Raw genomic sequence first — 55,418 nt, 5'->3', positions numbered from 1 at the left:
CAGGAGAATCATTGTGCATGGAACTCCGTAGGATGCATAGCACTGCGGAGTGCCCGAGCTGGCACCTCGCACGTGACCTGATGCTGATCGAAAGGGGCCGCACGTGGACCGGTACGCGCGCTGGAATGCGCTGCTGGAGCTCCTCGCCGAGACGGGCCGGGTGAGCGTCGAGGACGCCGCCGACCGGCTGACTGTGTCGCAGGCCACCATCCGCCGGGACTTCGACCAGCTCGCCCAGCAGCAGATGATCACGCGTACCCGGGGCGGCGCTGTCGCCAACGGCGTCTCCTACGACCTCCCGCTGCGGTACAAGTCGGCGAAGAACATCTCGGAGAAGCAGCGGATCGGCCAGGTCGCCGCCTCGCTGGTCTCCCCGGGCATGGTGGTCGGGATCAACGGCGGCACGACGACCACCGAGGTCGCCAGGGCACTGGCCACCCGTGCCGACCTCGCGGCCGGCGCCGACGGTCAGGGCCTGACCATCGTCACCAACGCCCTGAACATCGCCAACGAGATGATCGTCCGCTCGCACATCAAGATCGTGGTGACCGGCGGCGTGGTCCGGCCGCAGTCATACGAGCTGGTCGGCCCGCTGGCCACCGGCATCCTCCGCGAGCTGACCCTCGACATGGTCCTGCTCGGCGTGAACGCTGTCGACGTGACCCTGGGTGCCGCTGCCCACCACGAGGGCGAGGCCGCGATCAACAACCTGATGGCCGCCCGCGCCCGCCGCGTCGTGATCATCGCGGACAGCTCCAAGCTGGGCAAGCACGCCTTCGCCAGGATCTGCCCGATCGAGCGGGTCGACACCCTGGTCACCGACGCCCACGCCGACCCGAGGCTGGTCGCCGAGTTCGAGGCGGCTGGACTCAGGGTAGTGAAGGTGTAATCATCGTCAGTAATGTAGCCCGTGTCTGAGGCGGCCCCCTCGGACACGGGCTCACCTGTATCCGCAGCTCGACAGGCCTCTAGAGCCGCGCGAGGAACTCCGCTGCCGACGGGGTGAGCGGAGCCGGCAAGGCCGACAGCTCGTACCACCCGACCGAGGAGATCTCCTCGTCCTGCACCGCCGGCTCCCCAGTAGCGGACTCCGCGACAAAGGCGTGTGCCCGGTACTCCGCCCCGCCCGGGTAGACCAGCTCCGCCGTCCAGACCCGCTCGCCGACGCTCACCGCCAGCCCGGTCTCCTCGGCGGCCTCGCGCACCGCGGCCTCGCGCAGGGACTCGCCCGGTTCGACCTTGCCGCCCGGGAGCCCGAAGAACCGGTGCCCGTAGTTCTGTTCGACGAGCAGCACCCGCCCCTGCTCGTCCCGCACTATCACCACTGCCGTGTCCCACATGGTGCTCATCCTGGCTCAGCCGCGCGTCGCGCGTGGCCCCGTCAGTTGTCCACAGCCTGTGGATAACTAGTTGGCCTTTGCGGGTGCTGCCGGCCTCGGTAGGGTCGTCTGTATGCCATCCGACCGCCAGGACCTCGTCGCCGGCAAGCTGCCGGAGCTGACGGTGCGGGAGCGTGAGCTGCTCGACTTCGAGCGGCAGTGGTGGCGGCTGCCGGGCGCGAAGGAGCGGGCGATCCGCGAGCAGTTCGACCTGTCCGGCACGCGGTACTACCAGCTGATCAACGCCCTGCTGGACAACCCGGCTGCCCTCGCCCACGACCCGGTGCTCGTCGGCAGGCTCCGGCGGATCAGGGCAGCGCGGAGGACCAGCCGCGGCTAGCCTGCACATTTGTGTCTGACAATCTTTTCGAGCAGCAGAAGAAGCCGTACTACCCGGGCTCGACCCTGGCCTTCGGCCTGACCTGGCTGATCACCTGCCCCGTGCTGAGCGCCGTCATGTACGTCTGGGACGTCAACGACGCCCAGAAGCGGGCGTTGGTGGCCGATGGTCTCACCGGTTTCCTGCTGCTGCCGATCCTGCTCGGCCTGCACGCCACCCTGATGACGATCGTCTTCCGGGTCGGCAGGAAACTCGGCTGGCCGGTCTGGTCCGCGCTGGCAGGGGGCATCGGCCTCGCGACGGCGGCGGGTGCCGGAGTCCTGGCGTGGGCCAACTCCCTCTAGGCGACGCTGGTGTGCCACAACCTGAGTGGTACGCCACGGCGGTGTGTACCACCCGGGTTGCGGGTAGAGCGGCAACTCTCGCAGGACGACCCGGAGCCCTGCTGGTCCATACGCTGCGATCAGTACGCGTCATGCGACCGAAGGGGTGCATCTCAAGTGTCCGTCCACTTTGCAGTATCGGAAACCGCGGCACACGTCTCACTCGTGGCAGCCGACTCCGGCCCCGGCCGGCTCGGTGCCAACATCGCCCTGCTGTTCGCGCTGGCCGCCCTGGTCATCGGCGGCCTTGCCCTGGCCGGAGCGCGCGGCCGGATCGGCTTCCGGCCCGTGCGGCCAGGAGCCTTCCTCGCCATCGCTGCCGGGCTGACCGGCGCGGTGCTCAGCGTCGTGCACCTGGCCCGCACGGTCGACGGCTTCGGCACGGGCAACGGCCGGGCCGGCGCCATCATCGCCCTGGTACTCGCCCAGGTCGGCGTCAACCTCGGCATCCTCGCCCTGTCCCGCCTCCGCCAGGCCCGGCCGGCCTGACACAGTCAGGAGCCCTGCACCCAGCCAGGGACCGTCAGCCCCGACTCGTAGGCGAGGATCACGAGCTGGGCGCGGTCCCTGACCTGTGTCTTGGTCATGATCCGGCTGACGTGGGTCTTCGCGGTGGCCGGGCTCAGGTGCAGCCGGCCGGCGATCTCGTCGTTGGACAGCCCGGCGGCGACGAGGACCAGCACCTCGCGTTCCCGTTCGGTCAGCACGCCCAGCCTCGGGCCGGGATCGGGGTGCCTGACCCTGGCGGTGAACTCGGAGATCAGCCGCCGGGTGATCGACGGGGCGATGAGCGCGTCGCCCCTGGCCACCACCCGGACGCCGTGGATCAGCTCGGCAGGCTCGGTGTCCTTGACCAGGAAGCCGCTCGCGCCGGCCCGCAGCGCCCCGTACACGTAGTCGTCCAGGTCGAACGTGGTCAGGATGATCACGCGGACACCCGGGTCGGCGCGCGCGGCGATCTCGGCGGTGGCGGTCAGCCCGTCCATGCCCGGCATCTGGATGTCCATGAGGACGATGTCCGGCCGCAGCTCCCGGGCGAGCCGGACGGCCTCGGCCCCGTCGGCGGCTTCGCCGATCACGTCGATGCCGTCCTCGCCGCCGAGAATGGACCGGAACCCTGCCCGCACGAGCGTCTGGTCGTCGGCGATCAGTACCCGGATCACGCGCTGCTCCCCACCGGTAGGCAGGCGCTTACCCGGAACCCGCCTTCCGGCACCGGCCCCGCGTCGAGCGTCCCGCCGAGAGCCCGGGCCCGTTCCGCCATGCCGAGGATGCCGTTGCCCCGCTGGCCCGGCGGGCTTGCCGTACCAGCGCCGGTGCCGTCGTCGGTCACTTCCACCAGTACCGCGTCTCCCTCTGGCCTGACCCTGATCACTGCTGTGCGCGCGTCGGAGTGCCGGGTCACGTTCGTCAGTGCTTCCTGGATGATCCGGTACGCCGCGTGGTCAGCCTCCGGCGGCAGTGCCCGGGTCTCCGCCAGCTCGGTCCGGACCTCCAGGCCGGACCGGCCGGCCGCCGCGACCAGTTCGTAGACCCGGCCCAGGCCGGGGACGGTCCCGCCGTCACTCCGCAGGATGCCGAGTACCGCGCGCAGCTCCGACAGCGTCTCCTTGCTCGCCTGCTTGATCGCGGTGAGCGCCTCCTCGGAGCGCGCCGGGTCCGGGCGGTGCAGCGCGGCGCTGGCCTGCACGTTGATCAGTGAGAGGTGGTGGCCGAGCACGTCGTGGAGTTCGCGGGCGATCCGCAGCCGTTCCTCGGTGGCCCGGCGCAGGGCCTCTTCCTCCTTGCCCTGTTCGGAGGCGAGCTCGCGGGCCTGCGCCTCGGCCAGGTACGCCCGCCGGTTGCGCGTGACGCCCACGATGACGGCGACGAGCCAGCCGGCGTGCAGGAAGGTCGCCCCGTTCACGCTGTCGGCCGTGCGGGTGTAGCTGCTCGCGACGGAGTACGCGACCACGGAGGACAGTCCGAGCCCGATCGCGACGAGGACGTGGCCCTCGTCGACGACGGTGTACAGCGCCACGACGAACACGAGCATGATCGGGCCGGGCTTGTGCAGCAGGATCCCGTACGCCGACACGGCAGCCAGGGCCACCGCACCGACCGCGATCGGATACTGGCGGCGGAAGTAGAGCGCGGCGGAGGAAACGAGCACCGCCAGCGCGGCCGCCCACTCGGAAGCCGTGTCGATGCCACGTGACTGCACGAGCAGGCCGAAGGCGGCGACACCTCCCACCACGAGCAGCAGAACCGTGTCAGCCGCCCGTCCGTGCCATCGCCATGTCGCCACGCCCCGAGCCTAGCCCTCGGCTCCGTTCGCGATCGTTTCCACAGCGGACGGTACGCGTCAGGCTGTGATCTGGAGCTCAGCGGACTGGCCTGCGGAAACCACCGCAGCGGGAGCGAAGCCCTGCAGCGAGGGAAAAGACCAGGCTGGGGACGGAGAAGCCAGGAACTGGCGGACCAGAACAGCCGCCCCCTGACACTAGTAAGTTAACAAGGATCCCCAGAGAACACCATCGGGCGGCTGACCGACTGCGCACCCCTGGTGACCTGGCTACATTCGCCGAGGTCACCGCAGCCGATCGAGAGGTCCAGCCTCCTTGACGTTTCTCGCAGCTCTCCCTCGCCTCCTGAACCACCACGTTGTGAACCGCCGTGGTCTCGTGCCCGCGGATCGCGCGCAGCGGATCATCGCCGCCGCCACGTTCGTCAACATGCTCGGCTCCGGGGTCTTCATGGCCGCGGCCTCGCTGTTCTTCACCCAGTCCGTCGGCCTGTCCCTGGCGCAGGTCGGCACCGGGCTCGGCATCGCGACCCTGACCGGGCTCCTGGCCGGCGTCCCGGTCGGCAGGCTCGCCGACCGGCTCGATCCCCGGGAGGTGTACCTGGGCACGCTCGCCGTCCAGGGCGCGGCCATGACAGCACTGGTGTTCGTGCACAGCTTCTGGCTGTTCGTGCTGGTGGTGAGCCTGACCGAACTGGCGGGCTCGGCAGCGGCGGCTTCACGTGCACCGCTGGTGCGCGGGTACTCGGGAGCCGAGCCCACCCGCTTCCGGTCGTACCTGCGCTCGGTCGCCAACCTCGGCGGGGCCGGTGGCGCGCTCGCGGCCGGGTTCGCGATCCAGCTCGGTACCCGGGACGCCTACCTGGCGCTCGTGCTCGGCAACGCGGTGAGCTTCCTGGCCTGCGCCGTGATCATCCTGCGGCTGCCCTCCCTGCCGCCGCTGCCCGTCCCGCCACAGGCCGGGCGGTGGCAGGCGCTCAAGGACCGGCCGTACCTCGCCGTCGCGGTACTGGACGGGCTGATCGGGATACAGGGCCACGTGCTCGTCTTCGCGCTTCCACTGTGGATCGTGCTGCACTCGGACGCGCCGCGCTGGTTCGTCGGGGTCTCGGTGCTGGTCAACACCGGGATGGTCGTGCTGCTCCAGGTACGGGCCAGCCGGGGCGTGGACAGCCCGGCCGCCGCCGGCCGCGCGGTGCGGCGGTCGGGGCTGGCGTTCCTGGCCGGGATGGGGCTGATCGCCGTGACGGGCGGCCTGCCCGGCTGGCTGGCGATCGTGGTGATCACCCTCGGGATCTGCGTGCACACCACCGGGGAGCTCTGGCACGCTGCCGGTTCGCTGGAGCTGCGGTTCCGGCTCGCCCCGGCGTACGCGCAGGGCCAGTACGCCGGGGTGTACGGGCTGGGCCTCCGCCTCGGTGGCGCGGCGGCCCCGGCGACCGTCGGCCTGCTCTGCGTGAGCTGGGGCGCTCCGGGCTGGCTCGCGCTCGGCGGGCTGTTCGCCGTCGCCGGTTACGCGATGCCCCTCGTCATCCGATGGGCCGAGAACGGCCAGCGGACTGGGAGCGGAAGGTGCCCCGAGCAGGCCCGGCACCGGGTACTCACCCGCCAGGCAGCCCCAGCCCTCTCATAGCCCGCGACGTCAGCGCCGGGACTCGGCATAGGCGGCCAGCGCGGCCACCTGTGCCGGGTCCAGCGAGGGCCGGACGTTCTCGCGGGCGGTGGCCACGTGCGCAGCCGTGACCGAGGCCGCGTCCAGCGACTCGCGCATCGCGGCCAGTGCCGCCTCCCGGAGCAGGGCCGCGCAGTCCGCCGACGAGAAGCCTTCGAGGTCCTCGCCGAGCGCCGCCAGGTCCACGTCGTCCGCGAGCGGGATGGAGGTCGCGGCGGCGCGCAGGATCGCGGTCCGGGCCGTGCCGTCCGGCGGCGGTACGTAGACCATGCGCTCCAGGCGGCCGGGCCGGAGCATCGCCGGGTCGATCAGGTCCGGCCGGTTGGTCGCGCCGATCACGACGACGTTCCGCAGGGCCTCGACGCCGTCGAGCTCGGTCAGCAGGGCGGCGACGACCCGGTCGGTCGTCCCGCCGTCGGTGGACTGGCCGCGCGCCGGGGCCAGCGCGTCCACCTCGTCGAGGAAGATCAGTGCCGGGGCGGCCTCGTGGGCCCGGCGGAACAGGTCCCGCACGGCCCGCTCGCTCTCGCCGACCCACTTGCTCAGCAGCTCGGCACCCTTGACGGACAGCACGTTGGCCTTGCCAGTACCGGCGATGGCCTTCACCAGGTACGTCTTCCCGCAGCCGGGCGGCCCGTACAGGAGGACGCCGCGCGGGGCCTCGACGCCGAGCCGGGCGAACGTGTCCGGGTACGTCAGCGGCCACAGCACGCTCTCGGTCAGCACCTGCTTGACGTCGGCCATGTCGCCGACGTCGTCGAGGGTGACCTTGGCCAGTTCCAGAGTGGACTGCCCCATCGAGGTGGGCCGGACGACCTCCAGCGCCGCCTCGAAGTCGGCCTGCGTCACGCTCGGGTCGGCTCCGCCCCGGACGCGCAGCGCCGCGCGTACCCCGGCCTCGCGGGTCAGCGCGCTCAGGTCGGCGGCGACGAAACCAGGTGTCCGGCCCGCGATGTCGTCCAGCTGCACGTCCTCGGCGAGGGCCACGCCCCGGGTCAGCACGGCGAGCAGTTCGCGCCGTCCGGCGGTGTCGGGCAGCGGGATGCTGATCTCGTGTTCGAGCAGCCCGGGCCCGCGCAGCGCCACGTCGATCTCCTCCGGCCGGCTCGTCGTGCACACGACGGCCTTCCCGGCGTCGAGCTGCGCGGCGAGCACTGAACGGAACACCTTCGCCAGCGGGCCTTCGAGCGCGTCCACATCGGAGATGAGTACAACCTGATGGGTTTTCTGGAATCGCGCCAGCGCGTCGTTGGGGCTCATCGCGGCCAGCTCCGGAGCCCACAGGCTCGTCACCTTCGCACCCAGCGTGTGGGCGACGGCCTTGACCAGAGTGGACTTCCCGGACCCGGCGGGCCCGGAGATCAGCACGCCCAGTGAGACGTCTGTGCCCAGCGACTCCAGCACCTCGTGGTGGTTGAACCCGAGATCCAGCAGCTCCGTCAGCTGCTGCGCCTGCTGCCGCAGCCCGGCCAGCTCGATCTCCTGCGCCGAGGCGCCCTGCGGCTCCGGCAGCTCGGTGGAGTGCGTCGCCGTGCCGTCCTGCCAGCCGACCACGGTGTCCGTGGTGACCATGCCGGTCTCGCCGGGCTCGGCGCCGGTCACCGTCAGCAGGACGGTCGTCCAGCCCAGGCCGACGGAGTTCGACAGGCTGCGCCGCGCCGCGGCCAGTACAGGATCACCAGGGGTGACGTCCTGGGGCAGGAGCGAGACGTCGTCGCCGACCGTGACCACCTTGCCCAGCAGCGCCAGGCGCAGCATCTCCGGGCTGACCGACACCATGATCTCGCGCGGACCCGCCACCGTGACCCGCCGCGCGGCGGCCACCTCCAGCGGCTCGATCGACACCTCGGCACCGTCACGCAGCCCGAGGTTGCCGAGCATCAGGTCGTCGGCGTAGAGGAGAGCCCGGCTCGCCCCCGCCTCGGCCAGCGCCACCACCCCGGCCGTCTCCCGCCGCCCGACCAGCCGGATCGGGTCACCGGGCCGCAAACCCAGCGCGGACAGGACATCGGCGTGCAGCCGGACAATGCCCCGCCGGGCATCCAGCGCAGCCGAACGCAACGAGGCAGTCAACGCAAGAGTCACCCAACGAGGGTAAAGGGTCACCCCCACCCCCAGATCAAACCCATCATCCTGTACCCGCACCGCAGCCCCCGCCGCCCGCCAGCACCCTCCAAGCCCCCGAACGAAGCCCCAAGCCCTACGAGCTCACAGCCTGTTCCCAAGGCGGCAGATACCGGCCCACGTACTCCCGGGCTCTCGGAACCGGATCAGCCCAGTACTGATGCGGCATACGGTGCTGGTACTTCTCGCAGAACTCGGCGAGCCCGCTCGTGATCACGAGCCGCTCCAGCGGTCGCCCCTCGAAGTCCGCGTTGACCGCGATGAACTCCGGCTCAGGGTTCCAGCCCGACTGTTCGAAGGCCCAGCCCTCCCAGACGGCGTAGGCGTGCAACGGCATCCACTCACCGGCATGGCGCGCCACCGCTATCTCAACAGGCTGGCCGGGATAGACGTCCCGGCAGGCCCAGGCCAGGATGTGGCACGCGCCAGAAGCGAAGAAAGCCTGATCAGCCCGTTCCCACGAGACCCGCTGATCCGACCGTTCGATCGCCGTCCGCCGGAACACCCCCGCCGCGATAACCGTCACCGCCCGAATCGTAGAGCCCTAACACCCCACGATCTGCGCCCCGTCGATCCACACACCCCGGATCGCCTTCCGGAACACCGAGCCGCCAGCCTGCGCCAGGTCGAGCACATTGCCTTCCGCGAGCACCAGGTCGGCCTTCTTGCCCGGCTCCACTGTGCCCAGTGACTCGGCCACCCCCAGCAGCCCAGCCGCCGAGCCCGTACCGGAGTGCAACGCGGCCTCCGGCGTCATCCCGGCCTCGATCAGCAGCCGGAACTCGTCGAGGTTGTCGCCGTGCGGCCCGACGCCCGAGTCGGTACCCATCGCGATCCGTACCCCGGCCGCGATGGCCTTCCGGACCGCAGCCTCGTGGGCAGCCACCACCATGTGCGCCTTCTGGACGACCTCGGGCAGCAGCCCGCCGCCCGCCGACATCGCGAGCACCATGCGGGGCGCGATCATCGTCGGCACGAGCCAGGCTTCCTTCTCCAGGAGCAGGCCGATGCCCTCGTCGTCGAGGTAGATGCCGTGCTCGACGGACCGCACGCCGTTCCGCAGGGCCGTGACGATGCCCGAAGCGGCCTGGGCGTGCGACATCACGTACTTGCCCATCGCGGCGGCCTCTTCGACCATCACCGCGACCTCGGCGTCCCGGAAGTGCCCGTGGCGGGGGTCGTCGCGCGGCGACAGTACGCCACCCGAAGTCATGATCTTGATAACGTCCGCCCCGGCGCGCAGGACTTCCCGGGTCTTCTTCCGTGCCTCGTCCGGCCCGTCGCAGATCCCCGACGGCCGCCCCGGATGCGGCGGGAACAGCTTCACCTCGCTGCCGCACGGCATCCACCCGTCGCCGTGCCCGCCGGTCTGGCTGAGCGCCGACACCGAGATCTGCATGCGCGGACCGGGGACGACGCCCTGCCGGACGGCGGTCGCCACCCCGAGATCGGCGCCGCCGGCGTCGCGCACCGATGTGATCCCACACTCCACAGTGGTCCGCAGGTTGACCACGGACTCGTAGAACGGCAGGGAGAACGGGCGCGCCAGGCCCTTGAGGTAGTCGACGCCGGAGAACATCACGTGCACGTGGCAGTCGAACATGCCCGGCAGCACGGTGTGCCCGGTCGCGTCGATGCCGACGTCGCCGTCGAGCCCGTGCCCGACGTCGATGATCGTGTCGCCGTCGAAGACCACGTCCGCGAGTGCGGGCGGGGAGCCGGTGCCGTCGTAGACCAGGCCGCCGTGCAGCAGGGTACGCGTCATCAGTTGTTCATAGCGGCTCGCGCTGCCTCGACGCCACCCCACTGGTCCCAGATGGTCCACGACGTGCCGCCGGGATACACCTCGATCCCGTTGTCCGGGCCGAGTTGCACCCGCCGGCCGGGGTACGCGCGCTGTGCGGTCTCGACGTCGCGTTCGTCGAACTGCCCGGAGAAAACGAGAGCGCCGTCGATGAGTTCGCACTTTTCCGCGCCGGTCGGCCAGCGGTACTCGTACACATCCACCTTGAACGGCTCGGTCGCCGGGGGGAGGTCAGGCCCAAGCATGTGGGTGATTTAACCGCATTCCTTGGGGGGATGCCAGCCTGCCGCGTACAGTTCGGGCCATGCGCTTGATCAGCCGTCATCGGTGGTGGGCACTCGCGGCGGTGCTTCTCCTGCTCGGAGGCTTTCTTTTCTGGGTACTCGGTAGCGACTCCGAGGACTATTCCACCTCGGAGCACCAGCTCCCGGTGAACGGCGTCGTGCTCGACACGACCTACTACTCCGTGAAGTCCGGCAAGGCTCCCGTCATCCTCCTCGCGCACGGTTTCGGCGGCTCGAAGCGCAGCGTGGAGGACAGCGCGAAGGAGCTGGCCGGCCGGGGGTACAACGTCCTGACCTGGACAGCGCGGGGCTTCGGCCGGTCGACCGGCGAGATCCACCTCAACGCGCGTGACTTCGAGGTCAAGGACGCCCAGGGCCTGCTCGACTGGGCTGCCCGGCAGCCGTCCGTGCGGCTCGACAAGGACGGCGATCCGAAGGCCGGCGTGGTCGGCGGTTCCTACGGCGGGGCGCTCGCCCTGGCACTGGCCGGTGTGGACAAGCGGGTCGACGCGATCGTCCCGCAGATCACCTACAACGACCTGTCGCGCGCGCTGCTGCCCGAGTCCGCTACGTCCGGTGCGGGCGGAGTTCTGAAGAAGGCCTGGGTCGGTGTCCTGTTCGGATCCGGTTCGGGTCTGCCGGTGGCCGGGATTCCCAACAACGGCAACGGCGGCGGCAACGGCCGCGTACCCGCCAGCGACCCGCAGTGCGGCCGGTTCGCCAAGGACGTCTGCGCGGCTTTCCTCGACACCGCGACGACCGGCAAGGCCAAGCCCGAGACGGTCGAGCTGCTGCGCTCGCTCAGCCCGCAGGCCGTCGCCGGGCAGATCACCGCGCCGACCCTGCTGATCCAGGGCATGGCCGACTCGCTGTTCACGCCGGCCGAGGCCGAGGCGAACGCGAAGGCGATCACCGGGGCTCCCGTCCGGCTCGCCTGGTTCTCCGGCGGGCACGACGGCGGGCAGGGGTCGAACGCCGACCGGGACAGGGTCAAGTACCTGACAGTCCAGTGGCTCGACTACTACCTCCTCAAGCAGGGCGCTGACCCCGGCACGTCCTTCACCTACAGCCGGGTCACCGGGGTCAGCGCCGAGCAGCGCGGGCTCACCACGACCGGCTACAAGCTCGACAAGTACCCGGGCCTCGTCTCCGGCACCGAGACGGTCACCGTCGCCGGCCGCGAGCAGCGCATCGCCTCCCCGCCCAACGGTGTCCCGTCCGCGATCTCGGCGCTGCCCGGCCTGGGCGCGCTCGGCTCGACGGGCCTGGCGAGCATCGAGGTACCGGGCCAGCACGCCGTCTTCGAGTCGCAGCCGATGACGAAGGCCGTCGACGTGCTCGGTACCCCGAGCGTGAAGATCCGGGCGGCGTCCCCGACCGGCGAGGCCGTCCTGTTCGCGAAGCTCTACGCTGTCAACCCCAATGGCCAGGCCACCCTGCCGAACTCGCTGATCGCCCCGATCCGGCTGACCGGGCTGCCTGCCACCCTCGCGGAGGCCCAGCCGGTCACGGTCACCCTGCCCGCGATCGTGTACCGCTTCGACGCGGGCCACCGCATGCGCCTCGTCATCGCCACCGCCGACCAGGCATACGCCGGCCCGGTCGACCCCGTCGTGTACTCCGTAGCCGCCGACGGCGCGGTCACCGTGCCGACCGCGCTCGGCGCGCCGCTCGCCTCGGCGGAAGGCCCGCTGACCTGGCTGCTGATCGGCCTGCTCGCGCTGATCGTCCTCGGGATGCTGATCGCGATCGCCGTCGCCAAGGCCCGGCACCGGCGGATGGACCGTTCCGTCGTCACGGAGCACGCCGACACGCCGCTGGTGATCAAGGGGCTGCGCAAGGAGTACGCGGGCGGGTACGTGGCCGTCCGCGACATCAGCCTCACCGTCGAGCGCGGCCAGGTCGTCGGCCTGCTCGGCCCGAACGGCGCAGGCAAGACGACCTCGCTCCGCGTGCTCATGGGCCTGACCCGGCCCAGCGCCGGCGAGGTGCTGATCTTCGGCCACCGGCTCGTCCCCGGTGCCCCGGTGCTGTCCCGGCTCGGCGCGCTCGTAGAGGGTCCCGGCTTCCTCCCGCATCTGTCCGGTATGGACAATCTCCGGCTCTACTGGCAGTCGACCGGCCGCCCGTGGACGGACTCCCGGTTCGACGAGGTGCTGGAGATCGCCAACCTGGGCAAGGCGATCAACCGCAAGGCGCGCACGTACTCGCACGGCATGAAGCAGCGCCTCGCCATCGCCCAGGCCATGCTCGGCCTCCCGGAGCTGCTGGTGCTCGACGAGCCGACGGACGGGCTCGACCCGCCGCAGATCGCCGAGATGCGCCGCGTGCTGAAGAAGTACGCGGTCGACGGCCGGGCGGTGCTGGTGTCCAGCCACCTGCTGGCCGAGGTCGAGCAGACCTGTACCCACGTCGTGGTGGTCAACGCCGGCCGCCTCGTCGCGGCAGGCCCGGTCGCCGAGGTCGCCACCTCCGGCCGCCGCCTCGAAGACGCCTTCCTGGCCCTCGTGGAAGGCGGCCCGGCCGATGACCGTGACTAACCACAAAGGACAGATCCCTGTGATCGAGGCGCACAGCGACGGCCGGGCCGACGGCTGGCTGGCCCGCCGCACCCTGCGGTACCGGGTCGAGTTCCGCCGTCAGCTCACCCGGCGGCGTACCCAGGTCGCGCTCGGCTTCCTGACCCTGCTCCCGCTGCTGCTCGCCATCGCCTTCAAGGTCAACCCGAACGGCAACGGCAGCTCCAGCCGGCAGAGCGCGTTCGGCAGCCTGGTCGACCTGGCCACCGGCAGCGCGCTCAACTTCGCGATCTTCGCGCTGTTCGTGTCGTCGACGTTCCTGCTGATCGTGGTGGTGGCGTTGTTCTGCGGGGACACCATCGCCAGCGAGGCGAGCTGGGGCAGCCTGCGGTACCTGCTGGCCGTGCCGGTGCCGCGTTCCCGGCTGCTGGCCATGAAGCTGGCCGTCGCGCTGACCTACTCGGCCATCGCGCTCGTGCTGCTCGCGGTGAGCGCCGTGCTGGTCGGGCTGGCCTTCTTCGGCTGGCACGACCTCGGTACGCCGCTCGGCGGGCAGCTCACGGCAGGCGAGGGCGCCGGGCGGTTCCTCGGGGTCGTCGGCTACCTGGGCGTGTCACTGCTGCCGATCGCCGGGCTGGCCTTCCTGCTGTCCGTGTCCACCGACGCGCCACTGGGCGCGGTCGGCGGGGCCGTGCTGGTGCAGATCGTCGCCAACATCCTGGACGCCGTGACGGCCCTGGGGGACCTGCGCAACGTGCTGCCCGGGCACTACGACGTGGCCTGGCTGGGGCTGCTGGCCAGTCCCGTGCAGTCCGAGGACATGCTGCGGGGCGGGATATCCAGCCTGCTGTACTTCACGTGCTTCGTGACGCTGGCCTGGTGGCGGTTCCTGCGCAAGGACGTGGTGAGCTGAGGACCGCTTCGCCAGGTACAGGAAGAGGGCGACGACGGCGCAGCTGATCGCGGCGACCAGGGCCACCCCGATTCACACGTCCCGGCTGGCCTCCTCGGGGGCCGCGGCCGGGGCGTCGGCGGTGAGCTTGCGGAACTCCGCGGCCTGCAGGTGCCCAGGCGATGCGGCCAGTACCGCGTCGAAGAACGGGCTGGCCTCGGCGCCCTGACCTGCGAAGTACCTGTCCAGGCCAGCCTTGAAGTTCCGGTCGATCGGGCCGGGCCCGTGCGGGGCCTTCGCCCTGTCGAGCAGGGCGAGGATCACCGAGGACGCGGAGATGAAGTTGAAGGCCTGGGTCTCGTCGGCCGGGCCGTGGCTGATCAGGCCGATCACCCTGCCGTCGAGCCCGATCACCGGCCCGCCGCTCATGCCCTTGCTGGCCGCGGCGCTGACCTCGTAGTAGGGCACGCTGTCCTTGGTACGCCGGTTGCTGATCTTGCCGTCCTTGACGCTCGGCTCCACCGTCGGATCGGAGATCTTCTCCGCCGCCGCCGGATAGCCGATCGCCAGCAGCGGGCTGCCGACCCGCAGATCACTGGCGGGCGAGATGTCCAGCGCCGGCAGCCGCCCCCGCTCGACCTTCAGCAGAGCCACGTCACCCTTGCTGAACGGCGTCACGTCCACCACCGTCGCAGGCAGCGTCTCCTTCGTGACGTCGCCGTTCACGCTGATGCCCCGGTGCACGAGGATCCGCCGCTCGATCGGCGAGTCCTGCGCCTGCCCCTCCACGACCGCGTGCTCGGCCAGACCAGAAAGAGCTTCTTTCTCCGTACCCGCGCGGCCCATCGCCACTAGGTCCCTGGCCAGCCCGTCGAGGATCATGCCGGTGCCGCCCTCGGGGCCGGAGTCGGCACAGTGCGCGGCCGTCACGATGTACCCGTCGGCGTGCACCCCGAAGCCCGTGCAGCTCCCCGAGGCCACGTACCCCTTCGCGCCGCCGAACACCTCACCGGTCCGCTTGTCCCGCACCCAGGCGTGAAAGGCCACCTCGATGGTGACGATCGCCGGCCGGGCCGCCGCCGCTGCCTGCTCCTCGGCGCTGGCCTTCGGCTCGGCGTGCGCCACGGCCGGCACCAGCACGAGCCCCGCGACCGCGAAGCCGGCGACCATCAGCCGCCTCATCCGAAGTACCCGTACGTCTTCGACCGCACGAACCGCTCCTTCTCCGGAGTCTTGGCGCTGATCTCCGCGCGCCCGTTCTCGTTGCAGGCGTAGGTGAACTCCGGGTCGGAGAACGCGCCAGTGTCCGTCCACTGCGAACTGTTGATCAGCGTGCCGTCCCGGTACCAGTCGACCGTGTACGCCCGCCGCGTCACCGACACATACGTGATCTTGTTGGCGGCGGCCTTCCACGTGAAGTCGTGGCTGCCCGACTGCACCACCTTGAGCGCAGACCCCTCGAACGTGCCCGTGAACGTGTACTTGTCCGTCGCCTCGGTCCCCGTCCCGTCCGGCCGCAACTGCTGCACCGACGTACCGGTACCGGTGAACGGGATCTCCGGCCGGTCGGAGTAGAACTTCATCGCCCCCGACCAGTCGGCTGTCACCCACGCGCCGATCAGGCAGTGCGGCAGCCCCTCGTCCCTCCGGGCGCTCTCCGGCCACTTGCCGGGGCTCGCCGTCGGCCGCGTACCCGGCACAGGTGGTGGCCCGCCGTCGCCACCACCCCAGGCCTCCGGCTTGCTCGCGACGGGGGTCACCGGGGTGGTCAGGAAGAGGGCGAGAGCGGCTACGGCACTGAGCACCGCCGCGATCGCGAAGGCTGCAACCTTTGCCATGAAAGGGATTGTGCCATCCGGGTCACTCTTTGGCCACGAGTCGGGATCCACAGTGGATCATCGACGAGCTTCACGGTTACCGTACCGCCATGATATTGAAGCGCATCACCGTAATGCTGGCCGTGGCCGGCGTGGTGCTCGCGGGCCTGGCGGCTCCGGCCGCAGCCGCCGAGCCGGTCGTGCACACGGGGCAGATCGACGGCGCGAAGTACCGCGTCGAGGTCCCGCCCAACTGGAACGGCGAGCTGCTGCTCTACAGCCGGGGCTACGTCACGCCCGGCGTGCCGGCCGATGCCGATACCGTCTTCCGCCCGTACGCCGACGACGCCGGCCTCAAGGCGCTCCTCCTGGGCCGTGGCTACGCCCTCGCGGCCTCCGGCTACTCCGGTACCGGCTTCGCCGTCGAGGAGGCCCTGCGTGACCAGCGCATGCTGCTCGACTGGTTCGACCGCAACGTCGGCAAGCCGCGCCGGACCTACGCGTGGGGCGCGTCGATGGGCGGCCTCGTGTCGAGCCTGCTCGCCGAGCGCAACCCGGGCCGGTTCAGCGGCGTGCTCTCACTGTGCGGGAATGTCGCGGGGCCGACCACGGAGTACAACCTCAGGCTCGACACGGCGTACGCCGTGAAAACTCTCCTGGCACCGGGCAGTGACCTCCAGATCGTCAACATCTCCGACGGCGCGGCGAACGAGGCGAAATTCTCCGCCGTCGTCGGCTCGGCGATGAACACGGCCCAATCACGGGCCAAACTCGCGCTCGCCAACGCGTTGTCCAATCAGGGCGGCTGGTTCGACCCGCACAGCCCGAAACCGGCATCCGTGGAAGAGGCGGTGTTCTGGCAGTCGATCAACAATCGGTTCGCCGTCGGCGGCAATCTCTGGGGCAAGGGCCGCGTGGACATCGAACAACGGGCCGGCGGGAATCCACTGTGGAATTACGGAGTGGATTATCGCAGGTCACTCGACCGTTCCACCGAAAAGGATCTCGTACTCCGTGCCTACGCCGAGGCAGGGATTGACCTCGATACCGACCTCGCGGCACTGAACGCCGGCGCGACCGTCAAGCCGGACCCGGCTGCCGTCCTCCGCCTCCAGGCCCTCGTCCCGTGGGCCACCCCCGGCGCGCCGGTCCTCACCATGCACACCACCGGCGACCAGGCCGTACCGGTCGGCAACCAGCGCTGGTACGGCGACCAGGCCGCCCGGTTCGGCGGCGACGTCAAACAGGTGTACATCGAACGCGGCTTCCACTGCTCGTTCAGCCCGGCCGAGCTGCTGACCGGCATCGAGCAGGTCCGGCACCGCGCGAAGACCGGCCGCTGGGCAGATCTCGGCCCCCGTAGCCTCAACCAGGCCGTCGACGCCTTCCCCGAAGCCGACCGGCGCGTGTGGAGCTTCGCGGCGGGACCGCCCGGAAGTCCCGGCGACTTTCTGCCCATGCCGGGTGCCTTTACCGTTTACCGTCCGGTTGCGCTCCCCAGATCATTTCCCTTTTAACGAATAGCTAACGGGCAATGTCCGCCGGAACGTCGTTCCCCGGCGGACAATGTCTCTCCATGAGACAGCCGCGTGATCTCAACGCCACTTCCGCAGCCGTACTAGGCCTGCTGCACCGCATAGACAGCGCCACAGCCGGCGAACTCGCCCGTGAGGCCGAAGAACAGATCAGCCCGTTCTGGGGAATCACCCGCAGCCAGATCTTCCGCGAACTCCCCGTTCTCGCCCAGCGGGGCCTGGTCGGCTCCGGCCGCAGGGGAGCGCGGGGGAGCGTGCCCTACAGCCTGACCCCGACCGGCCGGCAGGCGTTCGGCGAGTGGCTGACCGGCCCGCCGTTCCCCCAGCAGCCCCGCAACGAACTCCTGCTCCGGGTCGGCTTCGGCCGCTACATCAACGGGGAGGAGCTCACCTCGCTGCTGGACAAGCACCGCGCGGCCCACGCCGAACGCCTCGCCCAGTACGAGTCGGCCCTCGAGCAGATGCGGGCACAGGGCCTCGAACCGTACCGGATCGTCACCTGCGAGTACGGCGTCCGCTACGAGCGCATGGTCCTCGCCTGGATCGACGACCTGCCCAGCCTCCTCGTACCCGCCTGACTGCCTGTCCAGGTAACGGGCACCCCGCCCTCCAGCCCAGGCGACGGGGTGCCCGCGCTCAACCGGCGACCCGCCACAACTCCCAGTCGCCACTGATCGTGCAGTGCGCCTGGTACTCCGCGCCGGTCCACAGCGCCTCGCCGCCATGCGTCATCGGCACCCGGAACACCGGCTGCCCGCCGACGGTCAGCCGGGCATCCCGCCACACGCCGCCGCTCACGAGCCAGTCGAGGCCGTCGTGCCGGATCGCGTACACGTCACCGGGGACCATCCAGTACGCGTGCCCGTCGAGCCGGAGCCCGGCCAGCCCGTCCCGCACCCCGTCACTGACCGTGTCCAGTGTGCCCATCGCCATGGCTGCATCCACATCGGACATCCCGAGCCCCTTTCCGTACTGGAGGAGCCTTCACGGTATGCCGGGATGCGCTGAACTCGGCTGTTTTATGCCAGTACCTGGATAAATCAGTCCACGTCGGCCCGGTACTGAGCTGCGACCTCGCCCAGGAACGCCCGCACGTCATCCCCCTGCAGCGCCGCCCCCTGCAGCAACTCGAACCGCTCCAGGTAACTCCGGGTGTCCTCAGGCCGGAGACTCTTGAGATCCCCGTGACTGGTCTCCACCAGCACCCAGTCGCGATCGAAAATAGAGAACGCGTGCAGGATCTCGGTGGGGAGCCTGACGGCCATCGGCAGGACAGAGATCCTGATCTGGGGGAGCCGGGACATCGCGACCAGATGATCAGCCTGGTCGGCCATGTCCGGCGCGGAGACGATGCGATGTCGTAGCGCGGACTCCATGAGCACGAAGTTGAACACGCGATCGGGCTCGTGAAGGATCTTCTGGCGTTCCAGCCGGCCAGCGACGGCGGCCTCGGCATCAGGCCGGTCCCGGTACGCGGGCATAGCGAAGATCCCCCGGATGTACGCCGGGCTCTGCAGGAGCCCTGACACCAGAGCGACCGACAGATGGTGAAGCTCGTTCGCCGCGCCTTCCCAGGCGGCGACGCGGTGCTGGTGGCGGTCCAGCCCGAGCTGCTTGTACTGCCCGATCGTCGTGAACGTGACCTGGGCAGCCTGTGCCTGCTCGACGATCTGAGCCTTGGTTTCCTCTGAGGCGCCGAGCGCACTGAGCAGCCGGGCGGTCTCGCCGGCGGTCGGACGGATCAGCCCATTCTCGATCTTGGAGATCTTGGACTGGCTGATGCCGGTCCGGGCGGCGACCCGGCTGCCGCTCAGACCGGTTGATTCGCGGAGTTCGCGGAGGGCCGCACCGATCTGGTGGACGCGGGCAGCCGACGTAGGTGACGTGGCCATGCGTCGAAGATATCGGTGCGCAGGGTGACTGCACAGTCCGATCGGCGCCTATTCCGGTGACTGAATAGACTTCTGCCCAAAAAGGACTCTGGCCCGGTCGGAGACCGGGCCAGAGTCCTATACGCTTCGCCTCAGCGATCGAACACGCCGTGCTTCGCCTCGACGATGAAACCCCGCCAGTCAGCGATGCTGAACGACAAGGTCCCACCGGTCCTGTGGGTGGTGTCCCGTACCCCGATCAGCGTCCGGTCCGTGTTCGCCGAGACCTCGACACACCCACCAGCGTCGCTGCGGGTGGACTTGTGCCAGGCATCGAACGGTGAATCAAACATCATGTTCCCTTGGGCTGGAATCTTTCGACCGCGTCCTCGATCAGCGCGAGTGAGTCGGCCGCATTCAGTGCATGGGCACCGAATTCTTCGTGCATCTTCTCGTAGCGGGCCAGGTCCTCACGGTCGCTGAGGACGAGATCCACGGTGCTGGTCTCCACGTAGGCCACCCGCGGATCATCCGGGCTCGCGTACCGGAAAAGAGTGAAACCTGAAGTGATCTGCGTCCGTTCGTAGATCTCCGCGACGAACGGGATGATCCTGATGTCGATGTTGGACCGCTGCCCGATCTTCAGCAGGTGCCGGAACTGGTCGGCCAGCATGCCCGGCTCGCACGTCCTCCGGTGGAGTATTCCCTCGTCCATCAGGACCGAGTACTGCGTCTCCTCGTTGTCGAGGAGCTTCTGCCGCGTCAGGCGACCATTGATCGCTGTCTGGACGGCGCTCGCCTCCGTCAGGCCCGGCGTGTTCGAGAGCCGGGAACGGGCGTACTCCTCCGTCTGGAGCAGCCCCGGCACGAACAGCATCGTGATCTGACGGATCTCCGTCGCGCCGGCCTCGATCTCCGCGATCTGCCGGTAGCGCTCGAACATCGGCCCGACCATCGCCTTCCACCAGCCGCGCTGGTTGGCGTCGCGCGCCATGCTGATCAGCATCTCCCGTTCGGGGCCGATGCACTCCAGCGCGTCGAGGATGTCCATGACGACGGACAGGTCAGGGCGGAGCTTGCCGTTCTCGAGACGGCTCAGCTCGGACGCCTGCCAGCCGATCAGCACCGACACCTGGGCGATGGTCAGGTTCTTGTCACGGCGGAGCTTGCGCAGCTCGGCACCCAGCCTGCTGCGGCGGACCATCGGGCTGTGCCCAACCGCCATCTTCCGACCTCCTCGTCCCCGATCATCCTGTTCAACGATCGTGGTGGGGCTCACGTGTCGGGTGATGGAAAAAACCCATAGACTGTCGGCCACAAGTGCAAGGCCACAACTACATACCTCATCCAGAGGAGCCGAGGGAACGGCCCGTTGACGCTCCGGCAACCGCCACATTCGTGGGTTAGGTGCCAATTCCGGCCCGGACGATCAAATCGATCAGATCCGGGAAAGATGGGAAGGAACCCGCGCGTTATGACGCTGCTCGCTGTCGCCTCACCCGCCCGTGCCCTGGTCTGCCGGGCCTGTGCCGCTGAGTATCCGCTGATCGCCCAGCACGCCTGTTACCAGTGTTTCGGCCCGCTCGAGGTCGCCTACGACGCCGAGGCCCTGGCCCGCGTCACCCGCGAGCAGATCGAGGCCGGCCCGCAGAACATCTGGCGGTACGCCCCGCTGCTCCCCGCCGGCCAGGACCCGGCCACCCGCGTATCCCTCGACCCGGGCCTCACGCCGCTCGTCCGGGCTGACGCGCTGGCCAGGGCGATCGGCATGACGGGGACGCTGTGGGTGAAGGACGACTCAGCCAACCCCACCCACTCCTTCAAGGACCGGGTCGTGTCCGTGGCGCTCAGCGCTGCCAAGGGGCTCGGCTTCACGCGGTTCGCGTGCGCGTCGACCGGTAACCTCGCCAACTCCGTGGCCGCGCACGGTGCGCGGGCCGGGGTGCCCAGCATCGTCTTCATCCCGTACGACCTGGAGCAGGGCAAGGTCGTGACAACGGCCGTCTACGGCGGGCAGCTCGTCGCGGTCGAGGGTTCCTACGACGACGTGAACCGGCTCTGTGGCGAGCTGACCGAGACCGACGCCTTCGAGGACACGGCGTTCGTCAACGTGAACGTCCGGCCGTACTACGCCGAGGGTTCCAAGACGCTCGGCTACGAGGTCGCCGAGCAGCTCGGCTGGCGGCTGCCGGAGCAGGTCGTGATCCCGATGGCCAGTGGCGAGCTGCTGACCAAGGTGGACAAGGCCTTCGAGGAGCTGGTCGAGATCGGGCTGGTCGAGCACCGGCCATGGAAGGTGTTCGGCGCCCAGTCCGAGGGCTGCAAGCCGATCGCCACGGCCCTGCACGCCGGCGCCGAGGACATCACGCCGGTCAAGCCGACCGGGATCGCGAAGTCCCTCAACATCGGCGACCCGGCGGCCGGGGTCTACGCGCTGGAGTCGGTCCGGCGTACGGGTGGCTGGATGGACTCGGCCACCGACGACGAGATCCGTGAGGGTATCGAGCTGCTGGCCAGTACCACGGGCGTGTTCGCGGAGACGGCTGGTGGCGTGACCGTGGCCGTCCTCAAGAAGCTTGTCGCGAGTGGCAAGCTGGATCCGGCTGCTGAGACGGTCGTGTACAACACTGGTGAGGGTCTGAAGACTGTGGACGCCGTGGCCGGCCAGGTTGGACCGACGCACCAGGTGAAGCCGTCGCTGCGGGCCGCCAGGGAGGCCGGGCTGCTCTAGCCGTGGCCGGCCCGGGATCAGTCCCGCCTGTGACTTAGGTCACAGCAGTTACGGTGAGTAACCTAACATGAGCATTACGTGTGCAGGTCGTCCGGCGCGCCGGCCGGGAAGGGCCCGGCGTGCCGGCACGCAACGTTAACTTAACGATCGATCGGGATCAGTTGGCAGCTTGACGCCCGGGTGGTAGAGGCCAGAGGATTCTGAGCGCGGGAGGACGCCGCACATCACCGGATCTGTCCGGCGCTGTGGTGCCGCACCTGAGCGGTGTCACAGCGAACGCGAGCGTCCTCTCGACCAATTCCGGGCCCGGTCTGGCCCCATCGGGCACCATCGGCCCCCATCCCGTAAATCGGTCGCGGACAGCGCTGGTGCCGTTCACCCTGGCGCTATGGAAATCGTGCAGCTTGACCTCTCTGACGCGGCGGCTCTCGAGGCCCGGATGCGGCTCATCGCCGAGACCATGGCGTATGACGTGCCGGACTTCCCGGAGACGACACGCGAGGAATGCATCGACGGTCTGAGTCATCCATGGCCAGGCAGCAAGAGGGAGTACTGGATCGCCGTGGACGGCGGCGAGCTCGTGGGGCTCTTCGACCTGGGCATGCCGACCCTGGACAACGTGGAGAACTCCGATGTGGATCTGATGGTCCACCCGGACCACCGGCGCAAGGGCATCGGTACCGCGCTGTACGCCAAGGCCGTGGAGCGCGCCAAGGCCAACGGCCGCAAGCGGATCGTCGGGTACGCGGGTGAGGCCGCTCCGGACGACACCGCCTCGAAGCACGGCCCCGGTAACGCTTTCGCGCTGGTGATGGGTGCGAAGCGGGTGCACGACGAGGCGCGCCGCCGCTGGACGCCGGGTGTGGTGTCCGACGAGGACCTGGCGGCCCAGCTGGCCGAGGCGTGGACGCACGCCGAGGGGTACGAGCTGGTGACCTGGGGCAACCACGCGCCGGACGAGATCATCGACGGGGTCGCGTACCTCGACGGCCGGCTCCTCACCGACTCGCCGACCGGCGACCTGGTGCTGGAGAAGGAGAACTACGACCGCGAACGGATCCGGGCCGGCGAGGCCGCTGCCGACGCGCGGAAGCGTACGCACTACGGGGCCGGCCTGGTGCACACCGCCTCCGGCCAGCTCGCCGCGTACACCGCGATCGGCATGAGCCAGGGCATCGAGTGGCACGGCTGGCAGCACAACACGATCGCCGACCCCGACCACCGTGGTCACCGGCTCGGCACGGTCGTGAAGCTGGAGAACCTGGCGCGGGTGCGGGCCGTGCACCCGGACCTGCGGGCGGTGGACACGTGGAACGCGGCGTCCAACGGGTACATGATCGTGATCAATGAGCGGATGGGTTTCCGTTTCGTTGACACCTGGGTGAACTGGCAGCAGGAGTTCTAAATCAGCACTAATGTGCCGGTATGTGGCTAAGAGCGGTTACTGCGCTGATCCTGCTCACTCCGTTCATGGCTGCCCCAGCACACGCGTCCGAGGGGAGCCCCTTCCAGTCCAGGGTGTACGCCACCAGGGAGGGGCTCGTCGGCAAGACGACGGCCAACGGTCACGTCATCACCGAACGGGACCACTTCGTCGCCCTGCCGTCCCGGCGCGGACTGTCGAGCAAGGGCGGCGGCGAGTACACGGTGAAGGTTTGCACCGAGGACGGCGCCCGCTGCGAGTACGCCCCCGTGTGGGACGTCGGCCCGTGGAACACGCACGACGACTACTGGAACGAACTCCGCGAGTGGTGGTGCGACCTGCCCCGGGGCCTGCCGATGGCGCAGGCGGCCATCGAGGGCGGCTACAACCGGGGCAAGGACGAGTTCGGCCGGACGGTCAGCAACCCGGCCGGCATCGACCTCGCTGACGGTACCTTCTGGGACGGCCTCGGCCTGACGAGCAACGCGTGGATCATCGCCACCTTCCTCTGGACGAGCGGCTCCCCGGCCAGCGGCAAGGTGGCTGTCGAGTCCGGCCTGCTGAACGTCAGGTCCGGCCCCGGAACGGGATACCGGATCGTCGCCGTCGCGGCCAGCGCCGCCGTGCTGCCGCTCGACTGCCAGACCGGCGACTGGTACCGCCTCTCCGACGGGAACTACGTCCACAGCGGGTACGTGACCTCCGAAGGCACAGCCCCGGACTGCTGACCGGGGGACTGTGATCTACGTCGCAGCCTGCCCGCAAGTCCCGGCCGGGGCCTGCCTCCGCCCTGATGACCGGCCAGGTGATCGGCCGGACGCCGCTGATGGCCGCGTACCGGGTCCCGGGCTGTCATGACACGTTGATGATCGGATTGCGTGAACCTGTCACAGCGGGTGCATGATGGTGGGCATGACTTCGGACCTCTTCGCCCAGCACCGCGAGAAGCTCGACGCCGCGCTCACCGCGATCCGGGAGCGGGGCTACTGGTCGGCATACCCGGAATCGCCCAGCCCGCGGGTCTGGGGCGAGACGGCCGCCGCTGACGGCCGGGCCGCGTTCGACGCCTACCGCAACGGTGACTTCCCGCTCGACGGGACCGACCGCGTGGCCACCGAGACCAGCCCGTTCGGCATCGACATGGGGATCACCTACCCCCGGCTCGACGCGGACACCCTGATCTCCAACGCGCAGGCAGCGCTGCCCGCGTGGCGTGAGGCCGGCCCGCAGGCCCGCACCGGCGTGGTCCTGGAGATCCTCGACCGGCTCGCCAGGAACACCTTCGAGCTGGCGTACTCGGTGCAGTTCACCACCGGCCAGGCCTTCGTGATGGCGTTCCAGGCCGGCACCGCGCACGCCTTCGAGCGCGCGCTGGAGGCCGTCGCCTACTCCTACGCCGAGATGACCCGGCACCCGGAGACCGCCGCGTGGGAGAAGCCCGCCGGCAAGGGCGACCCGCTGCGGATGACGAAGACCTTCCACGTCGTGCCGCGCGGCCTCGCGCTCGTGATCGGCTGCAACACGTTCCCGACGTGGAACTCCTACCCTGGCCTGTTCGCCTCGCTCGTCACCGGCAACCCGGTGATCGTCAAGCCGCACCCGCGCGCGGTCGCCCCGCTGGCGATCACGGTCCGTGAGGCGCGGGCGGTGCTGGCCGAGGCCGGCTTCGACCCGAACCTGGTGCAGCTGGCCCCCGAGGCCTCCGGCGAGAAGCTGGCGAGCGTGCTGGCCACCCGGCCCGAGGTCAAGATCGTCGACTTCACCGGCTCGACGGAGTACGGCGACTGGCTGGAGGCCAACGCCCGCCAGGCCTCCGTGTACACGGAGAAGGCCGGCGTCAACACGATCATCATCGACTCGGCCGACGACTTCGCCGGCATGTGCCGCAACATCGCCTTCACGCTGTCCCTCTACTCGGGCCAGATGTGCACCACCTCGCAGAACATCTTCATCCCGCGGGGCGGCATCGAGACCGGCGACGGCCACAAGTCCTTCGACGAGGTCGCTTCGGGCATCGCCGGCTCCGTGGCGAAGCTGACCGGTGACCCGGCCCGCGCGGTCGAGCTGATCGGCGCGATCGTCAACGACGGCGTGACCAGCCGCCTCGACCTGGCCCGCAAGGTCGGCGAGGTCGTGCTCGACTCGGTCGCGCACGCCCACCCCGAGTTCCCCGACGCCGTCGTCCGGACCCCGCTGATCGTCAAGCTCGACGCGGCGGACGAGGACACCTACGGCACGGAGTGGTTCGGCCCGATCTCCTTCCTGGTCGCCACCGACAGCACCGCGCAGTCGGTCGAGCTCTTCGCGAAGACGGTCGACGCCAAGGGCGCGCTGACCGCCTCGGTCTACTCGAACGACGAGGAGGTCCTCCGCGTGGTCGAGGAGGCCGCGATCGAGGTCGGCACGCACCTGTCGATCAACCTGACCGGTGGCGTCTTCGTCAACCAGTCGGCCGCGTACTCCGACTTCCACGCCAGTGGCGCCAACCGCGCCGCGAACTCGGCCCTCACCGACGGTGCCTACGTGGCGAACCGCTTCCGGATCGTCCAGTCCCGCCGGCACGTCTAGGCAGACCTCTGAGAGCGGCGTGGCCGGCCCGCCGCGCCGCTCTCAGACCACCTTCGTCATTTCCCGCCGGATCGTCGTCCCCTTCGGCACGAAGTAGTCGAGCTTGCCGTTTTCGGCGAAACCAATTTTCTGGTACGCCCGCAGCGCCGCCGGGCTGGTGACCTCCAGCCGCAGTTCCGCGTGGGGCGACCAGTCACCCACGGCGGCCATGAGCCCGCCGAGCAGCCCCTTTCCCCGGTACCCGGGCCTGACGTAGACCCCGATGACGAACGTGTGGTCGCCCTGGTCCAGCCCGATCACCGACCCGACGAGCGCCTCCCCGTCGACCGCCACGAACTGCGCCTGGCTCGTCCCCGCCGCGCCGTTCGCCGTCTGCTCCGCCCAGAACTCGTTCGGCCGCGCGCACGCCTCGTCCAGCCTCGTACCGAAGGCCAGCGGCGCGTCGGCCAGCGCCTCGATCCGCAGTGCGCGTGCCTTCGCGGTGTCAGCGGCGGTGATCTGCCTGATCATGATTTCCATGCGTTCCTTCATACCCGGTCTCGTCAGATCCGGCTGAGCACCGAATCGAGGTACCGCTCGAACAGCGGCAGGTCCTCGACCAGCTCAGCCGCGTCCGCCACCGTCCGCAGGTCCCAGTACGGGTGGTAGTCGGGGGCGTGGCGGAGCACCGAGCCGGCGGTCTCCAGGCCGTACGCGGCGACCAGGTTCCAGCGCAGGTGCCCGTAGTCGACCCCGGCCGGGCCGCGTGCGGCTGTCGTCCAGTCGATGAGGCCGCTCAGCCTGCCGTCCAGCCAGAGCGTGTTCCCGGGGTGGAAGTCACGGTGGACGAAGACTTCCGGGGCCGCTGGCGGGCCACTGAGGACGGTCTCGAAGGCCAGCTCCCACAACTCCGGCCGGCTCGTGCCCTCCGGCGGCTCCGCGCCGCTCAGGTCCCCGTAGGGCTCGTACGGCCCGACTGCCGGTACCGCGAGGCCGTGCACGACCTGCGCGGCCTCGGTGAGCTGCCGGATCATGTCCGGAGTCATGGGCGGGTCGCCGGGCACCCGGTACGTGGCGCTCGACGCGATGTGGCCGGGTAGCCGGGTCATCAGCAGCGCGGGGTGGTCGCCGTGCTCGCCGGCCGCGTCACAGGCCACCACCTCCGGTACCGGCAGCCCGGTGGCGGCCAGCGCCGTGAGGGCCGCGAGTTCGTTCTCCGGGCTGTGGTGCGGGTCGGATTCCCGCCAGCCGGGGCGGCTCCACTGGCGCATGACGTATTCACGGCCGTCAGCGGCGGGAACCAGCCAGACGGCCTGCGCTGTCCCGCCGGTCAGCGCGACCGGGGTGCCCGGATCGGCGCCGAGGACCGCGCGGATCCATGCGAGCGTGCCGTGATCCGGTACCGGATAAGGGTTTGCCATAAAGATCAAATCTAGCCGTCATTGTCCACAGTCAACGACGCATTCACACTGTCCGATTTGTATTAGTGCGTTGGTTGATCTGCTTGTGTAGTGTGCGTTCATCGAGCACTGGGGATGGCTTGATCCTGGCGGCCGTGTTCCGCGGCGCCGGTGTGGTTGGACTGAAGGAAGTGCAGCGTGGCAGAGGGCACCGTCAAGTGGTTCAACAGCGAGAAGGGCTACGGCTTCATCGCCGTGGACGGCGGACAGGACGTGTTCGTGCACTTCTCGTCGATCCAGATGGATGGATACAAGTCGCTGGACGATGGCCAGCGGGTGGAGTTCGAGATTGGTCAGGGTCAGAAGGGTCCCCAGGCGGAGAACGTCCGGCTCACCGGCTGACTCTCGTCGCGGGGCGCCACCCCGGCGCCCCGCGCCCACCCATAGGGCAATTTCGACGTAACCGCCCGTAGTCCCCCAGATATGTGCAAGATCGGTGCTATATGCATCGAGGGGGCGACTATGGCGACTTACGGCTATCCGGGAGCAGCGGCAGGCCCGGCCGACGACCCGCTGGTTCCCAACCGGGCGATAGGCTTCAGCAGCTGGTACGAACGATGGGCCGGTGCCGTCCGGCGCAGCTGGAAAGCCCTCGTACTCCTCGCGGCCGTCACGATCGCCCTCCCGTCCCTGGTCCTGAGCCTGCTCTCCTCCGGAGCCGGCGACTGGGACACCCAGACCATGTACGGCGACGACTTCAGCGTCACCGAGTACTGGAAGAGCTACAACTGGGGCGTCATCCTCCTCGCCTTCGTCGTCGCGATCCTCTCCGGCTACCTTTCGGCCCTCGGCTCGGCCGCCGCGATCTGGACCATCACCCGGCAGGCGGCCGACCGCCCGGCCCCGCTGGGTGAGGCCCTCCGCTTCGGCGCCAGCCGCGCCCTGCCCCTGTGGCTCTGGATCATCGTGGCCGGCATCCTCACCTTCGTCGGCACGCTCTGCTGCGTCCTGCCCGGCATCTACCTGAGCCTGGTGTTCACCCTGGTCCCGGCCATCGTGGTCTACGAGCGGGTGTCGCCCATCCCGCGCGCGTTCAAGCTGTTCCACGCCGATCTCGGCCGGGCGCTCGGCCGGACGCTGGGCATCTTCTTCCTCGTCGTGGCGCTGGCCTGCTGCCTGAGCATGCCCGGCGGGCTGGTCGAGGGCTTCACCTCCGACGCGGGCACTGTCGTCCGCTGGCTGGGCGCGACCATCGCCGCGCTGTGGGCGGCACTGCTGTCCCTGTTCCTGTTCGCCGTGGCCGTCTGCGGAGCCCTTGTGACCTACGCCGAACTGAGGGCCGCGGAAACCCAGCTCAGCACGGAACAGCTCCTGGCCGAGGCCTCCTAGGCACGCACCCAGGCTTGCACTCGGCCTCCGAGAGTGCTAAACGTTGACCTGGCACTCAGGTAGTGTGAGTGCCAGGTCGGGAAGGTGAGGCCCTCCGTGGGGCCGTCCGTCGCGGGCATCGACTCGACCCGGACTTGCGTACATTCAGCCCTACCCGGGCAGAGCGCAGCAGCGGAGGACACGCCGATATGGCAAAGCAGATCGCGTTCGACGAAGAGGCGCGCCGTGGCCTTGAGCGGGGCATGAATGTCCTCGCCGACGCCGTCAAGGTGACGCTTGGCCCGAAGGGCCGCAATGTCGTGCTCGAGAAGAAGTGGGGCGCGCCCACCATCACCAACGATGGTGTGAGCATCGCCAAGGAGATCGAGCTTGAGGACCCGTACGAGAAGATCGGTGCGGAGCTCGTCAAGGAGGTCGCCAAGAAGACCGACGACGTAGCCGGTGACGGCACGACGACCGCGACCGTCCTGGCCCAGGCCCTGGTCCGCGAGGGTCTGCGCAACGTGGCCGCCGGCGCCAACCCGATCGCCCTGAAGCGTGGCATCGAGGCAGCCGTTGCCGCCGTCTCCGAGACCCTGACCTCCTTCTCGAAGGACGTCGAGACCAAGGAGCAGATCGCCAACACCGCCTCCATCTCCGCCGGTGACGTCACCGTCGGCGAGATCATCGCCGAGGCGATGGACAAGGTCGGCAAGGAAGGCGTCATCACCGTCGAGGAGAGCAACACCTTCGGCCTTGAGCTCGAGCTCACCGAGGGCATGCGCTTCGACAAGGGCTACATCTCGCCGTACTTCGTCACCGACGCCGAGCGGATGGAGGCCGTCCTCGACGACCCGTACATCCTCGTCGTCAACCAGAAGATCTCGGCCGTCAAGGACATGCTGCCGATCCTCGAGAAGGTCATGCAGTCCGGCAAGCCGCTGCTGATCATCGCCGAGGACATCGAGGGCGAGGCCCTGGCCACCCTGGTCGTCAACAAGATCCGTGGCACCTTCAAGTCCGTCGCCGTCAAGGCCCCGGGCTTCGGTGACCGCCGCAAGGCCATGCTGGGCGACATCGCCATCCTCACCGGTGGCCAGGTCATCAGCGAGGAGGTCGGCCTCAAGCTCGACGGTGTCGGCCTGGAGCTGATCGGCCGCGCCCGCAAGGTGGTCGTCACCAAGGACGAGACCACGATCGTGGACGGCGTCGGCGACGCCGACGAGATCCAGGGCCGGGTCAACCAGATCCGCGCCGAGATCGAGAAGTCCGACTCGGACTACGACCGGGAGAAGCTCCAGGAGCGTCTCGCCAAGCTGGCCGGCGGCGTGGCCGTCATCAAGGTCGGCGCGGCCACCGAGGTCGAGCTCAAGGAGCGCAAGCACCGCATCGAGGACGCCGTCCGTAACGCGAAGGCCGCCGTCGAGGAGGGCATCGTCGCCGGTGGTGGCGTGGCTCTCGTCCAGGCTGGCGCGACGGCGTTCGACAAGCTGGACCTCGTCGGCGACGAGGCCACCGGCGTGAACATCGTCAAGGTGTCGCTGGAGGCCCCGCTGCGCCAGATCGCCGTGAACGCCGGCCTTGAGGGTGGCGTCGTGGTGGAGAAGGTGCGCAGCCTGCCCGTCGGCCACGGCCTCAACGCCGCGACCGGTGAGTACGTGGACATGCTGGCGGCCGGTATCCCGGACCCGACCAAGGTGACCCGTTCGGCCCTGCAGAACGCCGCGTCGATCGCCGCGCTGTTCCTCACGACCGAGGCTGTCGTCGCCGACAAGCCGGAGAAGGCCGCGGCTCCGGCCGGCGGTGCTCCGGGCGGGGACATGGACTTCTAAGTCCCCCCAGCAACACCAGTAGCAGCAGAGAAAGGCGGGCCGGTTCATCCGGCCCGCCTTTCTTCGCGCCCGTTATGGCTGGATCGGCGTAGGTTTACAGGTATGGTCACCGAGTTCCAGCGGGAGAAGTACACCCGGCGGTTCCGGCTGCTGGACCGGGATGGCGACGGGGCGATCACCGAGGCCGACTACGAGAGCCAGGCCCGGCGGATGGTGGCGGCCAGCGGCTCGGCCGCCGACCCGCCGAAGGTGGAGGCGATCTACGCCGCGTACCGGGGGCTGTGGGCCGTGCTGTGCCGGGCGGCGAACAAGGACACCGACGCCGAGGTGAGCCAGGAGGAGTTCCTGGCGATCTGCGTGGCGAGCGCCGACGATCCGGAGGGCGGGTTCGCCTGGCTGATCGGGCCGGGTGTGGCGGCGGTGATGACCAGTTTCGACTCCGATGGGGACGGCAGGCTGTCCGGTGTGGAGTTCCGCGCGTGGCAGCAGGCGAACGGCATCGACGAGGTGCACGCGATGGCCACGCTCCGGCTGGTCGACCGGGACGGCGACGGGCACGTCAGCGCGGAGGAGCTGAGCCGGGCAGCGCTGGAGTTCTATACTTCGGCGGACCCGGAGGCGCCAGGAAACGGGATTTTCGGGGTCACCTGACCGCTCCTCGCCCGTTTATTGGTAAGAATATTAACTATGACGCGCACCCTCCTCGAGATCATCGCCCTGGACGCCCTGGACGCGGAAGCGGCGGAAGCCGGCGGCGCTGACCGGCTCGAGGTGGTGTCCGACATGTCCGCCGACGGCCTCACCCCCGACGTGGCGACCATCGAGCGCATCCGGGCCGTGACCAGCCTGCCGCTGCGGGTGATGCTCCGCTCCCGGCCCGGTTTCGAGACCGACGCCGCCGACCTGGCCAGCCTGGCCGGGCAGGCCGCGCGGCTGGCCGGCGCCGGGGCTGACGGGTTCGTCTTCGGCTTCCTGACGGGGGACGGGCGGGTCGATGTCGCGGCCACGGCGCGGCTGGCCGGGGCGCTGGACGGGCTGCCGTGGACCTTCCACCGGGCGATCGACCACGCCGCAGACACCGACGCCGCGTGGGGCGAGCTGCTCGGGCTGCCCGGGCTCGACATGGTCCTGACGTCCGGATCGCCGGCCGGGCTGTCGGCGGGGCTGTCCGATGTGCTGAGCCGGCCAGCCGAGCTGGTCCTGGCCGGGGGAGGGCTAGTGCCCGAGTACGTGCCGCGTCTCAAGGCCGCAGGTGTGCGCGCGTTCCATGTCGGCAGCGCGGCGCGCGAGCCGGGCGGCTGGCAGGCCCCGGTCAGCGCCGATCGTGTGGCGGCCTGGCGCGAGATCGTCGGCTGAGCCCTCGGGCCGTCAGTCCGAAAATCCAAAGATCAACATCGTTACTTTGTACCCGTGCCGGTGCACCCGGTCCCCGCAGCTGTGCCCGGATCCATCGACCGGCGTGCGTCACCCGGGGTGGCGGTACCCTCCGGCGCGCCTCACAATGGACTCCACAGTAGAGGCTCACGTATCGAGGCTCATGAGGGGTTGTTCTTGGCGCGGAAGAAGAACGGCAGTCCAGTGGCGGGCACGACCCGGGCGGCGAAACTGTCGTCCCTCGTCGACCCGGTGGCGCTGGTCGGCATCGTCATCTCGATCGCCCTCTCGATCATCCTGGAGGTCAGCAAGGTCGCGAACACGGCGGAGGCGATCCTGGTCGGCCTGGCCGGCATGACCATCTCCCTCACCCTGGACTCGGTGGCCCGCGCCGAGCGCCGGTTCGAGCTGCGCGGCCTGATCGAGGCGGCGCCCTGGCTGCGGCCCACCTTCGTCAGCCTGTCGAAGGAGACGAAGGAAGTACTGGAGATCTACCCGGACGGCCCGGTCGCCCAGGAGGTCCTGCACCGGTACGAGCGGCTGCGCAACGAAATCGGTGAGCTGCACCAGGGCCGGATCTACCGGCCGCGCGGCGACGACGAGTACCTGATGGTGCCGATGCAGCAGTGCGAGCGCGAGCTGATCGCGGTCACCAACATCCAGTCCACCACGGTCGTCCCGGCCATCATGGACTGGTGGCACACCGGCATCGGCCCGCAGTACTGGGCGGAGAACGTGCGGGCCATGCAGGAACGGAGCGTGCGGATCTCCCGGGTGTTCATCTACGCCGAGATGACCCCCGAGCTGGAAGAAGTCATCGCGACCCAGCGGGCACACGGCGCGAGAGTCGGCGCGGTACCCCGCTCGGCGCTGGACCCCTACTGCCATGTGAACTTCGCGCTCTGGGATGATCGCAGGGCATGGGAAGCCCAGATGAACGCGCACGGCGAGATCATCCGGACGGTGTTCACGCTCAACCGGCTGGACATCGCCCGGCTCCGGTCGATCTTCCGGACCTGCGAACAGGCCGCCCAGTTCAGGTGACCGGTGCTGACCGGGAGCGGCGCCGATGAGCCTGCTCGGCGCGCTGCTGATCGCCGTCGTGGTGTGGACGATCGGGCTGATCCGTTCCGTGCGGTGGCAGGCCTTCGTCTACAGCCTCCCGATCCCGATCACGCTGGTCCTGGCCACGACCTCGATCACGGTGACCAGCGCGCAGCTCTTCGGCGTGATCACGCTCAACGTGTTCTTCGGTGTCGTCACGCTCGCCCACCACTACCTCGGCTGGAACATCCTGCTCGCCGACGCGCTGGCGATCGGCGCGTACGTCGGGCTGAGCTGGTCGTTCGGCTTGCTGCCCGAGCTGGGCTTCTGGTGGGTGCTGGCCGGGGTGACCGCGCTGTGGGTACTGGCCCAGCTGCTGCTCGCGACCACGGCCGCCGACCCGGAACGTGAGCGCCCCGGCCGCGAGCAGCTGCACTGGGCGGCGAAGTTCGGGCTGGTCCTCGCCGGTTCGCTGCTGATGAGCCTGCTCGGCGGGCTGCTCAACGGCTTCGTGGTGACCTTCCCGTACTCCGGGGTGCTCGCCGCGATCGAGGTACGCCGGGACATCAGGGAGTTCGCCCGGCACTTCGCCCGCAACAGCGTCTGCCTGCTCGGCTTCTTCGCGGCCTTCTACGCCGTGCAGGACACCAGCCGGCTGGCGGCCTTCGCGGCGGGCTGGGCCGGATTCGGCCTGTGCGCCGGGCTGCTGCACGCGGGCGAGCGGGTCCTGACCGCCCGGACGCCGTCACCCGGTGCGGACAGGCCCTAGTTCTGTACCCGGCCGACGACCTCGGCCAGCTCGGCAAGCGGGGCGGCGTAGTCATCCCAGTCGAGGCCGTCCACGCTGAGGGCTGGGGCACGGCGTACGCCGTCGACGGCCCCGCCGTGCTCCACGATGTGCGTGAGGACGCGGAGGGACCAGTCCGGGTCGAGGAGGCTGGTGAGGGCCGGGGCTGGACGCAGCAGGGCCAGGGCTGCGGTGAGCGCGCTGGCCGCCCAGTTGGACGTACCGCCGACGATCAGCTCCGAGCAGGTCACAGCACAGTGGATCCGGTCGCCGCCGTCCACGACGGCCGCCACGACCTCGGGGGCGAGCTTGCCCATGCCCAGCTCGTTGCCGCCGTCGCCGATGCCGATCCGGTGCCACTCGCCGGCCGAGTACACCCGGTCGAGGGCTGCGGTGTGGGCGGAGATGTCGACGCCGCGCATGTTTCTCGGGATGCCGTCGGCTGCCGGGCCGACCCGTTCGATCGCGAGCATGCAGGTGACCGTCTCGTACTCGGCCAGCAGCCGCGCCACCCACTCGTCGTCCACCGGCACGGGCGCGACATCCAGCGGCACGTCCAGCCCCGCTGCCTCGATCGCGGCCCGCACGACCGGCGCGCACGGCTCGTCGGTCAGCAGCCGTACCGGGACGTCCAGCATGGACAGTGCCGCGGCGAGCTGGACGGCGCCGATCGGCCCGTCGGTCTCCCCGCCCGGCGGGTCGGCCGCCGGGATGTAGAACCCGGTCAGGATCACGACCTGCGGGGCGGCGGCGAGGGTCGCGGCCGCCCGGTACAGCGAGCCGGCGGTGTGGGCGGCTAGGGCCTCGGAGCCCCGGCCGACCTCACGGGCGGCGATCCGTTCCAGCTCGGCGAACGCTTCCATGCCCAGCACCTCTCGTTACGCCGGTGGAGCGGAGTCCTCGATCGCCTCACGGAACACAGCCGATCGATGTTCGTAATTGGAAAACTTACCGTAGCTGGGGGCGGCCGGTGACATCAGGACGATGCCGCCGTCGGGGGTGAGCACGCGCGCCTGGCGTACAGCGTCGGCGAGATCTTCGGCGAGCAGAGCCTTGACGCCCGGCAGGCCCGCCAGCTCACCCAGGATCCGGGGACCGCTGTCCGGCAGCCCGATCACCGTGGCCGGCTCGGCGCGGCCGGCGAAGTATGCGCGGAGCGGGGAGTAGTCGACGCCACGGTCGGCCCCGCCCACCAGCAGCGTCAGCGGCCGGCCGGGGAAGGCCTCGATCGCGGCGATGGCCGCCTGCGGCGTGGTCGCCAGCGAATCGTCCACAAAGGTCAGAGCGCTCGGGTCGGGGACCTCGGTCAGCCGGTGCGGCAGCGGCTCGATCGCTGACACGGCCTCGGCGAGCCGCGCCCAGTCGTACGCCACGCCGAAGGCCTCGATGGCAGTCAGCGCCGTGCACAGGTTCCGGGCGTTGTGCTCGCCGAGCAGCCGGAACGCCGAGCGCGGGAAGAGGAACTCCGTGCCACGGAAGAACCCCTCGCCGGTGACGTGGAAGGTGCCCGGCTGGTTGGCCAGGATCGGGCCCTCGCCAGCCAGGGTCGTCAGGCGGTGGTCGAGGCCGTCGATCACGGCAGCGGCCGGGCCGTGCCAGAGGATGTTCAGCTTGTCCTGGAAGTACTGCTCCTCGGAGCCGTGCCAGTCCAGGTGGTCGGGGAAGAGCGCGGTGACGACGGCGACCCGGGGTGAGACGGTCAGCTCGGAGCACATGTAGCTCGACAGCTCGACCACGTACAGGTCGCTGTCCGGCAGGTCGAGCATCGGGATGCCGATGTTGCCGCCGAGCGTGTTCGGGTGGCCCGCCGCGGTGAGCAGCCGGTGGATCAGGTTCGACGTGGTGCTCTTGCCCTTGGAGCCCGTGATGCCGATCGTCCGGCCAGAGTTGGCCGCCATCCACAGTGCCGTGCCGCTCGTGAAGGTCACGCCCTGGGCCTTCAACGCCACCACAACCGGGCGGTGCGGGCTGATCCCCGGCGACTTGATCACGATCTCGGCCTCGGCGAGGCGCGCCGGATCCGTGTACACCGGGATGCCTTCCCAGGTGTCGGTGGTCGCGTTGTCGTCCACGGCGAACAGCGCCGACGGGCAGGCTTTCAGCGCGGCCAGGCCCTCCCGGCCGGTACCCCAGATGGCGACCCGGCGGCCGTCGAGGTCAGGCAAGCGCATCGAGAAGCCTCCGGTACTGCGGCGGGACGAAGTGGTCGGCGGACGGGACGAACTCGTCCTCGCCGGACGGCCAGAACGGGACGGCGTCAGCGAGCGCCTTCACCACCGGCGCGTCCTGCCACTCGGCGGACTTGCGCAGCAGGTCGAGCGCGACGGCCGACTCCTCGACCTCGCCAACGCACTCGAAGGGCTTGTGACCGTCGATGCCGAGCAGCTCCAGGTAACCAGGGATCTGCTGCGCGTCGGAAAGCAGGTCGGCACCGAAGATCCCGACGATCCGCTCCCTCGGCATGAACGGCGCCATCGCCAGGAACACGAACCTGCACTTGGGACAGTCCCCGCACCAGCGCGACGTGGCACCCGACAGCCGGAACGCCTTGTTGCAGCTGGTCACGACGTGGTCGTACGTGTCGAAGGTCGCGAACATCCTCGCGATGTGCAACTCGGAGAACGGCCGCAGGAACGAGAAGTACCCGTCGGTGATGCCCGCGTGGGCCTCCAGCGCCGTGCGCAGCCCGCGCTCCGCGTCGACTCCCTTCGACCACTGGTGGTTGACCTCGCGGCCGTGCCAGACCAGGTTCGGGGCGGAGGCCGAGCGCTCGTTCGACATGACCATCGGGCCGTGCCCGCCGAGGACGGAGGCCGCGACGCCGATCAGCGAGTTGATCGCGGTGACCGGGATGTGGCCGTTCAGCGCGCCCTGCTCGTTCAGCTTCAGGATGCTCTGGTCGATCCGCCGCCGGACGGTCAGCGTGTCCAGGCCGGAGGTGGCGAGCACGTCGGTGATGATCCAGTTGGGGCTGACGGCGAACCCGACCGGGTTCAGCCCGCCCCGCCGGAAGGCCTCCAGGCTGACCAGCGAGTCCTTGCCGCCGCCGACCGCGACCAGCGGGCGCTCGCCGATGGTGACGGGCGCGGCGTGCTGGGCCGAGGCGTCGAAGACGAAGTCCAGGTCGAAGACGTGCGGCAGATCATTGTTGTACGCGAACTCCGCGAGCCCGTTCGTGTACAGCTCCCGCACGTACGCGGCGACCTCCGCCGGCACCGGGGTCTCGCTGACCACCCGGCGCGGCGCGGCGAGCTTGTAGTAACTCGTACCGGCGGCGAGGTGCAGCAGGTCGATCACACGCCGGAACGTCTCCGACGGAGTGAACGGCCCGAACTCGATCCGCTCGGTGAAGGAAACGGTGCCGGAGTCGCCGACGAGCTCGTAGCCGAGCCGGACCTCGCCGGTCTCCGGGTCGGCCTGCCAGCCCGCGTACCGGAAAGTGTGGATGTCGTGACCCCAGCGCACGCGAATACTTACCTTCCGATCAGTGCGGCGAGCCTGCGGCTGATCGGATGCCCGATGGCGTCGGTGCGCACACCCTCGTGGCCGATCGCCCAGGCAGCCACCGGGGCGGTGGTCGCCGTTTCCTGACCGATGATAGCGATCGGCAGCCCGGCCGCCTCGAACAGCCCGAACAGCGGCTCGGGGTGACAGACCGGACAATCATCGGCTTTGATCAATAGTTCACCGCTGCTGACCAGGGTCACGACCGCTGGCTGCTGCGGAAAGCGAAGCTGTGAGGTGGTACGCCGCAGCGCGCACTCCAGTGGATGCCCCTGTGGCCGGGGCTGCCTGGGCGTACCGGGCTCGATGGTCAGCGGGCCCGCGATGGCCAGCCAGGCCGTCCGGTACGTGACCAGCTCGACGAGCGCCGTGCCGGCCTGGGAGCAGTAGTCATCGAACAGCGGGCCGATCTCGGGCACCGGCTCGCCGAGCACCCGGCCGACGGCGGCGAGCTGGGCCTCCGCGCGGCCTGCGATCTGGCCGCCGATGACCGGTACCAGTGCGCGTAGCCCCAGCCCGCCCTCCGTCAGGCAGGTGTCGGCGCGCAGGACCGGGGCCTCCCGGCTGACGATGCCGAGCTCGGAGTGCGCCAGGGTCGGCGGCGGGGTGATTCGGCCCATGCGATGCAGCCTAGCCGGGTACCGTCCGGGTATGGCTGAACCGGAAAAGGCTGGACAAAGCATGACGAGTCATCCGGAGCGTAGCGGGGCGGTCGTCTTCGTGGCCGGCGCGGCGGCACTGGGCGGCTTCCTGTTCGGCTACGACACGGCCGTCATCAACGGTGCGGTGGACGCCATCGAGACCGAGTTCAACCTGTCGTCGACCGTCCTCGGCTTCGTCGTCTCGTCTGCGCTGCTCGGCTGCGCGGCCGGCGCCTGGTACGCGGGCCCGCTGGCCGACCGCTGGGGACGGCTGCGGGTGATGGTCGTCGCGGCCTCGCTGTTCGCGATCAGCGCCGTCGGGTCGGCGCTGGCCGTCGGCCCGGTCAGCCTCACCTTCTGGCGGCTCGTCGGCGGCTTCGCGATCGGGGCCGCCTCCGTGATCGCGCCCGCCTACATCGCGGAGATCGCCCCCGCCGACATCCGGGGCAGGCTCGGCTCACTGCAACAACTCGCGATCGTGTGCGGGATCTTCGCCTCGCTGCTCGTCGACTACGTCATCGCCGACGTCTCGGGCGGCGCGAGCGGTGAGGCACCGTGGGGCGGGACGGCATGGCGGTGGATGTTCGCCTCGGCGCTGCTCCCGGCACTCGTGTACGGCGTCCTGGCCCTCCAGATTCCCGAGTCGCCCCGGTACCTGGTGAAGATCAAAGATCTGGACGGGGCGCGCCGGGTCCTCAAGCGCTTCGTCGGCGGCGACGTCGAGGTACGCCTCTCGGAGATCGTGAAGTCCCTGGCCGGCGGCGACCAGGTGGTGAACCTGAAGTCGCTGCGCGGCCCGGTGCTCGGCCTGCTGCCGATCGTCTGGGTCGGCATCCTGCTGTCGGCCTTCCAGCAGTTCGTCGGGATCAACGTGATCTTCTACTACTCGACGACGCTCTGGCAGGCCGTCGGTTTCACCGAGTCCGACGCGATGCTCACCTCCGTCATCACGTCGATCGTCAACATCGTCACCACCCTGGTCGCGATCGCGCTGATCGACCGGATCGGCCGCAAACCGCTGCTCCTGATCGGCGCGGCCGGCATGGTGCTCTCGCTCGGCACGATGGCCTGGGCGTTCAGCACGGCGACCGGCTCCGGCAAGGACCTCGTCCTCGGCCCGCTGGCCGGCAACGCCGCACTGGTCGCGGCCAACGTCTACGTCTTCGCCTTCGGCATGAGCTGGGGCCCGGTGGTCTGGGTACTGCTCGGCGAGATGTTCAACAACAAGATCCGCGCGACAGCGCTGGCGGTCGCGGCGGCGGCCCAGTGGGTGGCCAACTGGCTGATCACGGTCACCTTCCCGCCGCTGTCGAACGTGAGCCTCGTCCTCGCCTACGGGCTGTACACAGTGTTCGCCCTGCTCGCCCTGGTCTTCGTGTTCCGCGCGGTCACCGAGACCCGTGGCCGCGAACTCGAGGACATGTGACGTACGGGGCTGAGCCGGCTGGTCAGGCCTTGGTGATGTTGGCGGCGAGAGCCGGGATGAGTTCGCTGAGGAACTCCTTGGCATTGTCCACACTGCCACTCTGGACGTGTGTCCTGCTCACGATCGTGCCGCCGGGCACGTCCCGGGCGAGGATCACGAAGCACGCGCTGTTGGTGGTGCCCTTGTCGAACCTGGCGGTCACGCAGTAACTGTGCTGCGCGGTGACGCCCGGCTGAGCTGGCACGGTGAACTCGCTGGCCACGGAGACCTTGGAGGTGCCCCTGTCGTAGTCGGAGCAGACGGACATGGCCTTCTTCGCCTCCTCGATGATGGTGGCCGCGATGGACTTGCCGTACCCCAGGGTGTCCGACGTCGCTCCGGACCACTTGCGCTCGAACTCGACGAGAATGTCGTCGTCACTGGAGATCCGGGGGTCACACCACCCCAGGACCCTCGGGGAGGCAGACGGGTCCACCTTCTCGGACTCTGGCTGGCCGGCGTTGCCAGCGGCCGTCCAGTCCTCGGCGGTCAGGGCCGCGGCCTTCACGCGCGGGCGGAGATCCACCCGGGACAGCGGCGGGGCGGAGGGTGCCGCGCTGGCGGCCTGAGTACTGGGGGCGGAGGCCTGTGCGGCGGGCTTCTCGGCCGGCGAGCCGCATCCGGCGAGGGCGATCAGGCCGAGGGCGGCCACGGCGAGGGGCAGGGTGGTACGCAACGTTCGGATCCCCGTTCGTGTTCGTGTAGCGAGTTCGATATTCGTGTTCGGTAAGGGTGTGGCGCGCGACCTTATCGTGCCTGGCTGCCGCCATGCGAATGACTAAGGTGAAGGAGTGAGGGTCACCGAGGAGCCGCGATGAGTACCCGGCTGCTCCTGGTGGAGGACGAACCGGAAATCCGGGAACTTCTCACCGGCAGCCTCCAGTACGCCGGATTCGACGTCACCGCCGTCGGGACCGGTGCCGAGGCTCTGCGGGCGGCCGGCGGGAACCGCCCCGACCTGATCATCCTCGACGTGATGCTCCCGGACACCGACGGCTTCGCCGTTCTCAAGCAGCTCCGCGCCACTGTGGACACACCTGTGGTCTTCCTGACCGCCCGCTCCGACCTCGACGACCGCGTGGCCGGCCTGACCCTCGGCGGCGACGACTACGTCACCAAGCCCTTCGCGCTCGACGAGCTGATCGCCCGGATCCACGCCGTCCTGCGCCGCACGCCCGGCCAGGAGTCCGCGCTGCTGGTGTGTGCCGACCTCGAACTCGACCCGGAAAGCCACGAGGCGCGCAGGGACGGCCAGCCGCTGGCGTTGTCGCCGACCGAGTTCCGGCTGCTGCACTACCTCCTGGTCAACGCTGGCCGGGTGGTGTCGAAGGCGCAGATCCTCGACCGGGTCTGGGGCCAGGACTACAACGGTGAGGCCAACATCGTCGAGCTGTACATCTCCTACCTGCGCAAGAAGCTCGACACCGGCGGCCCCAACCTGATCAACACCCTGCGCGGGGTCGGCTACGTCCTCCGGGCGCCCCGCGCATGAGGCGGGCACCCCTGTGGCTCCGGCTCGTGGCCGGCGTGCTCGCCCTCGTCACGGTCACCCTGTTCGTCACGGGATTCGCCGGTACCCGGCTGCTCCGCGGCTACCTCGTCAAGCAGACCGAGCAGCGGCTCATGACGACAGCCGAACGGGCGCGCATGCTCCAGCGGCCGGCCCCCGGCCCGGCCAACCGGCCCCGGCAGGAACTCCCCAGCGACTTCGTCGTCCAGAGCTACTCGGCGGACGGCGAGCTGCTGTCCACACTGGACTCCGGTGACCAGAAGCCGCCGGACGTCAAGCCGGGCAAGCTCGGCCAGCCGTTCGAGAAGGGCGACTGGCTGGTCGTCAGGGTCGCCGACCCGCGCGGATACCTGGCGGTCTCGGTGAGCCTCGCCAACGTCGACCGGATCGTCGGCCGGATGACCCGGATCAACATCGGCGTCTCGGCGGCGGCGCTCCTGCTCCTCGGCCTCGCGTGCTGGTGGCTGGCCCGGTCACTCGGCCGGATGGAGGCGGACCTGCTGGCCAGGCAGGCCTCGGAGCGCTCGGCCCTGGACACGGCCGAACGGATGCGCCGCTTCATGGGGGAGGCCTCGCACGAGCTGCGCACCCCGGTGACGACGATCCGTGGCTACGCCGACATGTACCAGCAGCAGCGCCCGACGCTCAGCGACGAGAGCACGGCCCAGATCATGGACCGGATCGGCAAGCAGGCCGTCCGGATGACCGGCCTCGTGAACGACCTGCTCCTGCTGGCCCAGATCGACTCGGGAGAGCAGGCACGCACCGAGCGGCAGCGCGTCGACCTACTCGACCTGGCAGCAGACATCGTCCTCGACGACCTGTCGGACCGGGTGACGCTGGACGGGGTGTCCACTGTGGTCTCCGGCGACCCGGTGCGGCTCCGCCAGGCGATCAGCAACCTGGTCGACAACGCCCTCCGGCACACGACGGGCCCGGTGCGGGTCACGGTCGGGCCGGGCTACGTGGACGTCGCGGACGTCGGCCCGGGCATCCCCGCCGAACACGCCGACCGCGTCTTCGACCGGTTCTACCGGGCCGGGGTGGCCCGGGCGGCAGCCCAGGGCGGCTCGGGCCTGGGCCTGGCGATCGTGGCCGGGATCGCGCAGGCACACGGTGGCCGGGTGTCCCTGGAGAGCAGCGAGGTCGGAGCCCGGTTCCGGCTGAGCCTGCCGGTGGCGGGCTGAGAGGTCCTGGCTCACACCTCAGAGCATGAGTTTCATCCGCGGGGCCGAGGTCACTGTGAAGCCGTGCCGTTCGTACAGCCGCTGGCCCTCGGGGGTGGCGCTCAGGTCGACGCGGTCGGCGTCGATGGACCTGGCCCAGCCGAGCACGTCCAGGACGAGTGCCGTGCCGTAACCGTGCCCGCGGTGCCCGGGCAGGGTGATGACGTTCGCGAGGCGCACGGTGCGCCCCTTCGGGCACTGGGGGTTGGGCACACCGAGTTCGAGGGTGCCGATCGCCGTGGCGACGATGGCCCCGCCGACCTCGATCACCGGGAAGCGCGCACCGGCCGGGTCGTCGGCGAAGCGGGTGAACCAGCCAGCCGCGTGCTGCCGCCACGGCTCCTCAGGCGCTGTGGGGTCCTCGTCGAACAGCAGCGCCCACAGGTCGAGCAGTTCGGCCTGGTCGGCTGGGGTCGCGGGGCGTGGCCGGACGTGGTTCGTCGTCATGGGGCCATGGTCACACGGGGTGCGCTGGGGAGCTGGCGCATTTCCTGTCGTGCTTGGCCGGTCGGCTGAGGTTTGGGTGGGGGCTTTGTGAGGCTGGGGGTGAGCCTTGGCTGGACGGGGGCCGGGGTGGGGGCGAGGCGGGCCGTGGAGGCTGGGGCCCGTGAAGGCGGAGCCGGCGGCCGGCCGGCAGGCCGGCGGAGCCGGGTCGTTGTGGCCGCGGTAGCGGCCACGTGGCGCTGCCCAGCGAACGTCAGCGAACGAAGTGAGCGTTGAGCGAACGTAGTGAGCGTCAGTGAGCGTTCAGCGAGCGGAGCGAGCGAGCGCCACAGCGCCGGAGGCGCTCACCAGCCCGGCACCGGTCACGTTGCGGGTGTCGCCGCACTCGCCGATCGGCTGGCTCTCGGAGTCCACTGCCGTCACCGGGCTCGCCGTCTCCCGGAGGATCTGCTCGGTGCGCTCCACGTTGCCGGCCAGCTCCGGATTCGCCGACCAGATCAGGGCCACCACTCCGGCGACGTGCGGCCCGGCCATCGAGGTGCCGTCCAGTTCGCCGTAACCGCCGCCCGGCAGGGCGGAGAGGATTGCGGCGCCCGGCGCGGTGATGTCCGGCTTGATGCGCCCTGCCACCGGCCCCCGGCTGGAGAACGACGTCACCTGCCGGTCCTTGTTGACCGCCCCGACCGAGAACGATTCGGTGTACCGCGACGGCACGTCCCGCCCGCTCTGGCAGAACGGCCCGGTGTTCCCCGCCGACACGACGAAGAAGATCCCGGCCGCGCGCAGTGCCCGTACGGCGGGCGCGAACGTCTGCGGATCGCAGCCCTCCTGCACCGGGCAGCCCCACGAGTTGTTCAGCACGTTCGCTGCCCGGGCCGGGTTGCCGCCCGGCGCGAGCATGAACTCCATGCAGTCCAGGTAGGACGCCGGGTTGGACATGTTCCGGCCGAGGTTCACGCAGCCGATCCACTGGGCGTCCGGCGCGACGCCGACCCCGTTCTTTCCCGCCGCGCTGCCGACCGTGTGTGTCCCGTGCCCGTTCAGGTCCGTCGGCGTCTTCGTCCCGTACCAGGGGTCGAGCCACGAGTCGCTGCCACCCCGCCACCCGGCGGCGATGGCCGGATGTGTCCCGTCGACGCCGGAGTCGGAGCTGCCGATCACGACACCCTGCCCGCGTGCCCCGGATGCCCACGCCGCCGGGGCTCCGATAATCTCCACGTTCCACAGCGGACTCGACGGCGCCGCTTTGTCCCCCTTCAACGGCTCAGGCCGTTCCGGGACCGGCCTCAGCTCCGGATTCCCCAGTACCCGGTCCACGTCGCTGCGCGAGGACAGCCAGCCCCGGGTCACCGGGTCGCTCGCCCAGACCTCGATCGCGTTCACCAGGTAGTACGGCTTGTACTTCAGGCCGCGTTCGCCGAGGGCTTTGCGCAGCCCCTGCTGCGTGCTCGCCGCGTGGCTGGTCAGCCGCTCGTGGACGGCCGGGGCTCCCTTCAGCCCGCCGACATCCGCCTGGGACTTGAGGACCACGAACAGCCGGTCGCCGTGCCAGCCGGGCTGGCCGAGTCCGAAGTAGACGAACGTGCCGCCGGCCAGGACGATCAGCACCATCGCCGCCGCGACGGCGGGATGCGGCAGGGGGTGGCGGGCCGCGACCCCGTACAAAATGATGAACATCAGCACGACGACCAGCGAGAGGCCGACCGCCAGCGCTGCCCAATAGCCAACATCCCGGGATCCGAAGTTGAGCGAGAGTGACAACTCACCCGGATCGACGAACAACAGCGGCCCAACCGCAAGGCCAGTCGTCATGGCGGCGATCTGTCCCGGTGCCCGCAGCACACTCGCGACGAATCCCAGCGGGGCCAGCAGCAGCATCAGGGTGAGGCTGACTCCCGGCTGCCCGATCCCGGCGGCGACGACCAGCAGCGCGACCCCGGCCACCAGCCCACCGGCCCAGAACCCGCCAGGGAACCTCCGCAGCACGCCACCAGCCGCGTAGCCCGCCACGAACGCCAGGACCACGCCCAGCAGCGACTCGACCCAGCCGCCCAGCGAACCGCCCCACGCCCACGGCACGGCCACCGCGAGCCCGGTCGCCAGGCCCAGCGCGCCCCAGCCTCTGACCCGCCACGCGAACGGGGCCAGCAGCACGATCTGCGCCGCCAGGAACCACTCGTGATACGGCCCGGGGATCGCCCGTGCCAGCCCGATCACACCCAGCACCAGTGCGGCACCGAGCCAGACCTTGCCCACGACCCGCACCCTCGGGCTCAGCAGCAGCAACGCCGCAGACCCGGCCACCAGTACGGCGTTACCCACCGTCACCGCGGCCGCGTAGATCGGATAGAACGTCGCGCCGGCCGTCACGGCCAGCTCACTCGCCGTCCACCATCCGGCCTGCAGGAACCAGGTGATACCGGTTATCCACAGGCCTGTGAACACGGCGCCGACGACGGGCCAGACCGAGCGTGATTCCGGCTGCATATGGAGACGTTAACTGGCTGTGGAAGTTACCGTGTGGTTGTGCGCAGAGATCCTGGAGAGTCCCGTTACGCCGCCAGCCGGCTGTCACCGGAGCGCCGGGCCGCTGACCTGGCCCGGATGCACACCGAGAAGTTCGACGTGCTGGTGATCGGCGCGGGCGTGACCGGGGTCGGGGCGGCGCTCGACGCCGCGAGCCGCGGCCTGTCGGTCGCGCTCGTCGAGGCCCGCGACTTCGCCTCCGGGACGTCCTCCCGCTCCTCGAAGCTCATCCACGGCGGCCTGCGTTACCTGGAGCAGCTGGAGTTCCCCCTGGTCTACGAGGCGCTGCGTGAACGAGGCCTGCTGCTGACCCGCCTGGCCCCGCACCTGGTCCGGCCAGTTCCTTTTCTCGTACCCCTGACGGAGCGCGTCTGGCAGCGCGCCTACTACGGCGCCGGCGTGGCCCTCTACGACACGATGGCCTCCGTCCTCGGCTACGGCCGTGGCATCCCCTGGCACAAGCACCTGACCCGCCGCGCGGCCCGGCGCCGGTTCCCCTCGCTGCGTGAGGACCAGCTGATCGGCGCGATCAAGTACTACGACGGCCAGGTCGACGACGCGCGCTTCGTAGCCACAATGGCCCGTACCGCGGCCTCCCTCGGCGCGGCCGTCGCCACCTCCACCCGGGTCGTCGAGGTCCTCCGCGACGCCCGTGAGGTCGTCGGCGTGCGCGTCCGTGACATGGAGTCGGGCGAGACCTTCGACGTCGCGGCCCGCACGGTCATCGCCGCCACCGGCGTGTGGTCCGACGACATCTCGGAGCTGCTCGGCACGGCGGGCCGTGGCCTGCGTGTCCGGGCGTCCAAGGGCATCCACCTCGTCGTGCCCCGTGCGGCGATCTCCGGCGACGACGGCCTGATCCTGCGCACCGAGAAGTCCGTCCTGTTCGTCATCCCGTGGGGCGGCCACTGGATCATCGGCACGACCGACACCGACTGGCAGCTCGACCGCGCCCACCCCGCGGCCTCCGGCCGCGACATCGCGTACCTGCTCGACCACGTCAACGCCGTCCTCGACCGGCCGATCAGGCTCTCCGACATCGAGGGCGTCTACGCCGGCCTGCGCCCGCTGCTGTCCGGCGAGTCCGACGAGACCTCGAAGCTCTCGCGTGAGCACGCGGTCGTCGAGCCCATGCTCGGCCTGATGCTCGTGGCCGGCGGCAAGTACACGACGTACCGGGTCATGGCAGCCGACGTGGTCGACAAGGCGGCCTCCCGGCTCCCGGGCACCCCGCCGTCCCGTACCGACGACCTGCCGCTCCTCGGCGCGGACGGCTTCGAGCAGATGTGGAGCAACCGCGCGGACCTCGCCCGGCGCCACGGGGTACCGGTCGGCGTCCTGGAGCACCTCCTCGAACGGTACGGCTCCCTGTCCCTCGACGTCCTCGGGCTGACCGCCGACTACCCCGGCCCGGTCGAGGGCGCCCCCGAGTACCTGGCAGCCGAGGTCGCGTACGCCGCCCTCGCCGAGGGCGCGCTGCACCTCGACGACGTCCTCACCCGGCGCACCCGGATCTCGATCGAGACCGTGCACCGCGGCGTCGAGTCGGCCCCGCACGTCGCCCAGATCATGGCCTCGGTCCTCGGCTGGTCGCCGGAGAAGCTGACCAACGAGATCACCCACTACGTGGCCCGGGTCGAAGCCGAGCGCGAGTCGCAGCGCATGCCCGACGACCAGACGGCCGACGCCGCGCGCCTCGGTGCCCCCGACGTCCGTGGCTACGCTCCGGAACCGGCCCGCTGAACGATCTGATGTGCCCGGAATGCCCTCTCCGCCCGGCCCGGCCTGATTCTGTTGCCGACTTGTGACGCAATTTCCGTCGGACGGTGTCCCTCGCCTTCGTAATGTGGCGATATGGCATCCACCGTTCGGCCGAGCAGCACCCTGATCGTTGGGTTGAGTGCTGGCGTTTTCCTGGGCGCGGCGCTCCCGTTGCTCGCGGCCGTCGCCGGGCTGCTGTCCTGGCCGGGCGGCGGGGGCGTCTCCGCTGACGCCCGGCCTCGCGCGCTGCTCGCCGCCGTCGCCGTCTTCGGCGCGGCCCTGCTGGCCCGGCGGTTCGGTGGCCGTGGCCTGTCCGGCCCGTTCGGTGCCGCGATCGGCGGCCTGGTCGCCGTCCCGATCGCCAGCTCCGCGGCGGCGTGGAGCCAGCTCTACGGCGCGCAGATGACCCCGGCCAGGGCCGGCACCTGGGCCGCGCTCGGCGTCGTCTGCGGCGGGATCTTCGCGCTGCTCGCCCAGCGGGTGCCGCAGCCGCTCCGCGAGGAGTGGCGGTTCCGTAAGCCCCGCGAGGAAACCGTCGGCTGGCCGCAGCTCGATGTGCAGGTCACTAAGGTGCCAGTATTTTCCCTGGGTTCAGAAGCCCTCTCGGGTCGAGGGCTGCTTTTATCGCGTGATGTACCCGGACACCGGCCGGGCCCAGCTCGCGGGCAAGCCAGTCCCGTTTGAGCAGCCCGACGCCGTGCTCCCCGGTGCACGTGCCACCGAGTTCCAGCCCGAGTGCCATGATCTCCTCGAAGGCCGCCTCGGCGGCAGCCTCGTCGCTGACCACGATGTTCGGGTGCATGTTCCCGTCGCCGGCGTGACCGACCACGCCGATCACCAGCCCGTGCCGCCCGGCGATCCGCTCGATGCCGTCCAGCAGCTCGGCCAGCCGCGACACCGGTACGGCGACGTCGTCGATGATGAGCTTCCCGAGCTGTTCCATCGCCGGGTGGGCCAGCCGCCGCGCGGCCAGCAGCGCCGCTGACTCGACCGCGTCGGTCGCGACGTGCACCTCGGTCGCCCCGGCCGCCGCGCACAGCTCGGCCAGCGGTTCCAGTGGCTGCGCGTCGTCGGCGATCAGCAGCAGGGCCGCCGCGTCCGCCCGCAGCCCCATCGGCCGATAGTCCTCGATGGCCCGCAGGTGGACCTGGTCGAGCAGCTCCAGCAGGCTCGGCACATGCCCACCGGCCACAATGGCCGTCACGGCGGCCCCGGCGGCCTGCGTGGTCGGGAAGATCGCGGCGATACTGAGCCCAGCCGCGGGCCGGGGCCGCAGCCCGAGCGTGATCTCGGTGATGATCCCGAGCGTGCCCTCCGCGCCGGTGAACAACCGGGTCAGGTCGTACCCGGCCACACCCTTCGGCGTCCGCCGCCCCGTCCGCAGGATCTCGCCGTCGGCCAGCACCACCTCGAGCCCCAGCACGTACCGGCTCGTCACGCCGTACTTCACGCAGCACATCCCGCCAGCGTCGGTCGAGACGTTGCCCCCGATCGTCGACGACTCCCACGAGCCGGGATCCGGCGGGTACCACAGCCCGTGCTCGGCCACCGCCGCGCTGATCGCGGAGTTGACCACGCCCGGCTGCACGACGGCGAGCCGGTTCACCGGATCGATCTCCAGGATCTGGTTCATGCCGGTCAGGCTCAGGATCAGGCAGCCGTCGACGGCGTTCGCCCCGCCGGCCAGCCCCGTCCTGGCTCCCTGCGGCACGATCGGCACCCCGTACCGCCCGGCGATCCGGACGATCTCCGCGACCTCGCCGGTCGTCGACGGGCGCAGCATCGCCAGCGGCATCCCGGCCGCGCAGAAGTCGGCCTCGTCGCGCCGGTAGGTCTCCAGGATCTCCGGGTCGGTCACCGGCCGGTACGCAGCGAGCTCGTCAAGAATCCCCACACCGCAAACCGTAGTCCCGTTCGTGATCGCCGGGAACCGCAGCGGCAGCCGCCGCGTCTCACCCCTATGCGTGCCCCCCGAGCAACGCTGGCCTGCCTTCCCCTGGCGGCGCTGGCACTGACCCTGACGCTGGCCGGCTGTGACCTGCCGTCCAGCAGCAGGCCGTCAGCCACGCCCGTGCCCTCGCCGCCGGCCAGCCAGTCCGCCACCCGGGTACCGGCCGAGGTGATCATCGTGATCACGGGCGGGATCGCGGGTAGGTCCGATATGTGGACGATCGCCCCGGACGGCTCGTGGCGGCACACCGACCCCAGCGGCGCGAAGGTCAAGAAGACCGGCAAGCTCACCGGCGAGCAGCTCCAGGAGCTGACCTCGCGGGTGCACTCACCGGCCCTCAAGGCGGAGTTCGACCTGCCTGGCAAGCCCGGTACCTGCCCGGACGGCATCACGATGGTGCTGAGGTCCGGGCCGGTGTCCGGGGTGGTCCCGAGCTGCGGGGTGCAGGGCCCCATGCCGCGGTTCGGCGATCTGACATCCTTCGTGCAGCGAGTGACGACCTAGGAGAACCATGCGTACTGTCCGTGTCCTGCTGATCGGCTGCCTCGCCGCCGCCACCCTGGCCGCCTGCGGAGCCGAGGAGGAGCCGAAGGCCGGCAGCCCCACCGCGCAGACCTCGGTCACGCCCGGCTCTTCCTCTGCCACCCCGGCCCCCGGTACCTCCGGCGGCGGCACCGCCTCCCCGGCTCCCAGCAAGCCCGGCAGCACGACGGCCCCGCAGCCGCCGAGGCCGACCGAGGGCCCGGAACTGCCGGCCGGCCTGCCCGACATCACCCTGGTCCGCACGGGCGGCTTCGCCGGCGTGATGGACACCTGGAAGATCTCGCCGCAGGGCACCTGGCAGGTCACCGACCGGACGGGCAAGACGCGCAGTGGCAAGCTGAGCCCCGAGTTGCGTTCGCAGATCATCTCGCTGACGCAGAACCCGGCGCTCGGCACCGAGCTGGCGAAGACCGGCACGGCCAAGTGCGCCGACGGCTTCCACTACCAGCTGACGATCAACACCCGGAAGTACGAGGCAGAGGACTGCGGCGAGGCCCGGCCGACCTTCAGCAAGCTGGTCACGGCGATCCAGCAGTCGACCGGGGCCTGACAACCACGACGACGTACTGGCTGCCTACTCGGCGGCCAGTACGTCGTCGGCGTCCACGATGGTGTACGCGTAGCCCTGCTCCGCCAGGAACCGCTGCCGGTGTGCCGCGTACTCGGCGTCGACGGTGTCCCGCGCGACGACCGTGTAGAAGTGCGCCTGCCGCCCGTCGGACTTGGGCCGCAGCACCCGGCCGAGCCGCTGCGCCTCCTCCTGCCGGGAGCCGAACGTCCCGGACACCTGGATGGCGACCGAGGCCTCCGGCAGGTCGATCGAGAAGTTGGCCACCTTCGACACGACGAGCGTCCGCAGCTCCCCGGTACGGAACAGGTCGAACAGCCGCTCGCGTTCCTTGTTGGACGTCTTGCCCTCGATCACCGGCGCGTCGAGCTCGACGCCGAGATGGTCGAGCTGGTCCAGGTACGCGCCGATCACCAGGACCTGCTCCTCGGCGTGCCGGTCGATCAGGCGCCGGATGACCGGCAGCTTCGACACCGACGTGGCCGCCATCCTGTACCGCTCGTCGGCCTCCGCCGTCGCGTACGCCATCCGCTCGCGCTCGGTCAGCGTGACCCGGACCTCGCAGCAGTCGGCCGGCGCGATCCAGCCCTGGTTCTCGATGTCCCGCCACGGCGCGTCGTACCGCTTCGGCCCGATCAGGCTGAACACGTCGCCCTCCCGGCCGTCCTCGCGGACCAGCGTCGCGGTCAGCCCGAGCCGCCGGCGCGCCTGGAGGTCGGCGGTGAACCGGAACATCGGGGCGGGCAGCAGGTGCACCTCGTCGTAGATGACCAGGCCCCAGTCCCGGGCCGAGAACAGGTCCAGGTGCCCGAACACGCCTTTGCGCTTCATCGTCAGCACCTGGTACGTGGCGATCGTGACCGGCCGGATCTCCTTCTTCTCCCCGGAGTACTCCCCGATCTCGTCCTCGGTCAGCGAGGTACGCGCGATCAGCTCACGCTTCCACTGCCGCCCGGCCACCGTGTTCGTCACGAGGATCAGCGTCGTCGCCGAGGCCCGGGCCATCGCGGCAGCGCCGACGATCGTCTTGCCCGCACCACACGGCAGCACCACGACGCCCGACCCTCCGGCCCAGAAGCCGTCGACAGCCTCGGCCTGGTACGGCCGCAGGTGCCAGCCGTCCTCAGCGAGGTCGATCGGGTGCGCCTCGCCGTCCACGTACCCGGCGAGGTCCTCGGCGGGCCAGCCGAGCTTGAGCAGCGCCTGCTTGACGTTGCCGCGCTCGGAGCCGTGGACGGCGATGGTGTCGTCGTCGATCCGGCCGCCGAGCATGCCGGCCAGCCGCTTGGCCTTCGCGACCTCGACCAGCACCGCCCGGTCGGTGGTCCGCAGCACGAGCCCGTGCGCCGGATCGTTCACGAGCTGGAGCCGCCCGTACCGCGACATCGTCTCGGCCACGTCGACCAGGAGCGCGTGCGGCACCGGGTACCGGCTGTACTTGATCAGGGCGTCGACGACCGATTCGGCGTCGTGACCGGCGGCACGTGCGTTCCACAGGCCCAGCGGGGTGACCCGGTAGGTGTGGACGTGCTCCGGTGCCCGTTCCAGCTCGGCGAACGGCGCGATGGCCAGGCGGCAGGCCTGGGCATCGGGATGATCGACTTCAAGGAGCAGAGTCTTGTCGCTCTGGACGATGAGGCAGGACATTCAGCAACCTCCACAAGGCAGACCCTCAAGTATGCCTCGGATCGTGCGGAGCCCACGGCAGCCGTTGTCCAGGTAACTTGGGAAGCGATGTCTACGAGCCTGGCTGACCATCTGCGTGCGCTGCCCGATGAGGCCCTCGCTGCCCTGCTGCGTGCCCGCCCCGACCTCGCCGTCCCGTTGCCCGGTGACCTGTCGGCCCTGGCGACCAGGGCACAGACCCGGTTGTCGGTCGCGCGGGCGCTGGAGGGCCTCGACCGGTTCACCCTGGAGGTCCTCGACGCCCTGCGGCTGCTCGGCGCGCCCGCCGCGCTGGACGCCGTCCTGACCCTGGCCTCCCCGCATGTCACCGAGGCGCGGGCGGCGGTGGAGAAGCTGCGGGACCTGCTGATCGTGCACGGCCCCGACCACGCGCTGAAGATCGTCTCGGTGCTCGACGAGGTCACCTCGCAGTATCCGGCCGGGCTGGGCCGCCCGGCGGCCGAGCTGGGTGACGAGGCCGCGGCGAAGCTGGCCGGTGACCCGGCGGCCCTCCGCCGCACGATCCTGCTGGCCCCGCCGGAGTCCCGCGCGGTCCTCGACACGCTCGCGGCCGGCCCGCCGGTCGGCGCGCTGTCGGAGGCCCGCGAGGCAAAGAACGACGACTCGCCCGTCCGCTGGCTGCTCAACCGCCGCCTGCTCGTCCCGATCTCCGACGACGCCGTGGAGCTGCCGCGCGAGGTGGGCCTGCTGCTCCGCCGCGACACCGGCCCGCTCGGCCCGCTGCATCCCGTCCCGCCGGAGCTGCCCCTCCACAAGCGCGGGAAGGCGATCGACCAGGCCGGGGCCGGGCAGGCGATGGAGCTGGTCCGGGTCGCCGAGGCCGTGTTCGGCGCGCTGCCAGCCCCGGTGCTCAAGGCCGGCGGCCTCAGCGCCCGCGAGCTGAAGCGGATCGCCAAGACCTCCGGGGTGGACGAGGAGCTGGCCGGCCTGGTCCTGGAGATCGGTTACTCGGCTGGCCTGGTCGGCGCGTCCGACGCCGACTGGCTGCCCACCCCGGGCTACGACGTCTGGCTGCTCGCCGGCATCGCCGACCGCTGGCACGTGCTCGCCGACGCCTGGCTGCGCATGCCCCGCCAGCCCAGCCTGATCGGCACGCGCGACGAGCGCGACCGGCCGTTCAACGCGCTGTCCGGGGAGCTGGCCCGGCCGGGTGCCCCGCTCCTGCGTGCTGCGGTGCTGGGCATGCTCGCCGAGCTTCCGGCAGGTAGTGGGGCAGATCCCGATCTGGTACTGGATGTGCTCCGCTGGCGTTCACCCCGCCGGTACTCCCGGCCGGCCCTGCTGACCGCCGCGCTGCACGAGGCGGCCATGACCGGGCTGATCGGCCGGGGCGGTCTGACCAGCTTCGGCCGGGCGCTGCTCACCCCGCATCCCGACGACGACCCGCTCGGCCTGCACGAGCGGCCACCCGGCCCGGCCAGCCTGCTCGCCGCCCTGCTCCCGGAGCCGGTCGAGCACGTGCTGGTCCAGGCCGACCTGACGATCGTCGTCCCCGGCCCGCCCAGCTCCGGTCTCGCCACCGAGCTGTCCACAGTGGCCGTCCGCGAGACCCCGAGTGTGTACCGGGTCAGCGTCGACTCCCTCCGCGCAGCCCTCGACGCCGGGTACGCGGCTGCCGACCTGCACGCGCTCTTCGCTCGCCGGTCGACCACGGCCCTCCCGCAGGCCCTCACGTACCTGATCGACGACGTGTCGCGGAAGCACGGCGGGCTGCGAGCCGGCTCGGCCTCGGCGTACCTGCGCAGCGAGGACGAGGCGCTGCTCGCCGAGATCGCCGCCGACCGGCGCCTGGCCGGCCTGGCCTTCCGCCGGCTGGCCCCGACCGTCCTCATCTCGCCGTACCCGATCGCGCGGCTCGTCGACACGCTCCGCGAGTCCGGCTACGCGCCCGTGCCCGAGGACGCCACCGGCGTGGTCATGCTGAGCAAGGTCGTCGCCCGGCGCGCCCCGGCCGCCACGTTCGAACGCCTCGCCGTACCCCCGGCTGAGCCCTCCGGCGCGTACCTCGACGGCCTGGTCGAGGAGATCCGGATCGGCGACGCCCGGCTCCGCGCCGCCCGCCGGGCCCCGGTCGCCGTCAGCACCTCGATCGACGAGGCCCTGGCGGTGCTGCGCGACGCGATCCGCGACAAGGTACAGGTCTGGGTGGGCTACGTGGATCCGCACGGCTCCACGATCAACCGCCTCGTCCGCCCGATGTCGATCGGCGCCGGCTACCTGCGCGCCGAGGACGAGCGCAGCGAAACCCTGCACACCTTCGCTCTGGCGAGGATCACGTCCGCGACTCTCGCGTAAAGAAAGGGCCCCGCTGGCGACAGCGGGGCCGATTCACATCAGGTCTCAGGTGCCGGGGCGCCTACCCCACAAATGCACCGGGGTGCCTACCTTCGTCATGTCCCACAGGGCCTTCACGTCGCCTGGGAGCATGTTGATGCAGCCGTGTGAGCCGAAGGAGTCGTGGATCCAGGTCGTGGTCTCGTGGAAGCCCATGCCGTTCAGGAAGTGCTGGAAGTACGGCAGGTTGACCTTGTAGGGCACCGACCACTCGGGATTGTTCTTCCGGTCCAGCGCGTACTTCCCGGCCGGGGTCTGGAACCCGCCGGCCATGCCCGTCCGGACGACGGTCGGGCCGAGGACGACCTGGCCGTCGCGCATCGCCCACGTGATCTGGTTCGTCAGGTCCACACAGGCCGTCAGGCCCGGGCCCGCCTCGCACCTGGCCGGGTCGAAGGCCGCGATGCGCTGTGCGATGCCGTGGGTGAGCGGGCCGGGGCGGCCGGAGGCCGGGCGGATGTCGTAGCGCTTCTGGAAAGCCTTGATCGTGGTGCAGTCCTGATCGGACTGGTACCCGTCGGCGGTGATCGGGCCGAAGCCGCCGATCTTGGTCAGCAGGTCCTCGACCTCGCGCTGCTTCTCCCCGGCCTCGCAGGCTCCGCTGTGGCCGACAGTGACCGGCGGCGGAGTGGTCGTGGCCGGGGTACTCGGAGCGGGCGCGGGGGACGAGGTGGCGGCGACAGGCTGGAAACGGGCATCCGGCTCGGCGGAGATGGCGTACGCGGACACGCCGCCCAAAACGGCGGCCGCGACCACGGCGGCGACTACGGCACTGATCCGGAATGCCCGAAGCGGCATGACTTTCCTTCCCCGTTCACGGCTTTGCTCATAAGACGCGGAACACCAGGTGCCCGGTTGCCACTGAGAGCCGATTATTTCTCAACCAGCAACGGTAGCCAGTGCTCGCCAGTACCGTGGAGATTTGTAGGGCTTTGTCGAGTTGTGACCGCTGTGCGAGCGGCCACACCCGGCGCGGGTCAGGGGGCCTGCCGTGGCAAACTGTCCCGGTCGCCTTTGATCGAAGGAGTACCAGCATGGGTAACGCTCAGCACCGCGCGGCCAACGGGCCCGAGCGCAAGGCCGTGATCGTCAAGGATGGCCACCTGCCGGTGAACGAGCTTCTCTTCGACAAGGCTGGCGCGCCCTCGCCGTTCGGGGACGACCTGGAGTTCCCGCTGCCGGTCGAGTCGCTGTCCTACGTGCACCCGCACGACGGCGCCCCCGCCCTGCACTGATGGCGGTCATCGGCTTCGACCTGGACATGACGCTGATCGACAGCAGGCCGGGCATCGAGGCCGTGTACACGGAGATGACCCGCCGCACCGGGGTCTTCATCGACGCCCGGCTCGCCGCGAACCGGCTCGGCCCGCCACTGGAGACAGAGCTGGCCGAGTGGTTCCCGCCGGAGCAGGTCGACGAGGCGGCCGAGCTGTACCGGGCGCTGTACCCGGAGTTCGCGATCGAGCGGATTCCGCTGCTGCCCGGCGCCCGCGAGGCGCTGGAAGCGACGACCCCGGTCGTCATCACGGGCAAGAAGGAACATCTCGCCCGGCTGCACCTCGACCACTTTGGCCTGTCCGTCGAGCACGTCGTCGGCTGGGCCTGGGGCGAGGGCAAGGCTGAGGCACTGCGCGAACTCGGCGCAGAGGCCTACGTCGGTGACCATCCCGGCGACATGAAAGCCGCGAGACTGGCAGGCATTCCCGGTCTCGGCGTGACCACAGGCTCCCACAGTGAGGAAGAGCTGCTCAGCGCTGGTGCAGACCGGGTGGTCCCCGATCTCACTTGGCTGCGTACGGCGTTCCTCGATAGCCTTAAGAGTCCTGTTGGTCCGTAGAGTGTGAGGTTC

General features: G+C 70.1%; 54 protein-coding genes, 1 pseudogene and 1 riboswitch. Of the genes and pseudogenes, 30 read left to right on the top strand and 25 right to left on the bottom strand.

Annotation, left to right across the window (positions count from 1 at the left end; all coding sequences use genetic code 11):
* Positions 1–103 precede the first annotated feature (103 nt).
* Positions 104–889, top strand: a complete 786-nt coding sequence (locus A3G1_RS0123165; RefSeq protein ID WP_018351884.1) for a DeoR/GlpR family DNA-binding transcription regulator — start codon at positions 104–106, stop codon at positions 887–889.
* Between the two features lie 79 nt (positions 890–968).
* Here A3G1_RS0123165 and A3G1_RS38895 read toward each other — a convergent pair whose 3' ends face one another.
* Positions 969–1,340, bottom strand: coding sequence for an NUDIX hydrolase (locus A3G1_RS38895; RefSeq protein ID WP_018351883.1), 372 nt, complete (start codon positions 1,338–1,340; stop codon positions 969–971).
* A 142-nt stretch (positions 1,341–1,482) separates the two neighbouring features.
* On the opposite strand from A3G1_RS38895, the pseudogene A3G1_RS0123155 reads away from it, so the two are divergent.
* The 3 genes and pseudogenes from A3G1_RS0123155 to A3G1_RS0123145 all read left to right on the top strand — a co-directional run.
* Positions 1,483–1,719, top strand: a pseudogene (locus A3G1_RS0123155) (DUF3263 domain-containing protein); the annotation flags it as partial.
* A gap of 11 nt (positions 1,720–1,730) precedes the next feature.
* A complete protein-coding gene (locus A3G1_RS0123150) occupies positions 1,731–2,063 on the top strand; it encodes a hypothetical protein (RefSeq protein ID WP_018351881.1) in 333 nt (110 codons plus the stop codon).
* A 204-nt stretch (positions 2,064–2,267) separates the two neighbouring features.
* Positions 2,268–2,591, top strand: coding sequence for a DUF6223 family protein (locus A3G1_RS0123145; RefSeq protein WP_018351880.1), 324 nt, complete (start codon positions 2,268–2,270; stop codon positions 2,589–2,591).
* Between the two features lie 5 nt (positions 2,592–2,596).
* Here A3G1_RS0123145 and A3G1_RS0123140 read toward each other — a convergent pair whose 3' ends face one another.
* Both A3G1_RS0123140 and A3G1_RS0123135 read right to left on the bottom strand, forming a co-directional pair.
* Positions 2,597–3,265, bottom strand: a complete 669-nt coding sequence (locus tag A3G1_RS0123140; RefSeq protein ID WP_018351879.1) for a response regulator transcription factor — start codon at positions 3,263–3,265, stop codon at positions 2,597–2,599.
* Entirely contained in the window at positions 3,262–4,389 is a 1,128-nt protein-coding gene (locus tag A3G1_RS0123135; protein WP_018351878.1) for a sensor histidine kinase, read from the bottom strand. Before A3G1_RS0123135 ends, A3G1_RS0123140 begins: the two co-directional genes overlap by 4 nt.
* 376 nt (positions 4,390–4,765) lie before the next feature.
* Between A3G1_RS0123135 and A3G1_RS0123130 the strand changes: the two genes are divergently transcribed.
* Positions 4,766–6,019: an MFS transporter gene (locus A3G1_RS0123130; protein ID WP_245563571.1), complete on the top strand. Its 1,254-nt coding sequence runs from the start codon at positions 4,766–4,768 to the stop codon at positions 6,017–6,019.
* A 9-nt stretch (positions 6,020–6,028) separates the two neighbouring features.
* Here the strand turns inward: A3G1_RS0123130 and A3G1_RS0123125 are convergent, their stop codons facing one another.
* From A3G1_RS0123125 to A3G1_RS0123110, 4 genes are all read right to left on the bottom strand, one after another.
* On the bottom strand, positions 6,029–8,143 hold the full coding sequence (locus A3G1_RS0123125) for an AAA family ATPase (RefSeq protein ID WP_040479176.1): 2,115 nt from the start codon (positions 8,141–8,143) through the stop codon (positions 6,029–6,031).
* 115 nt (positions 8,144–8,258) lie between these two features.
* The gene (locus A3G1_RS0123120; protein WP_018351875.1) at positions 8,259–8,708 is read right to left on the bottom strand and encodes a hypothetical protein; all 450 of its coding nucleotides are present in this window, start codon (positions 8,706–8,708) and stop codon (positions 8,259–8,261) included.
* Between the two features lie 18 nt (positions 8,709–8,726).
* On the bottom strand, positions 8,727–9,947 hold the full coding sequence (locus A3G1_RS0123115) for a metal-dependent hydrolase family protein (RefSeq protein ID WP_018351874.1): 1,221 nt from the start codon (positions 9,945–9,947) through the stop codon (positions 8,727–8,729).
* A complete protein-coding gene (locus tag A3G1_RS0123110; protein ID WP_018351873.1) occupies positions 9,947–10,231 on the bottom strand; it encodes a hypothetical protein in 285 nt (94 codons plus the stop codon). The genes A3G1_RS0123115 and A3G1_RS0123110 overlap by 1 nt, the downstream gene beginning before the upstream one ends.
* 59 nt (positions 10,232–10,290) lie before the next feature.
* Between A3G1_RS0123110 and A3G1_RS36350 the strand changes: the two genes are divergently transcribed.
* Positions 10,291–12,810 carry an alpha/beta fold hydrolase gene (locus A3G1_RS36350; protein WP_083937044.1) on the top strand — a complete coding sequence of 840 codons (2,520 nt, stop codon included), beginning with the start codon at positions 10,291–10,293 and terminating at the stop codon, positions 12,808–12,810.
* Positions 12,811–12,829: 19 nt separating this feature from the next.
* Positions 12,830–13,702, top strand: a complete 873-nt coding sequence (locus A3G1_RS0123100; protein ID WP_018351871.1) for an ABC transporter permease — start codon at positions 12,830–12,832, stop codon at positions 13,700–13,702.
* Positions 13,703–13,774: 72 nt separating this feature from the next.
* On the opposite strand, the gene A3G1_RS0123095 is transcribed toward A3G1_RS0123100, so the two are convergent.
* Both A3G1_RS0123095 and A3G1_RS0123090 read right to left on the bottom strand, forming a co-directional pair.
* Entirely contained in the window at positions 13,775–14,863 is a 1,089-nt protein-coding gene (locus A3G1_RS0123095; protein WP_018351870.1) for a S1 family peptidase, read from the bottom strand.
* On the bottom strand, positions 14,860–15,519 hold the full coding sequence (locus A3G1_RS0123090) for a hypothetical protein (RefSeq protein ID WP_018351869.1): 660 nt from the start codon (positions 15,517–15,519) through the stop codon (positions 14,860–14,862). Before A3G1_RS0123090 ends, A3G1_RS0123095 begins: the two co-directional genes overlap by 4 nt.
* A gap of 89 nt (positions 15,520–15,608) precedes the next feature.
* Between A3G1_RS0123090 and A3G1_RS0123085 the strand changes: the two genes are divergently transcribed.
* Positions 15,609–17,015, top strand: coding sequence for an alpha/beta hydrolase family protein (locus A3G1_RS0123085; protein WP_157641295.1), 1,407 nt, complete (start codon positions 15,609–15,611; stop codon positions 17,013–17,015).
* Positions 17,016–17,074: 59 nt separating this feature from the next.
* On the top strand, positions 17,075–17,611 hold the full coding sequence (locus A3G1_RS0123080; protein WP_018351867.1) for a PadR family transcriptional regulator: 537 nt from the start codon (positions 17,075–17,077) through the stop codon (positions 17,609–17,611).
* Positions 17,612–17,669: 58 nt separating this feature from the next.
* Here the strand turns inward: A3G1_RS0123080 and A3G1_RS0123075 are convergent, their stop codons facing one another.
* The 4 genes from A3G1_RS0123075 to A3G1_RS36340 all read right to left on the bottom strand — a co-directional run bounded on the left by A3G1_RS0123075 (position 17,670) and on the right by A3G1_RS36340 (position 20,129).
* Positions 17,670–17,987, bottom strand: coding sequence for a hypothetical protein (locus A3G1_RS0123075; protein WP_157641294.1), 318 nt, complete (start codon positions 17,985–17,987; stop codon positions 17,670–17,672).
* A gap of 86 nt (positions 17,988–18,073) precedes the next feature.
* Positions 18,074–18,925, bottom strand: a complete 852-nt coding sequence (locus A3G1_RS36345; protein ID WP_018351865.1) for a helix-turn-helix domain-containing protein — start codon at positions 18,923–18,925, stop codon at positions 18,074–18,076.
* A 131-nt stretch (positions 18,926–19,056) separates the two neighbouring features.
* Entirely contained in the window at positions 19,057–19,257 is a 201-nt protein-coding gene (locus A3G1_RS0123065) for a DUF397 domain-containing protein (RefSeq protein WP_018351864.1), read from the bottom strand.
* Positions 19,257–20,129 carry a helix-turn-helix domain-containing protein gene (locus A3G1_RS36340; protein ID WP_083937042.1) on the bottom strand — a complete coding sequence of 291 codons (873 nt, stop codon included), beginning with the start codon at positions 20,127–20,129 and terminating at the stop codon, positions 19,257–19,259. Before A3G1_RS36340 ends, A3G1_RS0123065 begins: the two co-directional genes overlap by 1 nt.
* Positions 20,130–20,244: 115 nt before the next feature.
* Positions 20,245–20,364, top strand: a riboswitch (SAM riboswitch).
* Between the two features lie 14 nt (positions 20,365–20,378).
* Between A3G1_RS36340 and thrC the strand changes: the two genes are divergently transcribed.
* From thrC to paaN, 4 genes are all read left to right on the top strand, one after another.
* Positions 20,379–21,635, top strand: a complete 1,257-nt coding sequence (gene thrC, locus A3G1_RS0123055) for a threonine synthase (RefSeq protein ID WP_018351862.1) — start codon at positions 20,379–20,381, stop codon at positions 21,633–21,635.
* Between the two features lie 388 nt (positions 21,636–22,023).
* The gene (locus A3G1_RS0123050; RefSeq protein WP_018351861.1) at positions 22,024–23,040 is read left to right on the top strand and encodes a GNAT family N-acetyltransferase; all 1,017 of its coding nucleotides are present in this window, start codon (positions 22,024–22,026) and stop codon (positions 23,038–23,040) included.
* Between the two features lie 65 nt (positions 23,041–23,105).
* Positions 23,106–23,786, top strand: a complete 681-nt coding sequence (locus A3G1_RS36335) for an SH3 domain-containing protein (protein WP_342664506.1) — start codon at positions 23,106–23,108, stop codon at positions 23,784–23,786.
* A gap of 172 nt (positions 23,787–23,958) precedes the next feature.
* Positions 23,959–25,626, top strand: a complete 1,668-nt coding sequence (paaN, locus tag A3G1_RS0123040; protein WP_018351859.1) for a phenylacetic acid degradation protein PaaN — start codon at positions 23,959–23,961, stop codon at positions 25,624–25,626.
* Positions 25,627–25,668: 42 nt separating this feature from the next.
* On the opposite strand, the gene A3G1_RS0123035 is transcribed toward paaN, so the two are convergent.
* Both A3G1_RS0123035 and A3G1_RS36330 read right to left on the bottom strand, forming a co-directional pair.
* Positions 25,669–26,145, bottom strand: a complete 477-nt coding sequence (locus A3G1_RS0123035; protein ID WP_018351858.1) for a GNAT family N-acetyltransferase — start codon at positions 26,143–26,145, stop codon at positions 25,669–25,671.
* Between the two features lie 23 nt (positions 26,146–26,168).
* The gene (locus A3G1_RS36330) at positions 26,169–27,026 is read right to left on the bottom strand and encodes a phosphotransferase family protein (protein WP_018351857.1); all 858 of its coding nucleotides are present in this window, start codon (positions 27,024–27,026) and stop codon (positions 26,169–26,171) included.
* A 177-nt stretch (positions 27,027–27,203) separates the two neighbouring features.
* On the opposite strand from A3G1_RS36330, the gene A3G1_RS0123025 reads away from it, so the two are divergent.
* The 7 genes from A3G1_RS0123025 to A3G1_RS0122995 all read left to right on the top strand — a co-directional run bounded on the left by A3G1_RS0123025 (position 27,204) and on the right by A3G1_RS0122995 (position 33,392).
* Complete coding sequence (locus A3G1_RS0123025) at positions 27,204–27,407, top strand: cold-shock protein (RefSeq protein WP_018351856.1); 204 nt, start codon at positions 27,204–27,206, stop codon at positions 27,405–27,407.
* Positions 27,408–27,527: 120 nt separating this feature from the next.
* Positions 27,528–28,394, top strand: a complete 867-nt coding sequence (locus A3G1_RS0123020; RefSeq protein ID WP_018351855.1) for a hypothetical protein — start codon at positions 27,528–27,530, stop codon at positions 28,392–28,394.
* A gap of 188 nt (positions 28,395–28,582) precedes the next feature.
* Complete coding sequence (gene groL / locus A3G1_RS0123015) at positions 28,583–30,205, top strand: chaperonin GroEL (protein ID WP_018351854.1); 1,623 nt, start codon at positions 28,583–28,585, stop codon at positions 30,203–30,205.
* Between the two features lie 102 nt (positions 30,206–30,307).
* Positions 30,308–30,856: an EF-hand domain-containing protein gene (locus tag A3G1_RS38890; protein ID WP_018351853.1), complete on the top strand. Its 549-nt coding sequence runs from the start codon at positions 30,308–30,310 to the stop codon at positions 30,854–30,856.
* 36 nt (positions 30,857–30,892) lie between these two features.
* Positions 30,893–31,561, top strand: a complete 669-nt coding sequence (locus A3G1_RS0123005; RefSeq protein WP_018351852.1) for a copper homeostasis protein CutC — start codon at positions 30,893–30,895, stop codon at positions 31,559–31,561.
* Positions 31,562–31,756: 195 nt separating this feature from the next.
* A complete protein-coding gene (locus A3G1_RS0123000) occupies positions 31,757–32,623 on the top strand; it encodes a hypothetical protein (protein WP_018351851.1) in 867 nt (288 codons plus the stop codon).
* Positions 32,624–32,648: 25 nt separating this feature from the next.
* Positions 32,649–33,392 (top strand): hypothetical protein, encoded by a 744-nt coding sequence (locus A3G1_RS0122995; RefSeq protein WP_018351850.1) that lies wholly within the window; start codon positions 32,649–32,651, stop codon positions 33,390–33,392.
* On the opposite strand, the gene A3G1_RS0122990 is transcribed toward A3G1_RS0122995, so the two are convergent.
* The 4 genes from A3G1_RS0122990 to A3G1_RS0122975 are packed head-to-tail and all read right to left on the bottom strand — an operon-like array spanning position 33,389 to position 37,534.
* Positions 33,389–34,273, bottom strand: coding sequence for a glutamate cyclase domain-containing protein (locus A3G1_RS0122990; RefSeq protein ID WP_018351849.1), 885 nt, complete (start codon positions 34,271–34,273; stop codon positions 33,389–33,391). The two genes, A3G1_RS0122995 and A3G1_RS0122990, sit on opposite strands and share 4 nt — an antisense overlap.
* A gap of 15 nt (positions 34,274–34,288) precedes the next feature.
* Positions 34,289–35,581: a UDP-N-acetylmuramoyl-L-alanine--D-glutamate ligase gene (gene murD / locus A3G1_RS0122985; protein ID WP_018351848.1), complete on the bottom strand. Its 1,293-nt coding sequence runs from the start codon at positions 35,579–35,581 to the stop codon at positions 34,289–34,291.
* A complete protein-coding gene (locus A3G1_RS0122980) occupies positions 35,568–36,875 on the bottom strand; it encodes a MurL-like N-terminal domain-containing (RefSeq protein ID WP_018351847.1) in 1,308 nt (435 codons plus the stop codon). The genes murD and A3G1_RS0122980 overlap by 14 nt, the downstream gene beginning before the upstream one ends.
* Before the next feature lie 8 nt (positions 36,876–36,883).
* Positions 36,884–37,534 carry a hypothetical protein gene (locus tag A3G1_RS0122975; RefSeq protein WP_018351846.1) on the bottom strand — a complete coding sequence of 217 codons (651 nt, stop codon included), beginning with the start codon at positions 37,532–37,534 and terminating at the stop codon, positions 36,884–36,886.
* Between the two features lie 31 nt (positions 37,535–37,565).
* On the opposite strand from A3G1_RS0122975, the gene A3G1_RS0122970 reads away from it, so the two are divergent.
* Positions 37,566–38,981, top strand: coding sequence for a sugar porter family MFS transporter (locus A3G1_RS0122970; protein ID WP_157641292.1), 1,416 nt, complete (start codon positions 37,566–37,568; stop codon positions 38,979–38,981).
* Positions 38,982–39,003: 22 nt separating this feature from the next.
* Here A3G1_RS0122970 and A3G1_RS36320 read toward each other — a convergent pair whose 3' ends face one another.
* On the bottom strand, positions 39,004–39,696 hold the full coding sequence (locus A3G1_RS36320) for a hypothetical protein (RefSeq protein ID WP_018351844.1): 693 nt from the start codon (positions 39,694–39,696) through the stop codon (positions 39,004–39,006).
* A 138-nt stretch (positions 39,697–39,834) separates the two neighbouring features.
* Between A3G1_RS36320 and A3G1_RS0122960 the strand changes: the two genes are divergently transcribed.
* Positions 39,835–40,512 (top strand): response regulator transcription factor, encoded by a 678-nt coding sequence (locus A3G1_RS0122960; RefSeq protein ID WP_018351843.1) that lies wholly within the window; start codon positions 39,835–39,837, stop codon positions 40,510–40,512.
* A complete protein-coding gene (locus A3G1_RS36315; protein ID WP_085985723.1) occupies positions 40,509–41,717 on the top strand; it encodes a sensor histidine kinase in 1,209 nt (402 codons plus the stop codon). Before A3G1_RS0122960 ends, A3G1_RS36315 begins: the two co-directional genes overlap by 4 nt.
* An 18-nt stretch (positions 41,718–41,735) precedes the next feature.
* On the opposite strand, the gene A3G1_RS0122950 is transcribed toward A3G1_RS36315, so the two are convergent.
* Complete coding sequence (locus A3G1_RS0122950; RefSeq protein WP_018351841.1) at positions 41,736–42,203, bottom strand: GNAT family N-acetyltransferase; 468 nt, start codon at positions 42,201–42,203, stop codon at positions 41,736–41,738.
* A gap of 300 nt (positions 42,204–42,503) precedes the next feature.
* A complete protein-coding gene (locus tag A3G1_RS0122945) occupies positions 42,504–44,687 on the bottom strand; it encodes a S8 family serine peptidase (RefSeq protein ID WP_018351840.1) in 2,184 nt (727 codons plus the stop codon).
* On the opposite strand from A3G1_RS0122945, the gene A3G1_RS0122940 reads away from it, so the two are divergent.
* Both A3G1_RS0122940 and A3G1_RS40740 read left to right on the top strand, forming a co-directional pair.
* The gene (locus tag A3G1_RS0122940) at positions 44,688–46,469 is read left to right on the top strand and encodes a glycerol-3-phosphate dehydrogenase/oxidase (RefSeq protein WP_051110617.1); all 1,782 of its coding nucleotides are present in this window, start codon (positions 44,688–44,690) and stop codon (positions 46,467–46,469) included. It abuts the gene before it with no gap.
* Positions 46,470–46,580: 111 nt separating this feature from the next.
* Positions 46,581–47,171 (top strand): hypothetical protein, encoded by a 591-nt coding sequence (locus A3G1_RS40740; protein WP_157641291.1) that lies wholly within the window; start codon positions 46,581–46,583, stop codon positions 47,169–47,171.
* Here the strand turns inward: A3G1_RS40740 and A3G1_RS0122935 are convergent.
* The gene (locus A3G1_RS0122935) at positions 47,053–48,381 is read right to left on the bottom strand and encodes an FAD-binding oxidoreductase (RefSeq protein ID WP_018351838.1); all 1,329 of its coding nucleotides are present in this window, start codon (positions 48,379–48,381) and stop codon (positions 47,053–47,055) included. The genes A3G1_RS40740 and A3G1_RS0122935 overlap by 119 nt on opposite strands.
* Before the next feature lie 66 nt (positions 48,382–48,447).
* On the opposite strand from A3G1_RS0122935, the gene A3G1_RS0122930 reads away from it, so the two are divergent.
* Both A3G1_RS0122930 and A3G1_RS0122925 read left to right on the top strand, forming a co-directional pair.
* Positions 48,448–48,942, top strand: coding sequence for a hypothetical protein (locus A3G1_RS0122930; protein ID WP_018351837.1), 495 nt, complete (start codon positions 48,448–48,450; stop codon positions 48,940–48,942).
* Positions 48,943–48,949: 7 nt separating this feature from the next.
* On the top strand, positions 48,950–49,531 hold the full coding sequence (locus A3G1_RS0122925; protein ID WP_018351836.1) for a hypothetical protein: 582 nt from the start codon (positions 48,950–48,952) through the stop codon (positions 49,529–49,531).
* Positions 49,532–49,555: 24 nt separating this feature from the next.
* On the opposite strand, the gene A3G1_RS0122920 is transcribed toward A3G1_RS0122925, so the two are convergent.
* Positions 49,556–51,196, bottom strand: coding sequence for a DNA repair helicase XPB (locus A3G1_RS0122920; RefSeq protein ID WP_018351835.1), 1,641 nt, complete (start codon positions 51,194–51,196; stop codon positions 49,556–49,558).
* An 87-nt stretch (positions 51,197–51,283) separates the two neighbouring features.
* Here A3G1_RS0122920 and A3G1_RS0122915 point away from each other — a divergent pair, with 87 nt between their 5' ends.
* On the top strand, positions 51,284–53,530 hold the full coding sequence (locus tag A3G1_RS0122915; RefSeq protein WP_018351834.1) for a helicase-associated domain-containing protein: 2,247 nt from the start codon (positions 51,284–51,286) through the stop codon (positions 53,528–53,530).
* 45 nt (positions 53,531–53,575) lie between these two features.
* On the opposite strand, the gene A3G1_RS0122910 is transcribed toward A3G1_RS0122915, so the two are convergent.
* Complete coding sequence (locus A3G1_RS0122910) at positions 53,576–54,367, bottom strand: L,D-transpeptidase family protein (protein ID WP_018351833.1); 792 nt, start codon at positions 54,365–54,367, stop codon at positions 53,576–53,578.
* Positions 54,368–54,603: 236 nt separating this feature from the next.
* Between A3G1_RS0122910 and A3G1_RS0122905 the strand changes: the two genes are divergently transcribed.
* Complete coding sequence (locus tag A3G1_RS0122905; RefSeq protein WP_018351832.1) at positions 54,604–54,804, top strand: hypothetical protein; 201 nt, start codon at positions 54,604–54,606, stop codon at positions 54,802–54,804.
* Positions 54,804–55,406, top strand: coding sequence for an HAD family hydrolase (locus A3G1_RS0122900; protein WP_018351831.1), 603 nt, complete (start codon positions 54,804–54,806; stop codon positions 55,404–55,406). Before A3G1_RS0122905 ends, A3G1_RS0122900 begins: the two co-directional genes overlap by 1 nt.
* Positions 55,407–55,418: the final 12 nt, after the last annotated feature.

The sequence above is a fragment of the Longispora albida DSM 44784 genome, from assembly GCF_000379825.1.
Taxonomy (GTDB): Bacteria; Actinomycetota; Actinomycetes; order Mycobacteriales; family Micromonosporaceae; genus Longispora; species Longispora albida.
The sequence above is the reverse complement of the archived record's forward strand: the minus strand, read 5'-3'. Positions and strand labels throughout refer to the sequence as shown.

Bases quoted from the DNA above. Each gene is read 5' to 3' on its own strand.
- A3G1_RS38895 (WP_018351883.1), bottom strand. From the start codon at position 1,340: ATGTGGGACACGGCAGTGGTGATAGTGCGGGACGAGCAGGGGCGGGTG.
- A3G1_RS0123115 (WP_018351874.1), bottom strand. From the start codon at position 9,947: ATGACGCGTACCCTGCTGCACGGCGGCCTGGTCTACGACGGCACCGGC.
- A3G1_RS0123110 (WP_018351873.1), bottom strand. From the start codon at position 10,231: ATGCTTGGGCCTGACCTCCCCCCGGCGACCGAGCCGTTCAAGGTGGAT.
- A3G1_RS36350 (WP_083937044.1), top strand. From the start codon at position 10,291: ATGCGCTTGATCAGCCGTCATCGGTGGTGGGCACTCGCGGCGGTGCTT.
- A3G1_RS0123095 (WP_018351870.1), bottom strand. From the start codon at position 14,863: ATGAGGCGGCTGATGGTCGCCGGCTTCGCGGTCGCGGGGCTCGTGCTG.
- A3G1_RS0123090 (WP_018351869.1), bottom strand. From the start codon at position 15,519: ATGGCAAAGGTTGCAGCCTTCGCGATCGCGGCGGTGCTCAGTGCCGTA.
- A3G1_RS0123085 (WP_157641295.1), top strand. From the start codon at position 15,609: ATGATATTGAAGCGCATCACCGTAATGCTGGCCGTGGCCGGCGTGGTG.
- A3G1_RS0123080 (WP_018351867.1), top strand. From the start codon at position 17,075: ATGAGACAGCCGCGTGATCTCAACGCCACTTCCGCAGCCGTACTAGGC.
- A3G1_RS0123075 (WP_157641294.1), bottom strand. From the start codon at position 17,987: ATGTCCGATGTGGATGCAGCCATGGCGATGGGCACACTGGACACGGTC.
- A3G1_RS36345 (WP_018351865.1), bottom strand. From the start codon at position 18,925: ATGGCCACGTCACCTACGTCGGCTGCCCGCGTCCACCAGATCGGTGCG.
- A3G1_RS0123065 (WP_018351864.1), bottom strand. From the start codon at position 19,257: ATGTTTGATTCACCGTTCGATGCCTGGCACAAGTCCACCCGCAGCGAC.
- A3G1_RS36340 (WP_083937042.1), bottom strand. From the start codon at position 20,129: ATGGCGGTTGGGCACAGCCCGATGGTCCGCCGCAGCAGGCTGGGTGCC.
- thrC (WP_018351862.1), top strand. From the start codon at position 20,379: ATGACGCTGCTCGCTGTCGCCTCACCCGCCCGTGCCCTGGTCTGCCGG.
- A3G1_RS0123050 (WP_018351861.1), top strand. From the start codon at position 22,024: ATGGAAATCGTGCAGCTTGACCTCTCTGACGCGGCGGCTCTCGAGGCC.
- A3G1_RS36335 (WP_342664506.1), top strand. From the start codon at position 23,106: ATGGCTGCCCCAGCACACGCGTCCGAGGGGAGCCCCTTCCAGTCCAGG.
- paaN (WP_018351859.1), top strand. From the start codon at position 23,959: ATGATGGTGGGCATGACTTCGGACCTCTTCGCCCAGCACCGCGAGAAG.
- A3G1_RS0123035 (WP_018351858.1), bottom strand. From the start codon at position 26,145: ATGGAAATCATGATCAGGCAGATCACCGCCGCTGACACCGCGAAGGCA.
- A3G1_RS36330 (WP_018351857.1), bottom strand. From the start codon at position 27,026: ATGGCAAACCCTTATCCGGTACCGGATCACGGCACGCTCGCATGGATC.
- A3G1_RS0123020 (WP_018351855.1), top strand. From the start codon at position 27,528: ATGGCGACTTACGGCTATCCGGGAGCAGCGGCAGGCCCGGCCGACGAC.
- groL (WP_018351854.1), top strand. From the start codon at position 28,583: ATGGCAAAGCAGATCGCGTTCGACGAAGAGGCGCGCCGTGGCCTTGAG.
- A3G1_RS38890 (WP_018351853.1), top strand. From the start codon at position 30,308: ATGGTCACCGAGTTCCAGCGGGAGAAGTACACCCGGCGGTTCCGGCTG.
- A3G1_RS0123005 (WP_018351852.1), top strand. From the start codon at position 30,893: ATGACGCGCACCCTCCTCGAGATCATCGCCCTGGACGCCCTGGACGCG.
- A3G1_RS0122995 (WP_018351850.1), top strand. From the start codon at position 32,649: ATGAGCCTGCTCGGCGCGCTGCTGATCGCCGTCGTGGTGTGGACGATC.
- A3G1_RS0122990 (WP_018351849.1), bottom strand. From the start codon at position 34,273: ATGGAAGCGTTCGCCGAGCTGGAACGGATCGCCGCCCGTGAGGTCGGC.
- murD (WP_018351848.1), bottom strand. From the start codon at position 35,581: ATGCGCTTGCCTGACCTCGACGGCCGCCGGGTCGCCATCTGGGGTACC.
- A3G1_RS0122975 (WP_018351846.1), bottom strand. From the start codon at position 37,534: ATGGGCCGAATCACCCCGCCGCCGACCCTGGCGCACTCCGAGCTCGGC.
- A3G1_RS0122970 (WP_157641292.1), top strand. From the start codon at position 37,566: ATGGCTGAACCGGAAAAGGCTGGACAAAGCATGACGAGTCATCCGGAG.
- A3G1_RS0122960 (WP_018351843.1), top strand. From the start codon at position 39,835: ATGAGTACCCGGCTGCTCCTGGTGGAGGACGAACCGGAAATCCGGGAA.
- A3G1_RS36315 (WP_085985723.1), top strand. From the start codon at position 40,509: ATGAGGCGGGCACCCCTGTGGCTCCGGCTCGTGGCCGGCGTGCTCGCC.
- A3G1_RS0122950 (WP_018351841.1), bottom strand. From the start codon at position 42,203: ATGACGACGAACCACGTCCGGCCACGCCCCGCGACCCCAGCCGACCAG.
- A3G1_RS0122945 (WP_018351840.1), bottom strand. From the start codon at position 44,687: ATGCAGCCGGAATCACGCTCGGTCTGGCCCGTCGTCGGCGCCGTGTTC.
- A3G1_RS0122940 (WP_051110617.1), top strand. From the start codon at position 44,688: ATGGAGACGTTAACTGGCTGTGGAAGTTACCGTGTGGTTGTGCGCAGA.
- A3G1_RS40740 (WP_157641291.1), top strand. From the start codon at position 46,581: ATGGCATCCACCGTTCGGCCGAGCAGCACCCTGATCGTTGGGTTGAGT.
- A3G1_RS0122930 (WP_018351837.1), top strand. From the start codon at position 48,448: ATGCGTGCCCCCCGAGCAACGCTGGCCTGCCTTCCCCTGGCGGCGCTG.
- A3G1_RS0122925 (WP_018351836.1), top strand. From the start codon at position 48,950: ATGCGTACTGTCCGTGTCCTGCTGATCGGCTGCCTCGCCGCCGCCACC.
- A3G1_RS0122920 (WP_018351835.1), bottom strand. From the start codon at position 51,196: ATGTCCTGCCTCATCGTCCAGAGCGACAAGACTCTGCTCCTTGAAGTC.
- A3G1_RS0122915 (WP_018351834.1), top strand. From the start codon at position 51,284: ATGTCTACGAGCCTGGCTGACCATCTGCGTGCGCTGCCCGATGAGGCC.
- A3G1_RS0122910 (WP_018351833.1), bottom strand. From the start codon at position 54,367: ATGCCGCTTCGGGCATTCCGGATCAGTGCCGTAGTCGCCGCCGTGGTC.
- A3G1_RS0122905 (WP_018351832.1), top strand. From the start codon at position 54,604: ATGGGTAACGCTCAGCACCGCGCGGCCAACGGGCCCGAGCGCAAGGCC.
- A3G1_RS0122900 (WP_018351831.1), top strand. From the start codon at position 54,804: ATGGCGGTCATCGGCTTCGACCTGGACATGACGCTGATCGACAGCAGG.